Raw genomic sequence first — 57,671 nt, forward strand, 5'->3', positions numbered from 1 at the left:
CAATAATTGAAATATCAAATGTTCCCCCTCCTAAATCATATACAGCAACTGTTTTATTACCTGTGCTTTTATCTAAACCATATGCTAAAGCTGCAGCAGTCGGTTCATTAATAATACGTTTTACTTCTAATCCTGCAATTTTACCTGCATCTTTTGTTGCTTGTCTTTGCGCATCATTAAAATATGCTGGTACAGTAATAACAGCTTCTGTAATTCTTTCTCCTAAATAATTTTCTGCTGTTTTTTTCATTTTCTTAAGTACTTCAGCGGAAATTTGAGGAGGTGCGATGTGTTTGTTATCTATATTAATCCAAGCATCGCCATTTGCAGAATTTACAATTTGATATGGCATGATTTTAATATCTTTTTGTACTTCTTGATCTGTAAATTTTCTACCGATTAAACGTTTTATTGCAAATAAAGTATTTTTTGGATTAGTAATAGCTTGTCTTTTTGCTGGTTGCCCAACTAATATTTCTCCATTTTTTGTATATGCAATGACGGATGGTGTTGTTCGATCGCCTTCAGCATTTTCCAAAACTTTAGCTTGTTTACCATCAATAATTGCAATACAAGAATTTGTTGTACCTAAATCTATTCCTATGATTTTTCCCATTAGTTATAGTTTCCTTATTGGTTATTATTTTAATAAAAATTTATTTATAGTTTTTAATTTATAATTAAAATGTGATATATGTTAACCTTATAAATAATAAATTAATACTGACCTATAAAATAATAAATATGGTCTATTTATATTTCATCAAGTATTTTTTAAAATATTTATAAAATTTTTATATTATTTATAGTTAAGTTTATGATTGTTTATGATGTTATATTAATATGTTGTATTGACTATTATTATATGATATTTTTTAATATTTAACATATAGTATATTTATTACCAATAATCATTATATACTATATTAAATTCATTGAAATAATTATGATAAGGATATTACAATATTGTTTATAGAAATATATAATTTTATTTTTTTTATTATCTCTGCTTTTATAATATGTGGTTTGATGTTATTGGGTGGTTGGGTTTTAGGTCCTCGTAGTATTTCCAGAAATAAGAATATTCCATTTGAATCAGGAATTTCTGCATATGGTAGTACAAGTTTACGATGGGTTATTAAATTTTATTTATTAGCAGTTTTTTTTGTTATTTTTGATGTTGAGACATTATATTTATATACATGGATTATAAATGTTCAAGAGATTGGTTGGTGTGGTTTTATTGAAATATTAATGTTTGTTGTAATATTACTATTAACATTATTTTATCTTGTTAAAGAAAATATATTTTCTTGGACACCGAAAATAAAAAAAATTTTTTGATAAATTTACATATTATGCAATTATATAGATTGGTGATATTATGAAATACACATTAACAAAAGTACATACGAATAGTAATGAAAACTATCCTTGTCAAACACAAGAAATTGTAGACGATCCTTTAAAAAACAAGATTAAAAATAATATATTTACTGGACTATTAGAACATTTACTACATAAGTTAGTAAATTGGAGTCGAAAAAACTCTTTATGGCCGTATAATTTTGGATTATCTTGCTGCTATGTAGAAATGGTTACTGCTTTTACCGCAGTTCATGATGTTGCTCGATTTGGTGCAGAAGTACTTCGTGCATCGCCTAGACAGTCTGATGTAATGATTATTTCGGGAACACCATTTATTAAAATGGTTCCTGTAATACAAAGATTATATGATCAAATGTTACAGCCAAAGTGGGTTATTTCTATGGGTTCGTGCGCTAATTCAGGCGGTATGTATGATATTTATTCAGTTGTACAAGGTGTAGATAAATTTCTGCCTGTTGATGTATATATTCCCGGATGTCCACCTAGACCCGAAGCTTATATACAGGGATTAATGTTATTGCAAGAGTCAATATCTAAAGAACGTCGCCCATTATCTTGGATTGTAGGTGAGCAAGGTGTATATCGTGCTAATATGCAGTCTGAAAAATATAAAAAGCATATTGATCGAAAAAAAGTGTTTGAATTACGTATTCCAGAAGATGTTTAGTACAGTATGCTTGTATCATACATATAATACTTACTATAATGATCTATTTTTTATATAAAAATTTTTATTTTTTTAAATATCAATACCGAGTTATTGTTATATGAATACTGTATTTCAAGAATTATGTAATGATTTTCCGGATAATAAATTTTTTATACAAAATACATTAATTAATGCTCCAGTTATTTGGGTGGAATGTCATATTATATATCAAGTTATATTTTTTTTGAAACAACATGCTTTTAAATATAATATGTTATTTGATTTGCATGGTATAGACGAACGCTTTCGTTTGCATAAACAAAATATACCACATTCAGATTTTTCAGTATTTTATCATTTAATTTCTATTCATAAAAATACTGATGTATTAATTAAAGTGCCTTTACTAAAGAATAAATTACATGTACCAACAATAACAAAAATTTTTCCAAATGCTAATTGGTATGAACGAGAAACATGGGAAATGTTTGGTATTGTTTTTGATAAACACCCAAACTTAACAAGAATTATTATGCCAAAAACATGGTCCGGATTTCCTTTGAGAAAGGATTATCCCGCACGAGCAACTGAATGTAGCCCATTTTTTTTAAATCAATTAAAAGAAGATTTGGCTATGCAAGATTTATGTTTTAATCCCCGGGATTGGGGTATGTCTACAAATCGCCCCCATTCAGATTTTATGTTTTTAAATCTTGGACCGAATCATCCTTCTGCTCATGGAGCATTTCGTATTATTCTACAATTAGATGGTGAAGAAATTGTAGATTGTATGCCAGATATTGGATATCACCATCGTGGTGCAGAAAAAATGGCTGAACGTCAATCATGGCATAGTTATATTCCATATACGGATCGTGTTGAATATTTAGGGGGTTGTGTAAATGAAATGCCGTATATATTAGCAGTAGAAAAATTAGCAGGTATTACTGTGCCGGAAAGAGTAAAGATAATTCGTGTTATGTTATCCGAATTATTTCGTATTAATAGTCATTTGTTATATATTTCAACTTTTATTCAAGATGTGGGTGCAATGACTCCTGTTTTTTTAGCTTTTACGGATCGACAAAAAATATATGATTTAATTGAAGCAATCACCGGAGCAAGAATGCATCCAGCATGGTTTCGAATTGGTGGTTTAGCGCACGATTTACCTCGTGGTTGGAATAAATTATTATTTAATTTTTTAAAATGGATGCCAAAACGATTAGATGAATATATACAATCTGCTTTAAAAAACAGTATTTTAATTCAACGTACGAAAGGTATTGCATGTTATAATAAACAAGACGCGATAAATTGGGGTGTGACTGGATCTGGTTTACGTGCGACAGGAATTGATTTTGATATTAGAAAAAAAAGACCGTATTCAGGTTATGAAAATTTTGAATTTGATATTCCTATTGGTCATGGTATAAGTGATTGTTATACTAGAGTTATATTAAAAATGGAAGAAATTAAACAAAGTTTAAGAATTTTACAACAATGTTTAAATAATATGCCTGAAGGATCATTTAAAGCTGATCATCCATTAACTACTCCTCCGGATAAGAAGCATACACTCTATAATATTGAAAGTATGATTACGCATTTTTTGCAAGTATCCTGGGGTCCGGTCATTCCTGCTAATGAAAGTATGCAAATGATTGAAGCAACAAAAGGTATTAATAGTTATTATTTAGTTAGTGATGGTAATACTATGAGTTACCGTACTAGAATTCGTACTCCGAGTTTTCCTCATTTACAACAAATTCCATATGTTATTCGTGGTCATTTAATATCAGACTTAATTGTGTACTTAGGTAGTATTGACTTTGTTATGTCTGATGTTGATCGATAATGTATTGAATTACTGATTTTATTAAAAAATATGAATATATTACATAATAAATTAAATCATATCGAGTTACGTGCTATTCAATCAGAAAAAAAACATTATGAAGATGTAAAAGCTGTATCTATTGAAGCGTTAAAGATTGTACAAAGATCAAGAGGATGGATATCTGATGAGTTAATGCGAGAAATTGCAGAAGTTTTATGTATTTCTGTTAGTCAACTTGAAGAAATAGCAACTTTTTATAGTCAAATATACCGAAAACCAGTAGGTCGTCATGTGATTAAATTTTGTGATAGTGTTGTCTGTTATATGTTAGGTTGTGAACATATACAATCTACTTTAGAAACAATATTAAACATTAAAATTGGTCAAACTACTGTAAATAATAGATTTACTATATTACCGATTTCATGTTTAGGTAATTGTGATAAAGCACCTGTAATCATGATTAATGATGCAACATATAGTAATGTTAATACTATTGATATACCAATTTTATTAGAGAAATATAAATGATAACTATTTTAAGAAAACCAGAAACACATCCTTTGACATGGCGTTTAGATGATGTACATAAGTCTCCAATTTGGATTAGTGAATATTGTAAAAAAAACGGATATTCTGCTTTAAAATCTATTCTAAAGGACATGAATCCTAAAGATGTTATTAATTTGATTATAGATTCTGAATTAAAGGGTAGAGGAGGTGCTGGTTTTTCTACTGGTTTAAAATGGAGTTTAATGCCAAAAAAAATAAATAATCAACCGAGGTATCTATTATGTAATGCTGATGAAATGGAACCGGGTACTTATAAAGATAGATTATTATTAGAAAAAATACCTCATCAGTTATTGGAAGGAATTATTATTGCTGGTTTTGCAATAGAAGCTTCTATAGCATATATTTTTTTAAGAGGTGAATATATAAATGCAGCGCAGAATATAAAAAGAGCTCTTACAGAAGCAAAAAATATGGGATATTTAGGAAAGAATATTTTAGGAACAAACTTTAATTTTAATATTATTTTACATACTGGTGCTGGAAGATATATTTGCGGGGAAGAAACAGCATTAATTAATTCTTTAGAAGGAAATCGAGCTAATCCACGAATTAAGCCACCATTTCCAGCTACCGTTGGATTATGGGGTAAACCCACATGTGTCAATAATGTTGAAACATTATCTAATGTACCTGCTATTGTTTTATATGGAGCACATTGGTATAAGAGTATATCTTGCTGTAGTAACGATCGAGGAACAAAATTAATGGGTTTTTCGGGAAGAGTGAATAATCCTGGTATATGGGAAGTCCCTTTTGGAATATCTGCGAGAGAGTTATTAGAAGATTATGCACAAGGTATGCAAGCAGGATTTCAATTAAAAGCATGGCAACCGGGTGGTGCTGGAACAGATTTTTTAACTGTAAGAGATTTAGATGTAAAAATGGATTTTCAAAATATTACAAAAGCTGGTAGTCGATTTGGTACTGGAATGGCAATGGTAGTTGATCATACTATTAATATGGTTTCTTTGGTATTAAATTTGGAACGTTTTTTTTCTCGTGAATCTTGTGGTTTATGTACACCGTGTCGTGAAGGTTTGCCGTGGATTGTAAAACTGTTAACGTCATTTAAGAATGGTTCTGCTACAATGTCTGATTTTAATATTTTAGAAGATTTATGTTTTCAACTCGGTCCTGGAAAAACGCTTTGTGCACATGCCCCAGGTGCAATTGGACCATTAAATAGCGCAATGAAATTATTTCGGTCAGAGTTTAAATCATGTATTAATACTAATGATAAAATTAATAATATGAATTTAAAAAAAAATACATTTGAATTAAATTTATAATATCAAATTTAATACATTTATCTGTATTTTTAAGATAGAATTTTATATGACGATGGAAATTAATAATTATGGCCATTATTTATATTAATAACATACAATATGATGTAAGTTTATCAAATAATTTATTACAAACCTGTTTATCATTAAAGATAGATATACCATATTTTTGTTGGCATGTTGAGTTAGGTAGTGTGGGTGTATGTAGATTATGTGCAGTTAAGCAATTTCATGATATACATGATGTATCCGGTAAAATTATTATGTCATGTATGACACCTATATCAAATAATATGATTATTTCAACTAATGATATCGAAGTATCAAAATTTCGTAAAGGTATTATAGAATTATTATTAGTTAATCACCCTCATGATTGCCCGATTTGTGAAGAAGGCGGTAACTGTCATTTACAAGATATGACGGTATTAACTGGTCATAACGCACGACGTTATACATTTCCTAAACGAATACATCGAAATCAATATTTAGGTGATTTTATACAACATAATATGAATCGGTGTATTGGTTGTTATCGATGTGTACGATATTATAAGGATTATGCAGGCGGTACTGATTTTGGAGTATATGGTATTAGTAATAATATTTATTTTGGTAGATTTGAGGATGGTGCTTTAGAAAGTGAGCATTCCGGTAATTTAATTGAAGTATGCCCGACTGGGGTTTTTACAGATAAATTATCTGGTACATCCTATAATCGTAAATGGGATTTACAATACGCACCAAGTTTGTGTCAACATTGTAGTATAGGTTGTAATATTATTATTGGAGAAAAATATGGTATTTTAAGTAAAATAGAAAATCGGTATCATAAGCAGATTAATCGTCATTTTTTATGTGATTTAGGTCGTTTTGGTTATCGTTACATTAATTTTAGAAAGCGTTTTCAACATCCCGTGTCTTATAATGATAATAAAGATATTATTTTAAATGAAGAAAATGCAATTATATTAGCAGCGAATATATTGAAAAATGCAAATGGTATTATTGGAGTTGGATCGATTCGATCTAGTTTAGAAAGTAATTTTGCATTAAGAACGTTAGTTGGTAAAAATAATTTTTCTAGTGGTATGATTGAAAATGATCATCAATGTGTAAAGTTAATTATTGATATTTTACAAAACAGTGGTATATACACACCAACTTTGTTAGAAGTGGAAGAGTATGATCTTGTTTTTATTATAGGGGAAGATATCACGCAAAATGCTCCAAGATTAAGTTTAGCAATTCGTCAATTACATAAAAAAAATCAACGAGATAATAATATTAAACATAGTATACCTGAATGGCATAGTACCGCTATGTTAAATATTACTAATAAAAATAAATGTATTTATATTTTACATACGCATGAAATGAATTTAGATGATATTTCAGCACTACAATATCATGATTCCATACGAAATCAAGAAATATTGTTAGATTCTCTTATAAATAAAATTAATAATAAATCTAGTATATATACAAATACAGCACCTGGGATGACTGAATACATTTCATGTATTTATCATGCATTAATATCTTGTAAAAAACCCCTGATTATTTCTGGCTTACATTCCGGTAGCATCAATTTAATTAAATTAGCAACCAATCTTTCAAAAAGTTTACAATCTGTAAATAAAGATGTTGGTTTAATATTATTAACCTCTTCTGCGAATAGTATTGGTGTTGGTTTGTTATCGGGGATGTCTATTACAACCGCTTTTAAAAAGATTGTGGATAATAAAATTGATACTTTAGTAATTTTAGAAAATGACTTATATCGCCATAGTATAAAAAAAAAACTTGATTTTATTATAAAAAAAGTAAAAAATATACTTGTTTTTGACCATTTAACTACTGTTCTTACTAAAAAAAGTACTTTGTTTTTTCCAATTACTAATTTTGTTGAAAGTTCCGGAACCATTATTAATTATGAAGGTAGAGCACAAAGATTCTTTTATGCTTGTAAGCCGAAAATTTACGATACGAACACTTCTATTTTAGAAGCTTGGGAATGGATATATAAAATATATTATAAAATTCATAACAAAAATAATATTAATATTACATTAGATGATGTTATTGAGAAATATATTCATGATGTTCCCATACTGAAAGTGATAAAACATGTTGCACCAAACGCACAGTATAAAATATTAGGTCAAAAAATTGCAAGATCTCCTCATCGGTTAAGTAGTAGAACTGCAATATTTTCTGAATTTAATGTTCATGAACCAGCACAAAAAGATGATCTGAATACTATGTTTTCATTTTCTATGGAGGGTAAACAACAACCAAATACAGAGATTGAATATATACCATTTGTTTGGTCTCCTGGATGGAATTCTATACAAGCATGGAATAAATATATATTTGATAAAAATGATTATAGTTCTGGTATTCGAATGTTTCATAATAACATAATTAAAAAAGAATATTTTTTTCATAATATTAATATTACAGATGATAATAGTAAAGTCTGGACAATTATACCGTATTACGTTTTGTTTGGTAGTGAAGAATTAAGTCAACATTCCGATATTGTGAGAAATAAATTATCGATTGTGTATGCTTTATTACATGAAAAATATAAAAATAAATTTTTGTTAAGCGTAGATGGTATGATTCAATTTGAATGTTTAGGAGAAGTTTTTCAATTATCTATGAAATTTTCCTCGAAAATACCATTAAAAACACTGGGTTTACCTTTAGGTTTTCCAAAGATACCCCGTATTTTATTAGGTTGTACAGTAAAAAATATAAGAGGTGTAACATAAATATTATGAGAATTATACATTTAAATATCATATATATGATCTATTGCTTTTTGCATATCTTTTGTACTGTATTAATCATAGTTTTTTTTGGTGCTATGCTGAGTTTTATTGAACGTAGATTATTAGGGTTATTTCAAAACAGATATGGTCCTAATCGAGTAGGATGGTTTGGATCGTTACAATTAATAGCTGATATGATAAAAATGTTATTTAAAGAAGATTGGATTCCTACTTTTAGTAGATCCTTATTATTTGTTGTTGCTCCAATCATTGCGTTTATTTCGTTATTGTTAGTTATGGTTGATATACCATGGGATAATAATACTTATATTATTGATTTAAATATAGGCATTTTATTTTTTTTAATTATGTCTGCTTTATCGGTATATTCAATTTTATTTGCTGGTTGGTCTAGTAATAATAAATATGCTTTATTGGGAGCGATACGTGCAATAGCACAAACATTAAGTTATGAGGTATTTTTAGGTTTATCTATAATGGGTGTAATTATTAAGGCTCATTCTTTTAATTTAATTGATATTGTTAACTCTCAACAATATATTTGGAATATTATTCCTCAGTTTTTTGGATTTATGACTTTTTTAGTTGCTGGTTTAGCTTTATGTCATCGTCATCCCTTTGATCAACCTGAATCTGAACAAGAATTGGCTGATGGATACCATATTGAATATTCTGGCATGAAATTTGGCATGTTTTTTATTGGACAGTATTTATCCATGATGGTGACTTCTGCAATAATTACTATCATGTTTTTAGGGGGTTGGTTTGGTCCTTGGCTACCTGGATACATATGGTTTTTGTTAAAAAATATAGTTTGCATAGTATTTTTTATTTTATTACGCGCTGCTTTGCCGAGACCACGTTATGATCAAATTCTTTATTTTGGTTGGATAATTTGCTTACCGATAACATTATTAAATTTAATATTTACTGCATTTTTTGTACTATTACATTAATTTTTAGGTATATTTTTATGTATATTAAAAGTATTATTTTCGGAATAATAACACAGTTACGCAGTATTTTTATAACATTAAAACATGCATTTCAAGACCGTGAAACTATATTATACCCAGAGAATTCAATATATCTTGCTCCCAGATACCGTGGTCGTATTGTTTTAACAAAAGATCCCGATGGAAATAATCGTTGTGTGGCATGTAACTTATGTTCTGTTGTATGTCCTGTGAGTTGTATATCTTTACAAAAAACACAGGATCAATCCGGTCGTTGGTTTCCAAAATTTTTTAAAATTAATTTTTCTCGTTGTATTTTTTGTGGTTTATGTGAAGAAGCTTGTCCAACAACTGCAATTCAATTAACGCCGGATTTTGAATTAAGTGATTTTAATAGACAGGATTTGGTATATAATAAGAAAAATTTATCTATTTCTGGTACTGGAAAATATCATAATTATAATTTTTATCAACAATCCGGTGTTTTTATTACAAAACGTAAAAAAAATAATATACATGCCACACCAATTAATATCAAAGATTTATTACCTTAGGAAGAATAAATGTATTTAGCTTTTTATTGTTTGTCATTTTTGACTGTATTATTTACTGTTTTTTCTATTTTTCAAAAAAATGTAATGTATTCATTGTTATATTTTTTTGTTTCGGTTTTAACTACTTCTATTATATTTTTTTTATTAGGTAATTATTTGATAGGATCATTACAAATTATTATTTATGCTGGAGCAATTTTAGTTTTATTTATGTTTGTTGTAATGTTATTAAACGTTGATGAATTAGAAAACCAATTGTATTATCCGAAGTATAGTTATGTTTTTTTTATATTTTGTATGATATTTTGTATTTTTGGATTATATAAAATGTTTTTTTGTTTATATGGAAGCTATGTTTTTAAAATTATTAGTAATATGCACGTTTTAGGTAAAATGTTATTTGAACCGTATATTTTAATTGTTGAGTTTGTTTCAATTTTATTATTATCAATTATTGTTATCATAATTTTGATTTCAAACATTCAAAATAAGAATATTTTAGATGTATAATGCTTGGGATATAACATATGGTTTCTTTATTAAATTGTTTAGTTTTATCTATATTATTATTTATTTTAGGATTTAGTTCGATTATTATACATAATAATTTGTTATCTATTTTTATTGGTTTGGAAATTATTATAAATTCTATTTCTTTATTATTAATCGTGAGTAGTAATTATTGGCATCATATGGATGGACAAATAATGTATATTTTATCTATTACGCTGGCTGCTATTGAGGCAAGTATTAGTTTAACATTAGTAATACAATATTTTAGAAAAACACGTACTTTAAATATTAATAAATTCAGTGAGATTATTAAATGAATACAATTGATTTAGTAATTTTATTTCCTATTGTAAGTGTGTTTTTTTCTTTTTTTTTTAAAGATTTATTTTCATATACAGTACATACTATAATTAGTGTAAGTGCTATATTGTTATCAATGGTAACAGTAATTTTTACGGGATATACTTTTTTTTATGGTAAAGTTTGTATTATAGAAAATATGATATGGGTATTATGGAATATCCAAGATTTTAAAGTGGATTTTAGTTATTTAATTGATAGTTTAACATTTGTATTTTTAGGTATGATTGTGTGTGTTGCTTTTTTAGTATATATATTTTCTGTATGGTATATGTATGATAAAAGTCATAATATATTATTTTTTCAGTTAATTAGTTTATTTATAGTAAATATGTTAATATTAGTTTTAGCTAATAATTTTGTTATATTGTATATAGGGTGGGAAGGGATTAGTGTATGTTCATATTTATTAATAAATTTTTATTATTCTAAATTATATGTGAATTTTTCTGCAATAAAAGCGTTTCTTTTTACTAAAATTGGTGATTTATTTTTAATAGCAGCAATTATATTATTATACATTCATTATAATAGTTTAAATTTTTATGAACTTGCGTTTTTAACAAAAATTCATGTAATACAATCAGATACATTATTAATATGTATTAATTTATTTTTATTAATGGGAGCGATTGGTAAGTCTGCACAAATACCGTTACATATATGGTTACCGGAAGCTATGGTTGGACCAACACCGGTTTCAGCATTAATTCATGCTGCTACTATGGTAACTGCTGGAATCTATTTAATTATAAGAAATCATAATTTATTTATATTAACACCATGTGTTCTATATATTCTTGGAGTCATAGGAAGTCTAACATTACTATTATCTAGTTTGTCCGCATTAGTAGAATGTAATATTAAACGAATATTAGCATATTCTACAATGAGTCAAATTGGATATATGTTTATTGCTTTAAGTGTAGGTGCTTGGAGTGCTGCTATTACACATTTAATTGTACATGCTATTTTTAAAGCATTATTGTTTTTGTCTGCTGGTATTTTAATTATTAAATGTAGTAATGAACAAAATATTTATTTAATGGGTCATAAATTATACAGAATATTTCCTTTTTTATATTTTTGTTTTTTAATTGGTGGTGCTGCTTTATCAGGTTTTCCAATTTTAACACTGGGTTTTTATAGTAAAGATGAAATATTATTTAGTATTTATACTTATCATAATATTTTATTTTTTATTATAGCAATATTATCAGTATTTTTAACAGCTTTATATATCTTTCGTTTGATTTTTCTCACATTTCATACTACATCTCAATATAAAAATATCAATTCATCTTTTAATGTTTTACAATATTTTCCGTTAAGTATTTTTGCTTTTTTGTCTACATATTTTGGGAAATATATTATTATTAATGTATCGGGAATGTTTCCGGAGATAATAACATTGCATAGTTATAATAAAATATATTTAGAATTGTTATCTAGTTTATTTGTTATGATAAGTATTATTTTGGCATACTACTTATATATTGTGAATACAAATTTAATATCTAAAATATTCATATTTAAGGTATTAAATTCTACATTATGTAGTATTAACAATACTAATTTTGGTTTTTATTATATTTATAATTTATTATTTACTAATTTATATTTAAAAATAGCATATTTTTTATCAAAAAAACCATTTAATATATTCAATAATTATATTTTATGGTGTATTAAAAAAATTAATTTTTTACTTTTATATACTATTAATAATTCATTTAATTTTTTTACTATAATAATACTGTATTATATGGTTTTTGTAATGTTATTAATTATGTTATTTTAATGAGCTATTATGTAGTTTATTAAATATATAATTTTTTTGTATTACTTACAGGAATTGTAATATATGCTAAGTCTTTTTCTTATTGTGCCTTTTGTAGGTAGTGTATGTTGTTGGTTTTTTGGACGTCAGGGTTATAAATTTGCTAGATTTTTTGCTATATTAGCAGTAATGTGTATAGTGTTATTATCTATTTTGATATGGTTAAAAGATTTTTATCATCATGAACGATGTTATCATATTTATTGGTATGATGAATTAATTATACCATGGATACCACAATTAGGTATAGAATTACATTTAGCGTTAGATGGTTTATCATTTATAATGATTGCTTTAACAAGTGTTTTAAGTTTAATTGCAGTTTTATGTTCATTTTACCAAATCAAAAATAATGAAGGTTTATTTTATTTTAATTTATTATTTATGGTATTTGGTATTATGGGTGTCTTGTTATCTATTGATTTATTTTTGTTTTTTTGTTTTTGGGAGATTATGGTACTTCCAATGTATTTTTTAATAATTTTTTGGGGGAATCCACAATATACCGAAAAACAAAAAATCTATACTGCAAATAAGTTTTTAATTTACACGCAAGTATCCAGTATAGTCATGTTATTTTCAATTTTATTATTATCTTTTAATTATTATTACCAAACTGCAATTTGGACATTTGATTATAATTGTTTTATAAATAACTCTATACCCTTACCGTTAGAATATATTATTATGTTAGGTTTCTTTATTGCTTTTGCGGTGAAGATGCCTATTGTTCCGTTTCATGGATGGTTTGTGAATTGTCATAGTCAATCTTGTATAGATGGTTCTTTTGATGTACTTGGTATGTTGATTAAAGTTGCTGCTTATGGGTTGCTACGTTTTAATATGCATTTATTTCAACATACTTCTCATAATTTACATTTAATAGTTTTCTTTTTAGGTATAATAACTATTTTTTATGGTGCGTGGATGGCATTTTGTGAACTAAATTTAAAAAAAATTATTGCTTATAGTTCTATATCACATATGGGTTTTATCTTAATTACTATATATTGTAATAATATATTTTCATATTATGGAGCAATTATTCAAATAATTGCTAGTTCATTTACAACATCTGCTTTATTTATTTTATTAAGTCAATTATATCGACGTACTCATACAAATATTATTACTAATTTGGGCGGTTTATACGCTACTATTAAGTGGATACCAGGTTTTTTTTTATTTTTTTTATTTGCAAATTTAAACTTGCCAGGAACAATTAATTTTGTTGGTGAGATTATGGCATTAATTGGAATTTTTATTCAATCGCCTTATTTAGGATGTATATTAGTTTTTAGTTTATTATTTTCTGTAATATATTCATTGTATATAACTCATAAAATATTTTACGGTCCTTTAAAAAATAATTTTACTATGACATGTAAACAAATTGATTTTTTAGAGTTTTTTATGATATTATTTTTTATGCTTATAACATTGATTTTAGGTATATATCCAAATAATATTTTACAAGTGATTCGGTTGTCTATCACATAAAATAAGTTACTATTTACTTTTATAAGAGCGATGATTTGTATGTTTATACCTCATGTTAAGATAATAGCATTAATGCCATTATTTATTTTAATGTCTAGTATTTTTATAATCATGTTTTCGATGATCTTAAAAAGAAATCATGTTTTTGTATTTTGTATCACATTATGTAGTTTATTATGCACGTTAGTATCATTATTTTATATATATTATATTGTACCAGTTACAATTACTTCATTGTTATATATTAATTTTTATTCTCTAGCATATATATTTATTGTAATATTTTCTAGTATATGTATGATATCTATTGTTTATATTTTTTTAGAAAATTTTTATAATCATAAAGAAGAGTTTTATATATTACTTTTATCTTCTATAACTGGCGCTGTTATTCTAATTGAAGCAAATCATATTTTTACGATATTTATTGGTATGGAATTACTTTCTTTGCCAATTTTTGGTTTAATAACATACTCTTTTAAGCGAAGTACATCTATACCAGTGATATTAAAATATGTTTTATTATCTAGTATTGTAACATCTTTTTCATTGTTAGGTATTACAGTAATATACTTGATATGTGGTACTTTAAAATTAAATTATATTAAAATTGCATTTTTAATTAATAATATATTTATTAATAAAATTTTGTTATTTGGTGTAGTGTTTTTTTTAACTTCTGTATTTTTTAAATTATCATTATTTCCATTACATTTTTGGATTACTGATGTTTATAATTATGCCTCTCCGGTATTATTAATTTATTCCGTTACAGTGGTTAAAGTAGCAGTTTTTTCAATATTAATTAAGTTATTTGTATATTTTCCGTATATACAGTGTCAGAAATTATATTTATTTATAGAATTATTGGCAATATTATCTATTATTTGTGGTAGTATTATGGCGGCTTTTCAAAATAATATTAAAACATTTTTTGGATATTCTTCTATTGTGCATATTGGTTACATATTAACGACTTTATTAGTCATTCAGGATTATTATATTTCGAATAATATTGCAATAATATATTTAATTAATTATACAATGAGTAGTATTGGTATATTTAGTGTTTTAAGTATATTGATATTACGTAATAAAAATGTAAATTTTGATTTACAGTCTTTATCGGTATATAATACTTTATTAAAAGGAAAGCCTATTTTATGTATTGCAATTATTATCATTATGTTTTCTTTTTTAGGTATGCCTTTTACATATGGTTTTATTACAAAATTTTTAATTTTATCTATTATGATACAAAATAAATTTTGGTTTTTATTATTATCTGTCGCAATTAGTTCTGGTTTTGGGATATATTATTATTTAAAAATTATATTATGTTTATATAATACACGGAATATGATATCGATTCAAAATAGAACACCTTATACAAGAATTGAAATTGTGATTATTTTTATTAGTATATTAATTGTTATTTTGGGAATTTGTCCTCAACTTATTATGAATATATTAAGATTAAATAATTAATTTTGTTGCATCGTTTATATATTTTATAAAATATGATTACTTTAATGTATATAATAATTAATTTTTATTATTGTAATATAATAAAGTTTTTGTAATTTTTATCTTATAATGTTAAAAATATTTTATACATTTATATATTTTATATAATACATGATAATATATCTCTATTATAAGATATTAATTACATAATACAATTAATATACTAAATATCAGTGTTGTATTTATGAAAGACAATTTTTCGGATAAACAAATATTGTTATTAAAATGGTTGAAATATATCAAATTAATTTGTTTAAAAGATTGTAACGATTCTATAGATAATATTAAGTATATCGCAAAAAAATTAAATTTACTAACATGGTCGGCATTTATTATTACGATATCTGGTACAAATGGTAAAGGTAGTACATCTGCTGTTTTAGAAAAAATTTTTTTAAATTTAGGATATACAGTAGGATTATATTCTTCTCCACATTTATTATATTATTATGAAAGAATACGAGTGAATGGGCAATATATTCATGATCCGATGATACATATCACGGTATTGCAAAGAATAGTCTTAATGTCTAAAAATATTAAATTATCTTATTTTGAATTTATTACTCTTTCTGCATTATTGATATTTCAGAGTTATAATTTAGATATTATAATTTTGGAAGTTGGTTTAGGTGGTAGATTAGATGCAACTAATATTATTGATCCTAATATAGCAATTATTACTAATATTGGTTTAGAACATACACATTATCTAGGAAAATCAAGAAATAATATAGGATATGAAAAATCTGGCATTTTTCGTAAAAATATTATTGCTATTATTGGAGATAATAATATTCCCTACTCTGTATATCAAGCGGCAAATTTTTTTAAAGTTTTTTTATATCGCGTACAATATGAATGGTATTGGGTGGAATCGAAACATTATTGGAATTTTTATGATCAACGAGGTATGTTTATTAATTTACCTATACCGGCAGTATCACTACCTAGTAGTGCAATTGCAATAGCAGCTTTACGTGCTATAAAGCTTGATGTTAGCAGAAAAATTCTTGTTTATTCTTTAAAGCAAGTATTTTTACCAGGACGATTTCATACAATTTATACAAATCCAAGAATTATAGTTGATGTTGCACATAATGCACATGCAACACGTTATTTAAATAAAAAATTGCAATCTTTATTTACAGATCGTAATGTTAAAATTTATGGTGTTTTTGGAATTTTATCTGATAAAGATATTAAAAATACTACTGTAAATTTAATCAATGTTATTGATTTTTGGTATTATACAGTTTTACAAACTGATCGTACTGCTACATTAGATTCAATTAAATGTTGTTTACCTAAAAATTCTATCTTTAGTTTCAGTATAAAACATGTAATATATCATTTAATACGAACAGTAAAAAAACAAGATATAATTCTAGTATTTGGATCGTTTTTTGCTGTTTCGGAAGCGATAACAGCAATAAGTAATTTATATGATTAAAATGAATAAAATATTTTTATTTTTTTAAATTAAAAGTTGTATATTTTTTATATTCAAACATAGCAGAAATTGATTCTTCGTTACTAATTCGACGTATGGCTTCTGCTAACATGGTAGATAAAGTTAATGTTCGAACTTTATTATGTTTTTGTATTTCTAATGATAATGGAATTGTATCACAAACAATAATTTCATCGATGTATGTTTTTTGTATATTTTGGAGAATATCTCCAGAAAATACCGGATGTGTTGCATATGCAAAAACTTTATTAGCTCCATGTTGTTTTAATGCTTTTGCAGCTTTACATAATGTGCCCCCGGTATCAATCATATCATCTACTAATATACAATCTCGATTTGAAACATCTCCAATAATATGCATGACTTGTGCAACATTTTTTCTTGGTCTTCTTTTATCAATAATAGCCATATCAGTATCATTTAATAATTTTGCAATTGCGCGTGCTCGAATTACACCTCCGATATCTGGTGAAACTATGATTGGTTCTTTTAAATTTAACCTTAGCATATCTTCCAATAAAACAAAGCTACCAAATACGTTGTCTACCGGTACATCGAAAAAACCTTGGATTTGCTCTGCATGTAAATCAACAGTTAGAATACGGTCAATACCAACACTAGACAAAAAATCTGCAACTATTTTTGCTGTGATTGGTACACGTGTTGATCGCACTCTACGGTCTTGTCTTGCATATCCAAAATATGGAATTACTGCAGTAATACGTCCAGCAGATGCTCTTCGTAAAGCATCTATAATAACTGCCAATTCAATAATATTATCATTTGTAGGACAACACGTGGATTGAATAATAAAAATATCATCGCCACGTACATTTTCATTAATTTGTACACTAATTTCCCCGTCACTAAAACGGCTCACTGTTGCATCTCCAAGATGACTATATAATTTATGTGCAATTAATTTTGCCAGAATTGGGACTGAATTACCAGAAAATATTTTCATGTTTAGCATAAAATATCTCATATATATGAATACATTAATTAATATTTTTTACAGTATATAAAATATATTCAATATTATAAAATAATAATATTATTATAGTGTATTATAATTATTTAATTAATATTTATTAATACGATTAAAAATATTTTTGTAAATTGTATCTATACGGCATGTAATAAAAGGATAAATCTAATTTTGAAAAAATCTATTATAAATAAATTAGAACAATTACATATTAAATTAAAACAAATTGAAGAATTAATTATATGTAAAGAGGTTATAACTAATCAGGCACGTTTTAAAAAACTAACAAAAGAATATTTGAGATTATCAAATTTGATTTCTGTTTTTTTGAAATGGAAAAAAAATAATCAGGACATTGAATTAACTACAAAATTACTTAGTGATGCTGAAATGTCTAATATGGCAGTAGATGAATTGAAGTCTTTAAATTCTAATAAGATATTTTTACAAAAAAAAATTGAAAATATGCTTTTGCCAGATGATGATGATAAATATAAAAGCTGTTTTATTGAAATCAGAGCTGCTACTGGTGGTGATGAAGCTGCAATGTTTGCAGGTGATTTACTGAAAATGTACGGTCGGTATGCAGAATATAATAATTGGATTACTGAAATTATTAGCAGTCATATTAGTGAAAAAGGGGGATTTAAAGAAGTGATTTTAAAAATTAGTGGTACAGGTGCATGTAAAAAATTAAAATTTGAGTCTGGAGGACATCGTGTTCAACGTGTACCTAAAACAGAATCTCAGGGCAGAATTCATACATCAACTTGTACAGTAGCTGTTATTCCTGTCGTTAAAACAGATCCGGAAATTGTTGTAAATCCTTCTGATTTAAAAATTGATACATTTCGATCTTCAGGGGCAGGTGGGCAACATGTTAATACTACTGATTCTGCAATTCGAATTACGCATTTACCAACAGGTACTGTAGTAGAATGTCAAGATGAAAGATCACAACATAAGAATAAATCAAAAGCACTGGCTATTTTAACCTCTAGAATTCATGCACATGAGGTTGCTAAACGCAATAAAAAAGATTCTTTAATCCGGAAAAATTTATTAGGTACAGGAGATCGCTCCGATCGTAATAGAACATATAATTTTCCTAAAAATAGAGTTACTGACCATCGCATTAATATTAGTATATATTGTCTAGATGATATTTTAAATGGTAATTTAGATGTTTTAATAGAACCAATTATGCAAGAATATAATGCTAAACTTTTATTAAAAATTGTAAAATAATTTAATATGCAAATTAATTTTTGGATAAAATACGGTACGATACTATTATCTGATTTCCAAACACCTCGTTTGGATACTGAATTATTGATTAGTTATATTCTTAAAAAATCAAGAACCTGGATAAATGTATTTGATAATTTTATTTTAAATACTAAACAAGTAATTTTATTAAAAAAATTATTAAATAGGCGTTTATATGGTGAACCTGTTGCGTATATAATTCATAAAAAAGAATTTTGGTCATTATCACTATTAGTATCAAAAGATACATTAATTCCTAGACCAGAAACAGAGATTTTAGTGCAACATAGTTTAAATAGATTACATCAACAAGATGATGTTTTAGATTTGGGTACAGGATGTGGTGCAATTGCTTTAGCTATAGCAACTGAATTTACAAATTGTAAAATTATTGGAATTGATTGTATATATGACGCAATTCAGATTGCTAAAAATAATGCATATTATTTAAACATTAAAAATATTAAGTTTTTTTATAGCAATTGGTTTTCTTGTATACATAAAAAATTTAATTTGATAGTAAGTAATCCGCCATATTTGAGTAATGATGAAATATTGTATTTATCAAAAGAGTTATTTTTTGAACCATATGTTGCTTTGTTTGCTAAACAATATGGTCTTTCAGAAATTAAGTACATTATTAGTCATTCAAAAAAATATTTATTTCTTAATGGTTGGTTATTAATCGAACATAGTTATAAACAAAATCAAATAGTATATCAGTTATTTAAAAAAAATAATTTTAATAATATTAAAACATATCGGGATTATTTAGGTTATCCTAGAATTACAGTTGGTCAAAAAATATATTAATTATATTACTTAGTATATAAATATAATTATATTATTTACATTAAAAATTTTAGTCTTATTAATATATACTTTTTATTAAATATTGTTAGGTAAAAATACATGCTAAATGATTTAGTGTTGGTATTTAATTGTGGTAGTTCATCTATAAAATTTTCTATTTTAGACCCAATAAATTATAAAAAATATTTGTTTGGTATAGTAGAGCGATTATATTTATCGGAAGCATATGTAACCTGGTGTATAAATAATAATACACAAATAAAAATACTTGGTAATAATATTACTCATCATCAAGCATTAAAATGTATTATTGAGATAATTTTTACTAAATATGATGATTTAGTATCAAAAATTAAATATATTGGGCATCGTGTTGTCCATGGGGGTAATGAATTAATACAATCAGTAATTATTGATGATACAATAATACAAAAAATTCAGAAAAATAGTGTGTTTGCTCCGTTACATAATCCAATGAATATATTGGGTATACAAGCTTCTATGCAATATTTTCCAGATTTAAAAGAAAAAAATGTTGCAGTTTTAGACACTTCATTTTATCATTTTATGCCTGAGTGTGCTTATTTATATGCTATACCATATAAATTGTATAAAAAATATCATATTCGACGGTATGGTGCACATGGTATTAGTCATTTTTATGTTTCTAAAAAAGCATCTCGTTTATTAAATATAAGTTTTAATCATTTAAATATTATTACTTGTCATTTAGGAGGAGGTGCATCAATCACTGCTATTCGTAATGGAGTTTGTATAGATACATCAATGGGTTTAACGCCATTGGAAGGTTTAGTGATGGGAACAAGAAGTGGCGATATAGATCCTTCTGTAGTATTTTTTATGCATGATGTTTTAGGAAAAAGTATAGCTGATATACAAAATATTTTAACGAATGAGTCTGGTATTTTTGGTTTAATGCAAGGTTTAACTAGCGATTTTAGATATGTTGAACAGAAATACTATTCTAGTTTACAGGCATATAGAACGATGAATGTATTTTGTTATAGATTATCGAAATATATTAGTGCGTATACTGCTGCCTTATATGGTAAATTAGATGCTATTGTATTTACAGGAGGTATTGGTGAAAATTCAGCTTTAATGCGTGCATTAACATTATCAAAATTAGAATTTCTAGGTTTTAAAATAGATAATAATTTAAATTATAACCTTGATAATAAAAAATCACGTTTTATTAATAAGGAAAATACGACTCCCATTATAGTAATACCAACTAATGAAGAACTTGTGATTGCTCAAGAAACAATGCAGTTATTTTTATAATTTTACTATTTTTACATAGTAAGCATGATGAAAATAATAATATTAATAACTTTATTTGAGATGGTTATGACACGTACTATTATGTTAGTACCTATTGGAAATAGTGTGGGTCTTACAACAATAAGTGTAAGCTTATTAAAGTTAATATACGAGAAAAAATTACGTGTAATTTTTTTTAAACCATTTCCTGATACTATACATAGTATTGATGATACGGCGTATATTGTAAATAGGGATTTTTTTATTCCTAGCATTAAACCTGTTGTTCATATAAATAAAACTTGTCTTTTAAAAAACGAGCATTTAGATCGATTAATACAAGACAATTTAGATTTATATTATTCATATAAAAATAAATTTGATATTATTTTTATTGAAGGTAAGAAAAATTTACATGATCAATCTTATATTCATGATTTAAATTTAAAATTTTTATATCATACAGGAGCGGATTTAATTTTCTATAATTCCGGTCATAATAATTTTTGTAAAAATTTTTTTTCTTATAAAGAAAAATATTTTACTAAAAATAGAATTATTGGTATAATAAATAATTTTTACAACATAGCTATAAAAAATTATCATGATGTTTTTTTCTCATTCGACTTACTTGGTAATTATATACATCCTAATTTGAAATCAATACCTGTAATAAATATTCCATGGAATAAAAAACTAATATCTTTTTCGATATATAAAATATTACAATTAATAAACACAGAAAATAGAATAAAAAAATATGCAGTACATAAAATTAATGGATTTGTTTTATATAATCAAGATTTTTTCAAAATTATAAATCATCTGTTTAATTCTACATTATTAATTTCATTTTATAAATTTATTAAACATTATCAATCATTACATGTAATATTGTCATGCAATAAATTACATTCTGTGATATTTACTGATTGCAGTAAAGATGATGTATTTATATTTAATATACTAAAAAAACAATTGAGTCATACAACATTATTCTTTTGTACGAAATTAACACTCAATCAAGTTATATTATCAATTAATAACTTTCACAGACAGATTACAATAAACAATAAAGTTTATATTAGTACAGTAATTTTGTATGTTACGCGTTATATACATAAACAATTTATATGTTCTTTATTATGTAATAATAATCAAAAAATTATTTATAATTCACCTATTTCATTTCAAAAATATTTAATAGAAAAAGCAAAAAATAGTAATAGTAATATTTTATTACCAGAAGGTACGGAGGAACGTATAATACATGCTGCAAGTATTGTAGCAAATTTAGGTATTGTACAGTGTACATTATTAGGAGATGCACAAATAATACAACATATCGCACATAAGAACAGTTGGGATATTACTAAAAATATTAATATTATTGATCCTAAAAAGATTTATAAAAATTATATTGAAAAATTATTTTTTTTACGAGCCCATAAAGGGATGACATGGAAACTATCAGAACAATATGTACAAGATCATATGGTTTTGGGTGCATTATTGTTACGTGAAAATATAGTTGATGGTATAGTTTGTGGTATACAGTTCACAACCGCGCATGTTTTACGCACTGCTATTCAATTAATTGGGATGAAAAATCATATTAATCATGATCATCCTATCGTATCATCTTCGTTTATTATGTTATTAAAACATAGTATATTATTTTATAGCGATTGTGCTGTAAATATTAACCCTGATGTAAAACAATTAGTTAGTATTGCTGTAGATACTGCGAATTTAGCCATTTTATTTGATATTAAGCCAAAAATAGCTATGTTATCTTATTCTACCGGAACATCTGGTTCAGGAGATACTGTTAATAAAGTACGTGACGCAACTAACTTATTGAAAATGCTTTATCCGGATTTAATAATTGAAGGTCCTATTCAATATGATGCGGCAATTAACACTACGATTTCAAATATTAAGTTACCGGAATCATGTTTACTTGGACAAGCAAATATTTTGATTTTTCCTGATTTAAATTCAGGTAATATTACTTATAAAGCTGTACAACAATCTTTAAATATATCGTCTATAGGTCCTATTTTACAAGGTTTGTTAAAACCAGTTAATGATCTTTCAAGGGGGGCTACTATAAATGATATTGTTTATACTATTCTTGTGACTGCAATACAAACGTGTAAAAAATGAAATTGATAATATTATATATAAAAAGTGTTTTTAATATCATTAAATTTGTATTTTAATATTACTTTGAATTTGGCATACACATGCAAGAATATACCCTGGTTGTATACATGCTATACTTGTTTGAAATTGGTATATTGTACCGTATATTAATTTTATATTACAACTACCACAATACCCGGAATTACATTGGTAAAATATATTAATACGGTGTATTAATAATATTTTTAGTAAAGATAATTTTTTTTCTTCTGGCTTAATATATAATTTTCTATTATCAACCTGAATAATATAGTTTTTTTTTTTATAGTTGAAATTTTTTAAATTCATCGTTAGAAATTTCGCAATCGATTTGATTAGTTAAATATGAACTTGCCTCAACTTCTTGAGGAGCAACTTGTACATTATCTGAATTTAACCAATTATTAATCCATGGAATTGGATTTTTAGTTTTAGTAAATATTGGTGATAAATTAATTGCTTCCATTCTAATATTGGTAATATATTCTATATATTGAAACATAATATATTTGTTTAATCCTAACATAGAGCCGTGATTAAATAAATATTCTGCCCATTTTTTTTCTTGTTGTGCTGATGTTTTAAATAAATGAATAGCTTGTTTTTCACATTGTTGGATAATTTGCACCATTTCTGAATCATTTTCATGATTTTTTAAAATATTGATAATATGTTGCGTACCTGTTAAATGTAAAGCTTCATCTCGTGCTATTAATCTAATAATTTTAGCATTTCCTTCCATGAGTTTCTTTTCAGCAAAAGCGAAAGCGCAAGCAAAACTAACATAAAAACGTATTGCTTCTAGAACATTAACACTGATTAAACACAGATATAATGCTTTCTTGAGCGTTTTTAAATTAATTTTTATGACTTTATTTTTATTATTTTTATAATTACCATCACCAAATAAATTCCAATAATTTGTCATATTTATTAAAGTATCATAATAATAAGATATATTTTTAGCACGTTCATAAATATTTTGGTCGGAAATAATTTTATTAAAAATATCTGATGGACAATTTGTAATATTACGAATAATATGCGTATATGATCTTGAGTGAATAGTTTCCGAAAATGACCATGTTTCTACCCATGTTTCTAATTCAGGTAATGAAATAATAGGTAAAAAAGCTATATTTGGACTTCTTCCTTGAATGGAATCTAATAAAGTTTGGTATTTTAAATTACTAACAAAGATATGTTTTTCATGTTCGGGGAGTGTAAAAAAATCAATTCTATCTTTTGATAGGTCAATTTCTTCAGGTCTCCAAAAAAAAGATAATTGTTTTTCGATTAAATTTTCGAAAATATGGTATTTTTGTTGATCATAGCGAGCAATATTAACGGTTTGTCCAAAAAACATTGGTTCTTTTAATTGATTATTATTTTTTCTAGAGAAAGTAGTATATGACATATTTTTACCTGATGAATGATGTGAAATTTTATAATATTTGTTATTATAATATACATGCTCCATTACTACAATAATTTTCATGATTATAATTTGTACTTTTCTCTTGATCTTGATTTAAATCATCACGAGTATTTTGGTAATATAGTGTTTTCAAGCCTAATTTATATGCCATGAGTAAGTCTTGTAATAAAATTTTAATTGGTATTTTATTATTTGGAAATTTTAACGGGTCATAATTTGTATTTGCAGAAATTGATTGATCCACAAATTTCTGCATAATTCCAATTAAATTTAAATACCCTTTATTATTTGGCATGTCCCATAAAAGTTCATATTTTGTTTTTAATTTAGGATATTCTGGAACCACTTGTTTTAACATACCATCTTTAGATGCTTTAATAGTAATATAACCCCTTGGTGGTTCCACTCCGTTAGTAGCATTTGCAATTTGTGATGATGTTTCTGTTGGCATAATTGCTGAAACTGTAGAGTTACGTAAACCATATTTTTTAATTTTTTCTCTTAGTTTATTCCAATTTAATTGTAAAGCCTGTCCACAAATTAAATCAATATGTTTTTTATAAGTATCTATTGGTAAAATTCCTTTAGAATAATTTGTTTGGTTAAACCACGGGCATGGTCCCTTTTCTTTGGAAAGTTTATATGATGCTTGTAATAAATAATATTGTATATGTTCGAATGTTATATGAGTTAAATTATTAGCACTTCCATCTGAATATCGCACATTATTTTTAGCTAAATAATATGCAAAATTTATTACTCCAATACCAATAGAACGTCTATTTTTAGCTCCATACTGTGCAGAAATAACAGGATATAATTGATAATCAATAATTTCATCTAATGCTCTAACTAATAAATCAGATAATTTTTTTAATTCAATTAAATTTTTAATCGTTCCTAAATTAAATGCTGATAATATACATAATGCAATTTCAGCGTTTGGATCATGTAAATCATGCATTGGACTTGTAGGTAAGGTAATTTCTAAGCATAAATTTGATTGCTTAATAGGTGCATATTTTGGATTAAAAGCACTATGTGTATTACAATGATCAACATTTTGTATATAAATACGTCCTGTAGATGTACGTTCTTTCATAATTAGGGTAAATAAATCAACAGATTTAATTTTTTTATTTCGTATATTAATATTATTTTCATATTTTTGGTATAATTGTTCAAATTTTATTTGATCAGAAAAAAAATAATCATATAATTTCGGAACATCAGATGGGCTAAATAATGTAATATATTTTTGATTAATTAGTCTTTGATACATAATTTTATTAATTTGTACACAATAATCAACATGTCTAACACGATTTTCTTCAATACCTCGATTATTTTTTAAAACAATTAAACTTTCAATTTCTAAATGCCAGATTGGATAAAATAAAGTTGCCGCTCCACCTCTAATACCTCCTTGAGAACATGATTTTACAGCTGTTTGAAAATACTTATAAAATGGTATACATCCTGTATGAAAATTCTCTCCCCCACGAATTGGGCTGCCAATGGCACGTATTTGTCCGACATTAATACCAATTCCTGCTTTTTGTGAAATATATTTTACAATAGCACTGGCAGTTGCATTAATAGAGTTTAAATTATCTGCACATTCAATTAACACACATGAACTAAATTGTCGTGTTAGTGTGCGTACCCCAGACATAATAGGTGTTGGTAAAGAAATTTTAAATTTTGAAATAGCATCATAAAAATTTTTTATATATAGCATTTTTGTTTCTTTTGGATATTTTATAAATAAACAAGCAGCAATTAAAATATATAAAAATTGAGCACTTTCATATATTTTTCCACTAATACGATCTTGTATTAGGTATTTTCCTTCTAGTTGTTTTACTGCCGAGTAGGCAAAATTCATATCACGATCATGTTTAATGAATGTATTCATTTCATAATATTCTTCTTTAGAATATTGATTTATTAATATTGGATCATATTTTTTTAATTGCACCATGTTGTGTACATGGTTGTATAAACTGGGTGGATGATATGTTCCAAATGCTTTTTTACGTAATTGAAATATTGTTAACCTTGCGGCCATGTATTGATAGTCTGGTATGTCTTGAGAAATAAGATCTGCTGTAATTTTAATAATAATATCATGAATATGCATAGTTTGAATTGCATTATAGAATTGTATCTTTGCATGTTTTATAATTTTTTTTATTGAAATATTTTGTAATTTTTTTGCTGCTCGTTTTAACATTTTATATATTTTATAAAAATTGATCTTTTCTGTTGTACCATTTCGTTTAGTGACAAATGAAATTTTATCCATGATATATTACCTGATTATTTTTACACGGTATAAGTAATATTTTATTACATATCAAACATATTATATCAATAAGATATATTAAGTTTATTATTAGAAATTTTTTGCAAGGCTACAACTTTTTCATTTTGTGAAGTACGTATTAAAATAACACCTTGTGTATTTCTTCCTAAAATTCTAATTTCAGATACATTCGTACGGACTAATGTCCCGGCATTAGTAATCATCATAATTTGATCATTTTCAGCAACTTGTATTGCGCTAATTACAACACCATTTTTTTTGGTAATTTTAATAGAACGTACACCTTTCGTTGCACGTGATTTAATAGGAAAATTTTCAACTTTTGTACGTTTTCCATATCCATGCTCAGTCATTGTTAGAATTGTTCCATTTTCATTTGGAACAAGTAATGATACTACTTGATCGTTTTTGTCAAGGTTTATTCCTCGAATACCGTATGCTGTTCTGCCCATTTTACGTACTTCTTTTTCTGAAAAGTGAACCACTTTACCTTTTTTACTAAACAGCATAATATTATTTACACCATTTGTTACTTCTGCACCAATTAGTTCATCTTTATCTTTCAGATGGATTGCCACCATACCAGTAGATCTTGGTTTTTTAAACATACTGAGCGCGGTTTTTTTAACAATACCATTTGCTGTTAACATAAAAACATTTTTATTACTTTTTGCTTGACTCAAATTTAGGATCGCAGTAATACGTTCTTTTTTACCTAATGGTATTAAATTAATAATCGGTCTTCCTCTAGCATGTCTACTGGCTTCGGGTAATTGATATACTTTAATTCTATATAAAGTACCTGTATTTGAAAAACATAAAAGTGTATCATGTGTATTGGTAATCAGGAGGGTTTCGATGCAATCTTTTTCTTTTGTTTTTGCAGCAGAACGTCCTTTACCGCCTCTATGTTGCGTAACATAATCTGATAATGGTTGATATTTAACATATCCTGAATGTGATAAGGTTACTACTACATCTTCTTTATTGATCATATCTTCTATTTCAACTTCAGTGTTGTGTTCAATAATCTCTGTTTTTCTTTTATCACCAAATTTATTTTGTATAATTTTTAATTCATCTTTAATAAGTTCTAACATATCATTATGATTATTTAAAATACATGATAATGATTTTATTTTTTTTAATAAATGATCATGTTCTTGTATAATACGATTTTGTTCTAAAGTTGTTAATTTTTGTAATCTTAAGTCCAGAATAGATTGAACTTGTTTTTTACTAAATTGATAGTTTGTTAAGTTTGGTGTAGTATTTATAGTAGATTGATGTGATTGCGTATGTAATATTTTCTGTAAATGAACATTGATTGGCCATTTTTTAATTAATAATGCTTCTCTTGCTAATTTTGGTTGATTAGATTGTTTAATAATTTCAATAATTTCATTAATGTTGTTTATAGCAATTGTTAGTCCTTGTAAAATGTGTATTTTTTTTTGTGCTTTTTTTAGCTCAAAGATACTTCTTCGTGTAATAATATTTTCTCTATGTAATAAAAAACATTTTAAAATATTTTTTAAAGACATTACTTTGGGTTGCCCGTCGTATAATGCAACCATATTAATACCAAAAGATATCTGCATTTGTGTTAACATGTATAATTGATTTAGTAATATTTCTTTAATAGTATCCTTTTTAATTTCAATAACAATTCTCATTCCATCTTTGTCTGATTCATCACGTAACGCATGAATACCTTCTATTTTTTTTTCTTTCACTAATTCTGCTATTTTTGTCATTAATATAGATTTATTGACTTGATATGGTAATTCGTATATTATTATTGATTCGCGTTTTTTATGAATATTCTGTTCTATTTTATGGCGTGCACGAATATAAATTTTTCCTTTCCCGGTTCGATATGCATTTTCTATACCTTGATAACCACTAATAATACCATATGTTGGAAAATCTGGACCTGGTATATAACTCATTAGTTCTTTTAATGAAATATTTTCATTATTGATGTATGCAAGGCATGCATTAATTACTTCATTGAGATTATGTGGTGGAATATTTGTTGCCATGCCTACTGCAATACCTGAGGAACCATTAATTAATAAATTTGGTATTTTTGTTGGTAAAATTTCAGGTATTTTTTCTGTTTCATCATAATTTGGAAGAAATTCTACTGTATCTTTTTCTAAATCATCTAGTAATTCATGTGCTATTTTTGACATTCTAATTTCTGTATAACGCATAGCAGCTGCAGAATCACCATCTATTGATCCAAAATTACCTTGTCCTTCAATTAAAACATATCTTAATGAAAATGTTTGTGCCATTCTTACAATGGCTTCATATACTGCTAAATCGCCATGAGGGTGATATTTTCCAATGACATCACCTACAACTCTAGCGGATTTTTTATATGGTTTATTCCAGTCGTTACCTAAAATTTTCATTGCAAATAAAATTCTGCGATGCACAGGTTTTAATCCATCTCTTACATCAGGTAATGCACGTCCTACAATTACTGACATAGCATAATCTAAGTAAGAAGATTTTAACTCTGTTTCAATATCTACTTTTTGAATATTTTTGTACAATATATGCATATTTTTATTTCTCGTCAGTAATATAACTTTATTTAATATAAAATTATATATTATTAGAATAATACAACGAATATTAAAAAAATAATGATCTTATTTTTTTATAATAGTGTACATCCCTATAATAATTGGAATTTATATGAAAGAAACTGAAAAAAAATTAATAATTGATTTATTTAAAAAAATTAACCATATATCATTACAAACACCTAATAAAGACTATGAAGCAGAAAAATTAATCTATAATTTATCAAAAAACAAAAATGACGCTGTTTATTATATGGTACAAACACTCTTAGTGCAAGATATCTTAATACAAGAATTAAATGATAAAGTAAAAATATTACAAGATCGTATTAGTCAATATACTACAAACAATATGAGTTTTTTATCTAATCATGTTAAACAAAAAGTTTTTGATACCTCTGCAGATAGTAGTATATCACATAGCAATAATCAACATGTACACTCTAAAACAGTGAAACCACATATTGCTGAATATCATGAATGTAATAATACGAATCAGGTTGCTGGAAGTCATTCAAAAGGTATATCAAGTTTTTTAGGTACTGCTATTCAAACTGCTATTGGTGTAGCTGGTGGTATGGTTGCAGGTAATATGTTAACAAATTTTTTACATCATCATGATAATAATGATCATACTTCAGATGATGCACATCATATTGATGTTAGTAACGATCATATTGATCAACCAATTAATAATTTTTTTCAAATCGATGATACACAAAATGAACACTTTGATACAGATGATTTAGATGATGTGCATGATTTTGATGAGGAATATTAATTAATAATAACATAATTATATTTATTTTTTTATATATTATATGTTTTAAAAAACCAGCAGTAATATTTATGCTGGTTCTATGTATTTACTATTTTTGGTAATATTTTATAAGCCCTGATTTTGATGGATGCATAGTTTTTTCGCCTTTTATCCAATTTGCTGGACAAACTTCACCATATTGTTCATGATATGTAACGGCATCTATTATTCTTAGCATATCTTTTATATTACGTCCTAATGGCAAGTCATTTACTGTCTGATGTTTGATAATCCCATATTTATCAATTAAAAAAGATGCTCTTAATGCAATTCCTAATTCAGGATGTGCAACTCCATATGCATCTTGGATTTCGCCTTTTATATCTGAAACTAATGTATATTTTAATCTACCAATACCGCCTTGTTTAATATCTATGTTTTGCCATGCTTGATGTACAAATACTGAGTCTCTTGAGACGCCGATAATTTTGGTATTTCTTTTTTTAAACTCAATATATAATTCATTAAATGCAACAATTTCTGTTGGACAAACAAATGTAAAATCCATAGGCCAAAAAAATAAAACTACTAATTTATTTTTTGTGGATTTTTTAAAATTAAAATCGTTTACTATTGTTCCATCTTTTATAAGAGCTTGAGTAACAAAATTTGGTGCATGTTGAGAAACTAAAGTCATATTATTACCTTATATATTCTAAATATAGTATTTAATGTTATTTTGCATTTTATTATAGTATTTATTAATATACATATATTATGTATACTATGATTATTTATTTCATATGGTTATTAATGCAATGAAAAATTTTAGTTGGCATGATATTTTTTATAAAGAAAAAAAAAAATATTAACAATTTTACAACAAGTATCTCGGGAACGAGTTAGTAAAATTATTTATCCTCCGAAAGAGGATGTGTTTTCTGCTTTTCATTTAACACCGTTTCAATCAATTAAAGTAGTAATTATTGGACAAGATCCTTACTATAATATTAATCAAGCTCACGGATTAGCATTTTCAGTAAAATTTGGATTTAATATTCCTCCATCTTTAAAAAATATTTATCGTGAAATTACTAATAATTTTAATTTTCCAAACGATTATTATTCTCATGGATGTTTATTAAGGTGGGCACGGCAAGGTGTATTCCTATTAAATTCTATTTTAACAGTTGAATCCGGAAAACCGAGGTCGCATGTTAAGTTAGGTTGGGAACAATTCACAAATCAAGTTATTGTTTATATTAGTACTTTTTTAAGTAATGTAATTTTTTTATTGTGGGGTCGCGATGCTCAACAGAAAAAAGATTTTATTAATTGTCATAAACATATTGTTTTATGTGCGTCACATCCATCTCCGCTTGCCGTATATCGTAGTTTTTTTGGTTGTCGTCATTTTATTAAAACAAATTCTATTTTATTTGAGCAAAAAAAAAATGTTATTTTTTGGTAAAATCTTTAATATGAGATCCTCTTCTGAATATAAATTTTATTGAATTTTTTTTAGAGTATTAGATAAAGATTTATGGATTAGTTTTATACCGGAGATAATAGCATTTTGGTTGATCGACGATATTTTAGTTATTTTAAATATTTTGGATAGTGTTTTTATTATCTGAGTCAGTGTATTTTTAAAAGTATTTAAATTATCTTGTTGAATTTGTTGGATTTTTTGTACATATTTTTTATTAATATTTTCAATATTTGCTTGTGCTCGTAATGTAATTTCTTTTTTTTCTTTAATAAGATTATCTAATTTTTGTTGTAATTGATATATATCTGTAATGTTATTTTCGTCTGTATTGTTATTCATATATTCTAGTTTTTTAATATTATATTTATTATTATATTATAACAATTTTTTTATTTTATTTAATAATATATTGTTAATGTTATTATTTTATTTAAGGAATATATCAGTAATGAAAATACAATTTCGGTGGATTGCTATTTTAGGACATCCTCGCGATTTTAAGTGTTTTTTAACTCATAAAATTTTACATGATTGGTTAATACAACGGGGTTATCATGTTGTTATTGAAGAAAGTATTTCAAAATTTTTAAATGTAAATAATCCGAATATTGCTACATTTATACAGATTGGCGAAAAATGTGATTTAGGTATAGTAATCGGTGGTGATGGTAATATGTTATGTATTTTAAGACAATTATCATATTATCCTATCAAAATTATTGGTGTAAATTGTGGTAATTTAGGTTTTTTAACTGACTTAAATCCTAATAATATGCTACTTATGTTATCAAAGATTTTGTCAGGAATATATCATATAGAAAAGCGATTTTTATTGGAGGTCGATGTATTAAATAATAAGATAAAAAAAAATAGTGTTGCTGTTAATGAGATTATTTTGCATTCTAAAAACATGTCTTGTATGATTGAATTTGAATTATATATTGATAAAAAATTTGCATTTTATCAGCGATCTGATGGTATTATTATTGCTACTCCTACCGGATCTACAGGATATGCGCTATCTGCAGGAGGACCAATTTTATCATTATCATCAAAAGTTATTACTATTGTTCCAATGTTGCCACATACATTATCTGCACGACCTATTGTAATTAATGATAATAATATTATTATGTTAAAAGTATTTAATTTATCCAAAAAATTACAAATTACTTGCGATGGTCAAGTGAAATTATCAGTTATTCAAGAAAAAACAATATTTATCTATAAAAGTAAATATTTTATTCATTTGATTCATCCTGTGAATTATCATTATTTAAATGCACTACGTAAAAAACTGAATTGGTCAAAAAATTTTTTTTAAATGTTATCATTTGGATTATATAAATAAATTTTTTACAATGCTATCTAATATGGATAATTCGTGATATATATATTCGATGTATATATTATATACATTTGGAGCTGGCGGGATTTGAACCCGCGTCCAAAATATTTATAGCTATAGCACTACATGCTTATTCTTTTGATTTTTTAGTATTAACACATAAAAGACAATGTTAGTAAATACCTATCTCTATTTATTTTATCATATAAGATACGAGCACATCTTATAATGTTTTTCTTTTGAATTACCTTTTTGAAACATATTATTCTTTTAAAAGAATAAATAAGAATAACAAAAGGGCTTTATAAGTTTATTAAGCTGCTAAAGCGTATTGTTCGGTTTCTGCATTTATTTATTTTCGGTTTTTAACGAGGCAACCGATCCTCGGCATGCGCTAATAGTATTTAAAAATTTTGTCGAATCCAAAATCAGCCCCGATTATATATGCATATAATATATAATATACTATATTACAATACTTGTAAAATATTTTTTTAATATTATGTGTAATTTTTTAGTTTATTATATTCATATATGACAATATTATTTTTATTTTATCGTACGTATTTATAAAATATAGGAGTGAATATGCATATTGTAAAAAACATTAAAAAACAAATTCAAGAGAATCCTATTTTACTGTATATGAAAGGTACACCAGATAAACCAAGTTGTGGCTACTCTGCTCGTGCTGTGGAAGCTTTATCATTGTGTGATGTAAAATTTGCATATGTTAATATTTTAGAAAATGAAGAAATTCGTACTGCATTACCAAAGTATGCTAATTGGCCAACTTTCCCTCAATTATGGGTACAAGGGGAATTAATTGGTGGCTGTGATATCATAGTAAAATTATTCGAGAGTGGAGATTTAAAAAAAATATTACAACAATGTATAAAAGTTAAATAATATATCAATAAAATTAGATTAATGTATTTATCATTAATCTAATTAAGCAATGATATTTACCGTCTTGGAGGCCAACCACCTAATTTTTTCCATTTATTAATTAGTGTACAAAATAAATTTGCAGTTTGTATAGTATCATATAGAGCTGAATGTGCTTGATTATTATCAAACGATAAACCAACTGATTGACATGATTTGGCTAATACTGTTTGCCCAATTGCCATGCCACTGAGTGTGGCTGTATCAAATGTAACAAATGGATGAAAAGGGTTGTTTTTTATTTTACATCTTTTCACTGCTTCCATTAAAAAAGTATGATCAAAATTAGCATTATGTGCAACAATAATACTTTTATGACATTGGTGTGATTTCATTTCTTGATACACAATATCAAATATACATAACAAAGCTTCTTTTTCATGCACAGCTTGTCTTAATGGATTAAATGGATCAATTTTATTAAATAAAAATGATGATGTTTCAATTAAAGAACCTAAAAATGGTTTAATATGAAAATGTATGGTTTTTGATTTTTTTAACCAACCATATTTATCCATGTGTAATGTAATTACAGCTATTTCTAGTAAAGCATGAATTTTGTAATTAAAACCAGTGGTTTCGATATCTATTACGACAGGGTAAAAATTTCTAAATCTATTTTTTAAAGTGTTACATTTAAGTGTCATATATTTTGATTATACATGTTTTTCTTGTAGTATTAGATTTCAATATACATATTTAAAACTGTATTATATTACTTAATTAATAATATTAATTGATCCTCATATTACAAAAATAAATATGATATGTAAATGTATAATGTATCTGTACAGAGATTGCGTGATCAGCAATAATATTAGTATTTTCTATATAAAAAGATTTTTATTGTAATGATATTTTTTAAAATAAATTTTATAGATATATGGAATAATTTTAAACAATAATATTTATATTATTATAACAGATGTATGTATTCATATTGCAGATATTTTAATATGTATATTTTTGTTATATTATATAATATGTATAAAATTATAAAATATTAACTCATACTAGTAATTAGATTTACCGTTTGATCACATATAATAAAAATTTTTCAAGATATGTTTTAGTATAAATTTTCTATATATTTATTAAACATTATATCAGTTTTTATAATATTTCATTTTAAATATCAAAAATACAATTTATTACAGATCATATATATTATTATTAATCAATTGTATTTTTTAATAAATATAGATCGTATTTTATTAAAATATAATTTTATTTTATAGTATGAATAATTAATTTTGGAGCATAGTATGGGTTTTAAGTGTGGTATTATTGGTTTGCCGAATGTAGGCAAATCAACATTATTTAATATTTTAACAAATTCTAAAATTCCAGCAAAAAATTTTCCTTTTTGTACAATTACACCTAATATTGGTTTAGCTCCAGTTTTTGATGATCGTTTAAATGAAATTGCAAATATTGTAAATCCGAATCGTATTGTTACTACATTTATGGAATTTGTAGATATCGCAGGATTGGTCAAAGGTGCATCTCAAGGGTGTGGATTAGGTAATCAGTTTTTAAATAATATACATCGTGTGGATTTATTAATTCATGTAGTACGGTGTTTTAATGATAATAATATCGTGCATATGCATGATACAATTAATCCGATACATGATGTTGAAATTATTAATATGGAACTAATTTTATCAGATTTACAATTATGTCAAGTAGAAATATTAAAATTAAAAAAAAAAAATATTATTGATCATGGTAGATTAAAAATATTAGAGAAATGTTTATTTTGCTTGAATAATAATAATTTTTTAAATAAGTCATTATTTAGTGATGAAGAAATTAGTATAGTGCGTGATTTAAATTTTATTACATTAAAGCCAATGATATATATTGCTAATGTTTCTGATAATATAAGTCAAAATGTTTCTTTATCTAAATTATTAAATTTTATTTCTTTAAATAATAGCATTTGTATTACAGTACAAATTTTTAAGGAATCAAAAAATACATATTTACAATTAAGAAATTTTGATAATAATTTACATCTGCATGAAAATAAACAGTCTAAAATCAATCATATTATTCAAACAGGATATAAGCAATTAGGGTTACAGACTTTTTTTACCGTTGGAAAAAAAGAAGTACGCGCATGGACAATAAATATTGGAGCAAATAGTATCCAAGCTGCTAGAAAAATACATACAGATTTTGAAAAAGGTTTTATTCGTGCAAAAGTCATTAGTTATATGGATTTTATTCAATTAAAAAATAATAATAAAATGCGTGAATCTGGTAAAATAAGATTAGAAGGTAAAAATTATATTATAAAAGATGGAGATATTATACAGTTTTTGTTTAAAATATAATCTTGCTTAGAGAAGAAATGAAACATTCTTCTCTAAACGTATATTCTTATTCTGATGTTAAGAAATGTTTTAATTTCTTAAAATTTGGTTTCATATAATGCGATAATATTGGTAATTCTGATGGTGCTTTTAATGTTTCTGGTAAAGGGATGTTAATGTTTAATATGTTATCAATAACATTTTTAAATTTTGACGGATGTGCTGTGCCCAAAAATAATCCAAATTCGTCTTCTTTTAGTTGGTTTTGTAATAATTGATACGCAACTGCTGCATGTGGTTCAGATGTATATCCTATATTTTGTAATTTTAATAAAGTTTGTTCAGTAATTGCATCGGATACACTACCAAATCCTAATGTTGTTAATTTCCATTTTTTTCTTGAAAAAAGTTCTTCAACACGTGGCCAATTATTTGGTCGACTAATATCCATTGCATTAGAAATTGTAGAAATACAATCATACGGCTTCCATTTTCCTGTTTTTAAAAATCTTGGTACTGTATCATTAGCATTAGTAGCCGCAATAAAAGATTGAATAGGTAAACCCATGGATTTAGCTAATAAACCAGCTGTTAAATTTCCAAAATTTCCACAAGGTACAGCAATAACTAATTTTTTTCTCTGTTCTTTTGAAATTAAAGCATATGCTTCAAAAAAATAACAGATTTGTGCTAATAATCTACTAATATTAATTGAATTAGCAGAATTAAGACCAGTGTCGTGTCGTAATTGATGATCATTAAACGCTTGTTTTACTAGTGCTTGGCATTCATCAAAACTACCATCTATTGCAATAGTGGTAATATTTTTTCCTAATGTGCAAAATAAGGCTTCTTGCAGTGTACTAATTTTACCCTTAGGATATAAAATAACGACACGGACATTTTTATATTCATAAAATGCACGTGCTACAGCTGCTCCAGTATCTCCAGAAGTTGCAGTTAGTATAGTAATAATATTATTTTCTATATTTAGATGTGAGATTATTTGAGCCATGAATCGTGCTCCAAAATCTTTAAAGGCTAATGTCGGTCCATGAAATAACTCACAACATGATATATTTTTTGTAACTGGAACAATATTCGGACCTGGAAAAGAAAATGCTTGACGTACATATTTTTCTAAATCAGAAATTGATATTTCTGAACCAATTAACATAGATAATATTTTTACACTACGAGATAAAAAATCCATCTCTATGATTTGTTTTAATTGTTTTTTTGGTATAATCGGCAGGTCAACTGGAAAAAATAATCCTTGATTTTTTCCTAATCCCATTTTTACCGCTTGTAGAAAGTTGACTTGTTCACAGTAGTTTTTTAAATTATATAATTTCATAAAACTTTAATCTCCTATATTTCTCGTGCCTTGTGTGTCTAATTTACAAATATGTACAAAACCAGTTTTATTTTTTAAATAATGATGTTTTAACCATTTTGATATTTTTTGAGCGGATATATTATCATTACAAATTGCAAAAATTGTTGGTCCCGAGCCAGAGATACCAAAATTAATTGCACCAAGTGTTAATATTTTTTTTTTTATTTCTAAAAAATTTGGAATTAGTTGTATACGATATGGTTCTGCAATAATATCTCTCATTAATTGGATTGCTAAATTTTCTTGTTGAGTATGCGATGCATGTATAAAACCAGATAATAGTCGACTGTGTTCAATACAAGTTTTTTGATTATATTGTGAGGGTAAAATTGATCGAGCAGACGATGTTGATATTTTAATACCTGGCCAGGCAACAATCCATATCCAGTTTTTAAATACTGGAATTGATTGACTAATGTAATTATTCTCATTGATTATTAATTGTAAACCACCATAATAACATGGTGCAACATTATCATAGTGTGGTTCTCCAGATATTTCACCTTCTATTTTACCCATTAAAGATAGTAATTTACGTTCATCTAATGGTTGTTTACAAAATTGATTCATTGCAACTAAAGTAGCAGAAATTGAGCAAGCACTGGATCCAAGTCCAGATCCAATTGGCATATTTTTTTCTAAAGTAATTGATACAGGTATTTTTTTTCCTATAATGTTACAGAAATGATTCCAACACTTCCAAACTATATTTTGTTCTATATTTTGTGGTAATTGGCATGCAAATTTTCCTGTATTATGAAAATGTAAGGTATTATTTGCTTTAATTGTCACACAATCACCTAATAATTCTCTATTTTCAGGTGAAATAGCTACTCCTAATACATCGAAACCGACATTGATATTACCAATAGAAGCAGGCGCGTAAATTTTTATCATATTGATATTCCTAACTATTATGATAATATTTGTAATAAATCAGAAAAAATTCCAGCAGCTGTTACATTATTTCCTGCACCATAACCTCTTAATATTAAAGGCATTGGTTGATAATATTTGCTGTATATTATTAGTGCATTTTCACCATCTTTTATATTATATAGTGGATCCATTTTATCTACTTCGGTTAGTTTGACTTGACATGATCCGTTTTGTTTAATTGTTCCTATTAATCTTAAGACTTTCTTATTTTCTTGAGATTTTTTAATTTTATCAAAAAAATACGAATCTAATTCTGGTAATTTTTTTATAAAATCGGCTTCATTTGTTAATTGAAGTAATGTATTTGGTAATATTGGTATAATGTTAATGTCTTTTAGTTCCAGCTGATATCCTGCTTCTCGTGCTATAATTAGTAATTTTCTAGCAACATCCATGCCTGATAAATCGTCTTTTGGGTTTGGTTCTGTAAATCCGAGTTTTTTAGCCATTATAGTAGCTTCTGAAATTGATAATCCTTCTTCTAATTTTCCAAAAATAAATGATAATGATCCTGATAGTATTCCTTTAAATTGAATTAATTCATCTCCAGAATAAAATAAATTTTTTAATGTCTGAATAATTGGTAAACCGGCACTCACGTTAGTTTCATATAAAAATTTTTTATTAGATTTTATTGAAATATTTCTGATATTTTCATATTCTTGCCAACTATTCGTGTTAGCTTTTTTGTTTGGAGTCACAATATGAATTTTATTTTTTAAAATATTACAATAGTTTTTAGTAATATCTTGACTAGCTGTACAATCCACAATAACAGGATTACTGCAGTGAATGTTTGTAGCATATTCAATTAATTTTTGTATACAAAATTTTTGATTATATTGTTGTAATTCTTGTTTCCAATATTTTAAATTAATACCATGGAAATTTATTACCATGTGTTTCGAATTAGTAATACCACATATTTTAAATTGTATATTTTTACTAAGTAATTTTTTTTGTTGGTTTTTTATTTGTGTAATTAAAGCTGTTCCTATTCCTCCAACACCTATTATAAATATTTCAATAGTATTTATACTATGGATAGTATTATTATGGATAATATTTATATTTTCAATAATGTTGTTATTGTCTGTAAGAACTACGATGGCATTTTTAGAAAAATGATTATTAACAGATATAATATTTAAATCAGTTTTTTTTAAGGAATCAAAAATTTTTCTTTTAGTGTGTATATTATTGTGTATATTAGTACTAATAATTGCTAACATTTTTAATTTTTGATTAATATTAATAATATTTAATATGCAATCATCTAATTCTTGTTTTAATGCTTGTTGTAAGATAGTTTTTATTTTTTGTATGTTTTTTTCTATAATATAAAAAAAAACTTTATTTTCTAAAAGTGAATTTGTTGTTGATAAGATACGAACCTTACGATTTAAAAAAATTGAAAATATTTTTCTTGTAATTGGGTTAAGATAATTTGATTCATTTACTTGAATGATAATTATTATAACATTGTTAATATATGTAATACCTTGAATATCTTGTGTATTAGTTTCTACATTTTTTTTAATTATTGTACCACTATGTTCTGGAAAGTATGTATTTTTAATAATACATTTTATATTATATTGTGATAATGGGAGAATAGTTTTTGGATGTAATACCTTTGCCCCAAAATGTGATAATTCTATTGCGTTTTGATAAGAGATTGTATGTAGTAATTTTGCTTGTGGTACAATTCTTGGATCTGCGGTATAGATTCCATCTACATCAGTCCATATTTCACATGCATTGGCATTTAAACATACAGATAATATAGCAGCGGAGTAGTCAGATCCATTTCGACCTAAAGTTACTAATTCTTGTTTTTTATTACCAGCAATAAATCCTGGCATAAAAATTATATGTTTTTTTGGTATATCTAAATTTTGGATTTTAATTTTTGATTCTGATATTTTTACATGCGCATTAAGATAGTTATTATTTGCAATAATATATTTAACTGGATTTAGTATGAATACAGGGTATTTTTGTGAATGAAATATTTTTTGCATAATTTTTATAGAAAAAATTTCGCCTTGTGATATAATTTTTGCAAAAAATTTTTCTATGTTGTTTTGAGTGAAATTAATATTTTTTATGTTATGTTTTATTTTTTTGATTTTCTGATTGATATATTCAATCATTTCTATATCAGGGAACTCTTGGTGGTATTTTTTTATTCCGATAATTAGATTGTATAAAATTGTTTCTATCTTTTGAAATAGCATGTTGGAGTCATATTTTAATATTATATTTTTATTAATTTTTTCTAGATAATTAGTTATCTTTGCAGGTGCAGATAATACAACAGCAATTTCTTCATATTGAAATTTTTTTTTGATGATTTTTGATACATCTAAGAATCTTTGTGAATTTGATAAAGATGTTCCGCCAAATTTAAGTACTCGCATGGAATGTATTTACCTTCATGTCATTGATCATGGATTATTTATTATATATAATATTGCTATTATAATAATAATAATTTTAGTACAACATTTTTACATTAAGATATTCATGTGTATTATGAAAATAATAAAATGCTCTTATAATATTCAGATTTACTTATTGTAATAAATATATGATTTATAAATTCATTATATACATTAATAGGAAATTATTATAATAGAATATGTTAATTATTTATATAGTATAGTAAATAATGTTAAATATTTATTTTTTGTATAAAGGTTATTATTGTTATTAGTGTTAGATTTAATATTTTAATTTTAAAAATTATAAGGTAATTATGAATAAAAATCTACAAATAATAAAATTTGCAGCGGGATTAGAATATGATGGCAGTAATTATCATGGATGGCAAATACAAAAAGCAGGTATTTTAAGTGTACAATTTGAAGTAGAAAAAGCAATTTCTATGATCGCAAATCATAAAATAGAGGTTTTTTGTTCGGGTAGAACGGATGCATATGTTCATAGTATTGGTCAAGTTATACATTTTGAAACACATGCTATTCGTAAAAATATATCTTGGATTTTAGGTATTAATAGTTATTTACCTAAAAATATTTCTATACAATGGATTAAACAAGTTTCTGATGTATTTCATGCCAGGTATAGTGCAATTTCTCGTGCTTATCGATATATTATTTATAATAATGTGATTAGGTCAGCTATATTAAAGAATCGTGTTCATTTTGAACATATTTTATTAAATGTACAAGCTATGCATCAAGCTAGTCAATTACTTATTGGAGAATATGATTTTAGTTCATTTCGATCAAAAAAATGCCAATCTCGTACGCCATTTAGAAAAATTATTTCGATGGATGTGTATAAATGGAATAAATTTATTTTTGTTGATATTGAAGCAAATTCATTTCTACAATATATGGCTAGGAATATTATTGGATGTTTGCTAGAAATTGGTAAAATGAAACAGAATATTTCCTGGATAATGTCTGTTTTAAAGAAAAAAAATCGTTTTTTTTGTGCTCCTACTGCTAATCCTAGTGGGTTATATTTACTTAATGTGAAGTATCCAAATTTTTTTAAGTTACCAATTACATATAATCAAGAATAATATTATATATTAGAATAATATTAATATATATTTAATATAATATTTTATTGGAAATATATAATTTCCAGGATTTATCAAAAATTATTAATTATATTCTTGAATTTTTATGTATATTTTATAAATTACTATCATATATCAGGATTTTCATTAGGAATCTTTTATGTTTTCAAAAATTATAGATTTTTTATTTAGAAATAAAAATTACTTGAAATTAAAAAAAATAAAACACATTATAGATAATATAAATCATTTGGAAAATCGTTTTAGTTCTTTAACAGATCATCAATTAAAAAAAAAACTCAAATTTTTAAACATGCTATAAAATGTGGTACATCTTTAGATAGTTTATTACCTGAAGCGTTTGCAACAGTGCGTGAAGCAAGCAAGAGAGTGTTTCATATGAGGCATTTTGATGTGCAATTAGCTGGAGGAATTATTTTATATGAAAATTGTATTGCTGAAATGTGTACTGGAGAAGGCAAAACGTTAACTGCAACTTTATCTGCTTATTTAAACGCTCTTAGCGGTCATGGTGTACATATAGTTACTATGAATGAATATTTAGCACAACGTGATGCTAAAAAAAATAAAACTTTGTTTGAATTTTTAGGATTAAAGGTTGGTCTCCTGTTATCTAATATGTCAATTAAAAACAAGCAAGAAGCATATCTTGCTGATATTACTTACGGTACAAATCATGAATTTTGTTTTGATTATTTACGTGATAATATGGTATTTTCCTGTGATCAAAAAGTACAACGCGGTTTATTTTATGCTTTAATTGATGAAGTTGATTCTATTTTGATTGATGAAGCACGTACCCCGTTAATTATTTCGGGTCCGTCTAAAGAAAATATCGAAATGTATCATATAATTAATAAATTAGTTCCTCATTTTATACTTCAAAAAATAGAATCTGTGGATCCTGCTAAATATACAGGACATTTTTTTATTGATGAAAAAAGTAAACAAGTTTTTTTAACTGAGCTTGGTTTACAAAAAGTTGAATCTTTATTATCGAATTGTAATTTTATTAAAAATAGTCAATCACTATACTCAAGTCAAAATTTTGTTTTCATACAGCATATTATTTCTGCTTTACGGGCACATTTTATTTTTTTTCGTGATATAGATTATATTATAAAAGATAAAAAAGTAATTATTATTGATGAACATACAGGTAGAATGATGCCGGATCGAAGATGGTCAGATGGTTTACATCAAGCAATAGAAGCAAAAGAAAATATAAATATATTACATACAAACCATACTTTAGCATCTATAACGTTGCAAAATTATTTTAAAATGTATAAAAAACTTTCAGGTATGACAGGAACTGCATCGACCGAAGCATTTGAATTAGAAATGATTTATGGTTTAAAGACAGTTACAATACCTACAAATTATCCAATGATTCGTAAAGATTTGACTGATTTAATATATATTACTGAACGGGATAAAATACATGCGATTATAAAAGATATTCAATATTATGTTGTAAAAAATCAACCTGTTTTAGTTGGTACAACTTCAATACAAAAATCTGAAATTATTTCTAAACAATTAACGAAGTTAGGCATTAAACATAATGTCTTAAATGCTAAATCTTATAAAAAAGAGGCTGATATTATCTCTAAAGCAGGAAAATTAAGTGCTGTAACAATCTCAACAAATATGGCAGGCCGGGGTACAGATATTATCTTGGGAGGTATAATTAAAATAAATCCAAAAATACCAGTGGATATACATGATCAGTATAAACAAGAAGAATGGTTAAAAGAACACAATCATGTAATCTCATTAGGTGGTTTACATGTTATTGGAACTGAGCGTCATGAATCACGTAGAATTGATAATCAATTAATAGGTAGGACAGGAAGACAAGGCGCACCAGGTTCATCAAGGTTTTATTTATCTTTAGAAGATCCTTTAATACGTATTTTTATATCAAACAGTATGAAAAATTTTATTTTAAAATTTAATACACACTCTGATAAACCTATCGAACATAATTGGATAATGAACGCTATTACGTATGCTCAAAAAAGAGTAGAAAATTATAATTTTGAAATTCGAAAAGAATTATTAGAATATGATGACATTTTAAATACACATAGAAATATTTTTTATTTTATTCGAGATGATATTTTAAATACTAAAAATAGTAAATATATTGTGTTAAGGAATTTCTTGCATGTCATTTATAGGATTTTAAAATTACATTGTTCTAATAATGTTCCTAATATTAAATGGAATATTCAAATTTTGATGTCGATTTTTAAAAATGATTTTAATTTATTTATTCCAATAGAACGATGGTTGAAAGATAATACTAGTATTTCTACTACTTGTATTTTACATAAAATTTATAGAAAAGTACAGCATCATTATCGTAAGGTAGAAAAAATTACAGGGTATAATAATATTCGAATCATGGAAAAAAATATTATGTTAAATACTGTAGATTTTTTTTGGAAAGAACATTTATCATTTATGGAATATTTACGTCATGGAATACATTTACGAGGTTATGCTCAAAAAAATCCTAAACACGAATATATTAAAGAATCGTTTTTTGTATTTTCTAAAATGTTAGATACGTTAAAATATGAAATTAGTGCAAATATAATTAAAAAAATATTTTATATATAGTAATGTATGATTAAAAATTTTTTATTTTTTTATTATTATCAATATAATTTATATAAAACAATTTCAACAGTATATTATTGGAACAGATTTATGCGTATTGAAGAAGGTATTAAATTAGGTTTTAAAGATGTTTTAATTACACCAAAAAGATCAACATTAAAAAGTCGTTCTGAAGTTAATTTAAAGAGAAATATTCATTTTAAATACTCTAATATGATTAGTTCGGGTATTCCAATTATTGCATCAAATATGGATACTGTAGGTACATTTAATATGGCTGTACAATTATCTGCTGTCAATATTATAACAGCTATACATAAGTATTATACTGTGAATGAATGGAGAAGTTTTATTACCCATGTACCGCATGATTTTTTTGATTATATTATGGTTTCAACTGGTGTTTCGGATGCTGATTATACTAAATTAAAAAAGATATTATCGTTATCACCGTTATTAAAATATATTTGTATTGATATAGCAAACGGGTACTCAGATAATTTAATTCAATTTGTAACAAAAATACGTACTAAGTTCCCAAATAAAATTATTTGTGCTGGTAATGTAGTAACTGGAGAAATGGTTGAAGCTTTATTACTTTCTGGTGCGGATATTGTTAAGATTGGTATTGGACCAGGTTCTGTTTGTACCACACGTACTAAAACGGGAGTTGGTTATCCTCAATTATCTGCTATTATTGAATGTGCAGATGCTGCTCATGGTTTACAAGGACATATTATTAGTGATGGAGGTTGTATTAATTCTGGTGATATCGCTAAAGCATTTGGAGCAGGCGCTGATTTTGTAATGTTAGGTGGTATATTTGCTGGACATAATGAATGTGAAGGTAAAATTATTACAGAGAATAATGACAAATTTATGTTATTTTATGGAATGAGTTCTAAAAACGCTATGAAATTGCATATGGGGAAAGTTGCTGGTTATAAAACAGATGAAGGTAAATTAGTAAAATTATTATTGAAAGGTCCAGTGAAAAATACAGTACTTGATATATTAGGTGGTTTAAGATCATCTTGTACTTATGTTGGTGCTAGGGAAATTAAAGAATTAAATAAAAGAACGACATTTATTAGGGTACTAGAGCAGGAAAATACAATTTTTAATGATGGTACATTGTTTTAATATTAGGTGTAATATGTTTGATATATATATACGTTATATGTTATATATTCAATAAATTGTTCAGTTTTTTTATTATTTAAAATTATTACTAGTATATTAAATAAAACAGTCATTGTAAATAAATAAAGGAATATTCAGCATGTCAAATGATTCTCAGTATGATATTGATCCTATTGAAACTATTGAATGGACGGATTCTATTGAGTCAATTATTTTAAAAGATGGAATACATCGCGCGAAATTTATAATAAAAAAATTAATAACAAAATTCAAGAAATATAGAGTATCTGATACAATGCATGATTTTGTTACTGATTATATTAATACTATACCTGTTAATCAAGAAAAAAAATATCCAGGTAATTTAGATATAGAAAAAAGAATTCGTTCATTTATACGGTGGAATGCAATTGTTATGGTGTTACGTGCTTCTAATAAAAATTTAGAACTTGGAGGGCATTTATCATCATTTCAATCATCTGCAACAATTTACGAAGTTTGTTTTAATCATTTTTTTCGTGCTGTAAATAAAAATTGTGATGGCGATTTAATATATTTCCAGGGACATATTGCGCCAGGTATTTATGCACGTGCTTTTTTAGAAGGAAGATTAAGCGAAAGTCAAATTAATAATTTTAGACAAGAAGTATTAGGTGATGGATTATCTTCATATCCGCATCCAAAATTAATGCCTGAATTTTGGCAATTTCCTACTGTTTCTATGGGACTAAGTCCAATCAATTCTATTTATCAAGCAAAATTTTTAAAATATTTAGAGAATAGAAACTTAAAAAATACACAAAATAGAACAGTATATGCTTTTTTAGGTGATGGAGAAATGGATGAACCAGAATCTAAAGGTGCAATTACTGTTGCTGCTAGAGAAAAATTAAATAATTTAATTTATGTAATAAATTGTAATTTACAACGTTTAGATGGTCCTGTAATTGGTAATGGTAAAATTATCAATGAATTAGAAAGTTTATTTTATGGTGCTGGATGGAAAATTATCAAAGTAATTTGGGGTGATCGATGGGATATCTTATTAAAAAAAGATGTAAGTGGTAAATTAGTGCAATTGATGAATGAAACTTTAGATGGTGATTATCAAACATTTAAGTCAAAAGATGGTGCGTATATTAGAAAACATTTCTTTGGAAAATACCCAGAAACATTAGAATTAGTAAAAGATATGTCTGATGAAGAAATTTGGTTATTAAATAGAGGTGGACACGATCCCAAAAAAATTTTCTCTGCTTTTTATAAAGCTAAGAAATCAAAAAATAAACCTGTTGTCATTTTAATTCATACAATAAAAGGGTATGGAATGGGTCGTTTAGCAGAAGGAAAAAATGTTGCACATCAAATTAAAAAAATGAATATTTGTGATTTAAAATATTTTTGTCAACGATTTAATTTACCTATTTTAGAAGAAAATATTCCTGATCTTCCATATGTAACTTTTAATAAAAATTCTATAGAATATAATTATTTGCATGATAGGAGAAAAACACTAGGCGGTTATATTCCTACTAGAAGATCTAACTTTACAGAAACATTACATTTACCAACTTTAGACAACTTTAATTCAGTATTGGTAGCTCAGAATCGTAAGATTTCTACAACAATGATTTTTGTACGTATATTAAATATATTATTAGACTTTAAATTTTTAAAAGAACGTATTGTCCCTATTATTGCTGATGAAGCTCGTACATTTGGAATGGAAGGTTTATTTAGAAAAATTGGTATTTATAATGTTGATGGTCAAAAGTATACCCCTCAAGATAAAAATCAATTAGCTTATTATAAAGAAAATAAAAATGGACAGATATTACAAGAGGGTATTAATGAATTAGGTGCTGCATCTTCTTGGTTAGCTGCTGCAACTTCATATAGTAATAATAATTTTCCTATGATTCCGTTTTATATTTATTATTCCATGTTTGGATTTCAACGTATTGGCGATTTATGTTGGGCAGCTGGAGATCAGCAAGCAAGAGGGTTTTTAATTGGAGCTACTTCTGGTAGAACGACTCTAAATGGTGAAGGATTACAACATGAAGATGGACATAGTCATATTCATTTTCTGACTGTACCTAATTGTATTTCTTATGATCCGGCGTATTCGTATGAAATTGCTGTCATTATACAAGATGGATTACAGAGAATGTATGGATCTTCTCAGGAAAATATATATTATTATATTACTACAATGAATGAAAATTATTTTATGCCTGAAATGCCTTGCAATGTTGAAGAAGGTATTAAAAAAGGAATTTATAAATTACGTTCATTACATACTCAAACACATAAAGTACAATTAATGGGTTCTGGAGCAATTTTAAGAAGCATAATAGATGCTGCAGAGATTTTATACAATGATTATCATATTGGATCTGACATTTATAGCGTGACATCGTTTACAGAATTAGCACGAGATGGGCAAGATTGTGAAAGATGGAATATGTTACATCCTCATGATCAGCCTAAAATTCCTTATATTACTCAAATTATGAATTCTGATCCAGCGGTAGCAGCTACTGATTATATGAAATTATTTGCTGATCAAGTACGACACTATGTTCCAGCTAAAACGTATCGAGTATTAGGAACCGATGGATTTGGTCGTTCAGATAGTCGTAAAAATTTACGTTATTATTTTGAAATTAGTGCACATTATATTGTTATTGCAGCATTAACAGAATTATCTAATTGTGCAGTAATAGATAAAGATATTGTTTGGGATGCAATACTAAAATTTAATATTAATACTAAAAAAATTAATCCACGTTTAGCATAAGAGGTTGTATTGAGTGGATATTGTAATCAAAATTCCCGATATTGGTATAGAGAAAGCAGAAGTAATCGATATTTTAGTACATGTCAATGATATTGTTGAAAAAGAACAAAGTTTACTTGTCATAGAAGGTGATAAAGCTTCTATGGAAATTCCTTCAACCCATCATGGAAAAGTTAAAGAAATTAAAGTAAAAGTAACAGATATTGTGCATCAAGATTCTATTATTATAATTTTAGAAACTATAGACGATCCTTTACCTGAATTAAATGATACTCCAAACCATACAAAAGTTATCGATACTCATGATGTTATAATACACGCTTCACCTTTAGTACGGCGTTTAGCACGTGCGTCAAATATTGATTTGAGAAACATTAATGGAAGGGGTAGAAAAAATAGAATCCTGAAGGATGATTTAGATAATTATTTAGAGAACAATCTTAATAATAACAATTTATCAAAAAAGTATGACCATGTATATAATTTTGATTTTAGTCGGTTTGGCGAAGTAGAAGAGATTCAGTTAAGTAAGATTAAAAAACGTTCAGGAAGTTTATTATGTTTAAATTGGTCAACTATTCCGCATGTTACACAATTTGATGAAGTTGATATTACAGATTTAGAAGCGTTTCGTATTAAATATAATGATCGTATAACGGTGAAAGAAAAAAAAATAACATTGTTAGCGTTTATTGTGAAATCTATTACTAAAGGATTAGAGAAATTTCCTTATTTAAATAGTACAATTTCTCATAACCAAGAAGTTATATTTTTAAAAAAATATATTAATATTGGTATTGCCGTAGATACTATTCATGGATTACTTGTTCCAGTAATCAAAGATGTTAAAAATAAAAATTTATCTGACATTGCATGCGAGATATATCATATATCCAAGTATGCCCGTTTAGGGAAATTAAAATTTTCTGATTTACAGGGTGGTTGTTTTACGATTTCTAGTTTGGGTAGTATAGGAGGGACTGCTTTTTCTCCAATTATTAATGCCGCTGAAGCAGCTATTTTAGGCGTTTCAAAATTTTCTTACAAACCTATTTGGAATGGTAGTGAATTTATTCCAAGATTAATTTTACCTATAGCATTATCTTATGATCATCGTATTATAGATGGAGCAGAAGGTGCAAAATTTATTTCTTATATAAATACATTATTATCGGATGTGAGATTATTATTAGTATAAATATAATAAAATGTAATATATGTTTGTTTTAAATAAACAGCATAATTACTAAAAAATATTTATTATTATACTGTATTATATATATTATTTTTAAGGATAAATATGATTCGTGATATTCACGTACAAGTTTTAGTTATTGGAGCTGGACCTGCGGGGTATACAGCGGCATTTAGGAGTGCTGATTTAGGATTAAAAACCGCTATGATTGAAAAACATAATTCATTGGGTGGCGTATGTTTAAATGTTGGTTGTATTCCATCAAAATTTTTATTACATATTGCAAAAGTTATTAAAGAAACACAAGAAATATCTAAATACGGTGTTTACTTTAATAATCCTAAGATCAATTTTAGTTTAATTAAAAAACAAAAAAAAAATATTATTAATAATTTAGCTAACGGCTTGAAACATATGGCAAAAAGCCGAATGATTAATATATTATATGGTATTGGTAGTTTTGTTAATAAAAATACAGTTCTAGTTGTCAATCAAACAGAAAAAATTAATGTGCATTTCGATCATGTCATTATTTCTACTGGATCTAAATCGATTATGTTGCCACATATACCATATGATAATATTTGTATTTGGGATTCAACAAATGCATTATCTTTAAATACTATTCCAAAAAAATTACTAATTATTGGATCAGGTATTATTGGATTAGAAATGGCTACATTTTATAGTACAATTGGTTCTCAAGTCGATATTATTGATCGATGTGATCAAATTTTACCTTTTTTAGATAGAGATGTTGTAAAAGTATTTACTTCTGCAGTAAAAAATGATTTTAATATTTTACTGGAAACCAATTTTAATAATCTTACTGTACAAGATGGTCAAGTGGTAGTGACGTTATGTAATAAATTAAATAAAATAAAAGCATCGTATGATGCAGTTTTAGTTGCTATTGGTAGAAAACCGAATATACAAACTTTATTATTAGATAATATTGGTTTAGATGTAGATGAAAATAATTTTATTAAAATTGATGATCAATTCCGTACTAATGTACCTAATGTGTATGCAATTGGTGATGTTACAGGGCAACCAATGTTAGCACATAAAGGGATACATCAAGGTCATATTGTTTCAGAAATTATTGCTGGTTATAAACATTATTTTCATCCAATTACGATTCCTGCAGTATCTTATACTGATCCAGAAATTGCTTGGACTGGTATAAATGAATATGAAGCAAGAAAAAAAAACATTAATATTGAAACTGCAGTATTCCCATGGAATGTTTCTGGTCGGGCAATTGTTTCAAATTGTAAACATGGTGTTACAAAATTAATTATTAATAAAGATACTCGGCAAATTATCGGTGGTGCTATTGTTGGCAGACATGCAGGTGAATTATTGTCTGAAATTACACTTGCTATAGAAATGGGTTGTGATATCGAAGATATTGCTTTAACAATTCATGCTCATCCTACGTTATCTGAATCTATAGGATTAACAGCCCAAATCTTACAAGGTACGATCACTGATTTAATGAATTCTAAAGCTAACCTAAAACACTAATGTTTTTATTTTATAAATTTTTACTGTTTATAATAAAGAATTATTTGTTTTGATTATTCAAATAATTCTTTATAATTTCATATCATAATTATACATATGTTATGATTTTAGAGCATGTTTGTATGATTTGAATATAATCATGAATAATATTATATAATTTTAAATATAGATTTTTTATATTTTTTTTAAATATAGATGGTGCTGTTTCTGTAGCAAAATCTGAAATAATTTTTATAATAAGCACTGGTATATTATGCTGAAAACATACTTGATTAATAGCAGCAGATTCCATATCTAATGCTATGATATCAGTAAAATTGTTAGTTATATTGTTGATATGATTATTATGGTTAATAAAGGTATCACCACTTACAATTAAACCTTCCCAGAACGTTATGTTGTAATTATATAGTATTGTTTTAATTTGATTTCTTAAAAAATTATTTGTATTAAATATTTTAGGAAATCCTGGTATTTGACCTACTGTATAGTTAAAACTTGTTACATTAACATCATGGTAAGCAATTTTACTTCCAATGATTACATCATTAATATTAATATATGATTTTAATGTTCCACTTGATCCGATATTAATAATAATATTCACTTTATATATATATATTAATATCGTACATGCGATACTACTAGAAACTTTACCTATTCCTGATTGTATAAAAAAAATTTTATTAGAATGTGATACATATATGTTAATTCCATATATGCTACTTTGTATTTTTTTAAGTTTTTTAAAAGCATAATAATATGCTTTCATTTCTTTTTTCATTGCATAAATAATACCGATTTTCATATATTTTCATATACATATACTATATACTAAATGATGCACCACAACTGCATGTTGTTTTAGCATTTGGATTTGATACTGTAAATTTAGACCCTGATAAGTTTTCTTGATAATCGATAATTCCGCCATGGAGATACTGTAAACTAATTGCGTCAATAACAATAGTAAATTGTTTTTTGATAATAATATCATTAGTATAAATGTTGTTATCTACTTTAAATTTATATTGAAAACCATTACATCCTCCACCAATAATATAAATTCGAAACTTTAAATTAAGATTATTATTAATTAATATTTTAATTTTATTTTTTGCTAGAGTAGTAAATTTTAATTTTGGTTTTAATTGATTTATCATATTATTTATTATTTTATTGAAGTTTATTTTTTTCTTAAAAAAGAAGGAATATTTAAATAATTTGATTTTATTTTATTATTTTTGTTAATTTCAATATTTTTACGATTTATATTTTTTTGGTATGTTTTCTTAATACCTGAATTAAAATTTTGATAACGATAATCTGTAGATATTTTTTCTTGATGTTGATTTGTTGTGTTTAATGGTATGTTATTTTTTATTTGATTTTCCGTACCAATGCCTGTTGCAACCACTGTAACACGTAAAGTATCATTCATTTCCGGGTCTAATGATGTTCCTATAACTACTGTTGCATTATCTGATGAAAACGATCGTATTGTATTTCCAACAGTTTCGAATTCATCAAGTCTTAAATCTATTCCTGCTGTAATGTTTACTAATACTCCTTGCGCTCCTGATAAATCGATATCTTCTAATAATGGACTTGATATAGCAATTTCTGCGGCTTCTTCTGCTCGGTTATCTCCAGAAGATAACCCAGTACCCATCATAGCATATCCCATCTCTGACATTACTGTCCTAACATCTGCAAAATCCACGTTCATTAATCCTGGTTTTGTAATTAATTCAGCAATACCTTGTACAGCTCCTCTTAATACATTATTTGCTGCGCTGAATGCATCTAAAAGAGAAATACCTCTATTTAATACTTTTAGCAATTTATCGTTTGGAATAATGATCAGGGAATCAACGTATTTTGAAAGTTCTAAAATACCTTCATCGGAAAAAATCATTCTTTTTTTTCCTTCAAAAGTAAATGGTTTAGTAATGACAGCTACTGTTAAAATACCCATTTCTTTTGCAATAGAAGCGACAATTGGTGCGGCACCGGTTCCGGTCCCTCCTCCCATCCCAGCAGCTATAAATATCATATCTGCTCCTTCTAATGCAGAATTTATTGCTTCTCGATCTTCTTCTGCAGCATGTTTTCCGATTTCAGGATTTGCACCTGCTCCTAATCCTTTTGTAATATTACTACCGATTTGGATGGTTTGTTCAACTTCTATTTTTTTTAGTGCTTGTGCGTCGGTATTAATTGCAAAAAATTCTACTCCTGCAATTTTTTCCCTAACCATATGTTCAACAGCGTTTCCTCCGCCTCCTCCAATACCTAATACTTTAATTATTGCTTCATTACTTAATGCACTTGCATCAAACATGATCTTTTCCTATTTATAATTTTAAAATTATTTTATTTATATTATTTTTTTAACCCAATTCTGTACATAACAGAATAATTTTTTTAAAATTGTTGTTTTATGAAATTGTTTTTTATGATGATTATATATTTTAGAACCGTATTTTAATAGTCCAATTACTGTTGCGTAATTTGGTTGAATAATTTTATCATTATACGTTTTAATTTTTAATGGTATACCGATACGTACTTGTGTATTAAATATTTTTTTTGCTAATATTTTTAGTGATTTCGCTTGTGCCCCACCTCCAGTTAATACAATTCCAGATCCTAATATATATGATTGACTTGAATGATATAGCTGATTTTGTATTTTTATAATCATTTCATTAATCATTGTAAATAATTCGGTATATCGTGAGTTGATTACTTGTATTAGAATATCATTTTGAATGGTTTTTGTATTAATATCATATAGATTAGATATTTCAATTAATTCTGATGCTGTTAGTGATGTTAATATTGTTGAACCATATTTTTTTTTAATTATTTCTGCATTTTGAAAAGATGTATTAAAAACATATGCTATATCGTTCGTTACAGTATTACCTGCATATGGTAATACATGACTATATTGAATATATCCATTAAAATATATAACAATATTAATACTTCCTCCTCCGATATCTATCATACAGACACCGGACTGTTTTTCTGAAAATGTTAATACTGCTTGACTAGATGCAATTCCAGAAAATACTACTTTTTCAACTTGAATATTACAAGATTGTATTGCTTTAACTAAGTTTTTTTTAAAAATATGTTTATAAGTGATTAAATGTACTTTTGCCTTCATTCTACAACCTGACAATCCAATAGGATTTTTTATACCATATTCCTTATCAATTATATATTCTTGAGGGATAACATGTAATATTTTATAGTCATGACCAAGTTTAATTGATTGGGCTGTGTATATCGCGTATTTTATATCTTGATGTGTAATTTCTTTATTATCAATAGGGACAATACCGATTTCATTTTTACATTTAAGGTATTCATTTGATAAGGAAACATATATAGATGAAATACGGTATTCAGCCATAGTTTCAGCTTCATATATGGCCTTTTTAATACAAGATATTAAAGATTGTAAGTTGTTTATATTACCTTTATCTATTCCTTTAGAAGGGTATTGGCCTATTCCGATGATATTAATTACTTGATTAACCGAAATTTCTCCTATTAAAACAACTATTTTGGTCGTTCCAACGTCGATTCCTGCGATGATTTGATTGTTTTTTTTTATCATAATTCATTTAACCTATGACTTTTGAGAAAAACTGATATATTTATATTGATGTTATTGTGTGTTATATATTAAAAATTTTTGTTATATTACATTCATATAACTTGTTGATTAATGTAATTTGTTTCATGAAATTCTGCTGTTCTTAAAACAGCGCTTCTTGATTTGAAATTGTTATTTATTTCTTGATTAGTTGGAAAAATTCTATTAATTTTTTTTAATTGGATCTGACATATTTGATTAATTTGTTTTTCATTTATTGGTAGATTATATGGAATATTTGGTTTTTGACTATATTGGTTTATAAATTGTTTTACAATTCTATCTTCTAAAGAATGAAAACTAATAACAGAGATTCGACCTTGGTGCTTTAAAAAATTTAAAGCTTTATTTAAAAAAATTTGTAATGCCTGTAATTCTTGATTAATAAAAATACGGATTGCTTGAAAACTTTTAGTTGCTGGGTGTTTATGATGTTTTTGTTTTGGTATAATAGATTGAATAATGTTTGATAATTCAAATGTTGTTGAAATAGGTTTTTTTTTTCTTTGTATTATAATTTTATTTGCTATTTTTTTTGCAAATCTTTCTTCTCCAAATGACTTTAAAACATAATAAATATGTTTCTCATGACTAGTATTAATCCATTCGTGAGCTGATATACCATTATTAGGGTTCATTCGCATATCTAGAGGGCCGTTTATATTAAATGAAAATCCTCTTTTTGCAGATATGAGTTGCATAGAAGACATTCCCAAATCTAATATTATCCCGTCAATTTTTTTATATAAGTGATGTTTTTTCAATAATATGTCTACATGTGAAAAATTTCCTGGTATTATATAAAACCTATCATCGCATATTTTTTTAGCTATTGTCACAGCGTATGGATCTTGATCAATTGCATATAATTTACCTGTTGTTCCTAATTTTTCCAATATTTTTTTAGAATGTCCACCAGCACCGAAAGTACCATCTAGGTATATTCCGTTTTTTTTGACTTTTAAGGATTGTATAGCTTCATTTAACAAAACTGTTGTATGTAATTTTATATTCATAATCAAGTATTTTCATATTTGAAAATTATAGTTAAAAATTAAAAAATTGCCGATTCTCGTACTATGCCAATAATACCTGAACGTGATATCTCGATTATTGTAGATATTTTTTTTATTATATTTAAAAATATATTTATTTTTTTACTGGATCCTGTAAGTTCAATTGTATATATATTTGGTATAATATCAATAATTTTACCATTAAAAGTATCTATAATAATTTTGGATTGTTCTAATGCATAACCTGAGTTTTGTATTTTAATTAATGCAATTTCTCTTTCAATATAATGGTTTTGATTAATTTGAGTTACTTTGAGTACATTTATTAATTTATGTAATTGTTTTTCAATTTGTTCAATTGTTTTTGTATCACCATTCGTTTGTATTGTAACGCTTGAAATTGTAATGTCTTCAGTGGGAGATACAGTAATACTTTCTATATTATACCCGCGTTGTGAAAATAATCCTACTACTCTTGATAGAGATCCTGGTTCATTTTCTAATAATATCAATAACATGTGTTTCATATATTATCCTTATTTTCTTAGCCACATTTCGTTCATTCCTCCACCTTTAATTTGCATAGGATAAACATTTTCAGTGTGATCAATATGAATATCTACAAATACTAAATGACCATCTAGTATTTTCTTTAATGCTATTTTTAATTTTTTTTCTACTTCTTCAGGTCGATTAATTAACATTCCTATATGCCCATAGGAT

48 protein-coding genes, 1 other RNA gene and 1 pseudogene (2 of these 50 cut by a window edge) are annotated in these 57,671 nt (G+C 26.0%); 30 read left to right on the forward strand and 20 right to left on the reverse strand.

Annotated features, from left to right (window positions below):
• Nucleotides 1-616 carry the start of a molecular chaperone DnaK gene (dnaK, locus tag RJT54_RS00530; protein WP_343128284.1) on the reverse strand. Its footprint begins 1,298 nt before the window's first position, so 616 of the gene's 1,914 nt are visible here — the first part of the coding sequence; its start codon is at nt 614-616; its stop codon lies beyond the left edge, outside the window.
• A gap of 413 nt (nt 617-1,029) precedes the next feature.
• Here dnaK and ndhC point away from each other — a divergent pair, with 413 nt between their 5' ends.
• The 14 genes from ndhC (at nt 1,030) to folC (ending at nt 17,244) form a co-directional block, all read left to right on the forward strand.
• The gene (gene ndhC / locus RJT54_RS00535) at nt 1,030-1,344 is read left to right on the forward strand and encodes an NADH-quinone oxidoreductase subunit A (RefSeq protein ID WP_343128285.1); all 315 of its coding nucleotides are present in this window, start codon (nt 1,030-1,032) and stop codon (nt 1,342-1,344) included.
• Nucleotides 1,345-1,384: 40 nt separating this feature from the next.
• A complete protein-coding gene (locus tag RJT54_RS00540) occupies nt 1,385-2,056 on the forward strand; it encodes a NuoB/complex I 20 kDa subunit family protein (protein WP_343128286.1) in 672 nt (223 codons plus the stop codon).
• Nucleotides 2,057-2,156: 100 nt separating this feature from the next.
• Nucleotides 2,157-3,896, forward strand: coding sequence for an NADH-quinone oxidoreductase subunit C/D (gene nuoC, locus RJT54_RS00545; protein ID WP_343128287.1), 1,740 nt, complete (start codon nt 2,157-2,159; stop codon nt 3,894-3,896).
• A gap of 30 nt (nt 3,897-3,926) precedes the next feature.
• Nucleotides 3,927-4,409, forward strand: coding sequence for an NADH-quinone oxidoreductase subunit NuoE (gene nuoE, locus RJT54_RS00550; RefSeq protein WP_343128288.1), 483 nt, complete (start codon nt 3,927-3,929; stop codon nt 4,407-4,409).
• Nucleotides 4,406-5,743 (forward strand): NADH-quinone oxidoreductase subunit NuoF, encoded by a 1,338-nt coding sequence (gene nuoF, locus RJT54_RS00555; RefSeq protein ID WP_343128289.1) that lies wholly within the window; start codon nt 4,406-4,408, stop codon nt 5,741-5,743. The genes nuoE and nuoF overlap by 4 nt, the downstream gene beginning before the upstream one ends.
• A gap of 68 nt (nt 5,744-5,811) precedes the next feature.
• The gene (gene nuoG, locus RJT54_RS00560) at nt 5,812-8,520 is read left to right on the forward strand and encodes an NADH-quinone oxidoreductase subunit NuoG (protein WP_343128290.1); all 2,709 of its coding nucleotides are present in this window, start codon (nt 5,812-5,814) and stop codon (nt 8,518-8,520) included.
• Between the two features lie 35 nt (nt 8,521-8,555).
• Entirely contained in the window at nt 8,556-9,497 is a 942-nt protein-coding gene (gene nuoH, locus RJT54_RS00565; protein ID WP_428994175.1) for an NADH-quinone oxidoreductase subunit NuoH, read from the forward strand.
• Nucleotides 9,498-9,514: 17 nt separating this feature from the next.
• Entirely contained in the window at nt 9,515-10,051 is a 537-nt protein-coding gene (gene nuoI, locus RJT54_RS00570) for an NADH-quinone oxidoreductase subunit NuoI (protein ID WP_343128292.1), read from the forward strand.
• Nucleotides 10,052-10,060: 9 nt separating this feature from the next.
• On the forward strand, nt 10,061-10,561 hold the full coding sequence (locus RJT54_RS00575; protein ID WP_343128293.1) for an NADH-quinone oxidoreductase subunit J family protein: 501 nt from the start codon (nt 10,061-10,063) through the stop codon (nt 10,559-10,561).
• Between the two features lie 17 nt (nt 10,562-10,578).
• On the forward strand, nt 10,579-10,881 hold the full coding sequence (gene nuoK, locus RJT54_RS00580) for an NADH-quinone oxidoreductase subunit NuoK (protein ID WP_343128294.1): 303 nt from the start codon (nt 10,579-10,581) through the stop codon (nt 10,879-10,881).
• Entirely contained in the window at nt 10,878-12,725 is a 1,848-nt protein-coding gene (locus RJT54_RS00585; RefSeq protein ID WP_343128295.1) for an NADH-quinone oxidoreductase subunit L, read from the forward strand. The genes nuoK and RJT54_RS00585 overlap by 4 nt, the downstream gene beginning before the upstream one ends.
• A gap of 63 nt (nt 12,726-12,788) precedes the next feature.
• Nucleotides 12,789-14,264, forward strand: a complete 1,476-nt coding sequence (locus RJT54_RS00590; RefSeq protein ID WP_343128296.1) for a complex I subunit 4 family protein — start codon at nt 12,789-12,791, stop codon at nt 14,262-14,264.
• A gap of 30 nt (nt 14,265-14,294) precedes the next feature.
• Nucleotides 14,295-15,752, forward strand: a complete 1,458-nt coding sequence (locus RJT54_RS00595; protein WP_343128297.1) for an NADH-quinone oxidoreductase subunit N — start codon at nt 14,295-14,297, stop codon at nt 15,750-15,752.
• 223 nt (nt 15,753-15,975) lie between these two features.
• Entirely contained in the window at nt 15,976-17,244 is a 1,269-nt protein-coding gene (gene folC / locus RJT54_RS00600; protein ID WP_343128298.1) for a bifunctional tetrahydrofolate synthase/dihydrofolate synthase, read from the forward strand.
• 16 nt (nt 17,245-17,260) lie between these two features.
• Here folC and RJT54_RS00605 read toward each other — a convergent pair whose 3' ends face one another.
• A complete protein-coding gene (locus tag RJT54_RS00605) occupies nt 17,261-18,238 on the reverse strand; it encodes a ribose-phosphate pyrophosphokinase (RefSeq protein WP_343128299.1) in 978 nt (325 codons plus the stop codon).
• A gap of 186 nt (nt 18,239-18,424) precedes the next feature.
• Between RJT54_RS00605 and prfA the strand changes: the two genes are divergently transcribed.
• The 4 genes from prfA to pta all read left to right on the forward strand — a co-directional run bounded on the left by prfA (nt 18,425) and on the right by pta (nt 23,788).
• Nucleotides 18,425-19,501, forward strand: a complete 1,077-nt coding sequence (gene prfA / locus RJT54_RS00610) for a peptide chain release factor 1 (protein ID WP_343128300.1) — start codon at nt 18,425-18,427, stop codon at nt 19,499-19,501.
• A gap of 6 nt (nt 19,502-19,507) precedes the next feature.
• The gene (gene prmC / locus RJT54_RS00615) at nt 19,508-20,335 is read left to right on the forward strand and encodes a peptide chain release factor N(5)-glutamine methyltransferase (RefSeq protein WP_343128301.1); all 828 of its coding nucleotides are present in this window, start codon (nt 19,508-19,510) and stop codon (nt 20,333-20,335) included.
• 99 nt (nt 20,336-20,434) lie between these two features.
• Nucleotides 20,435-21,640 carry an acetate kinase gene (locus RJT54_RS00620; protein ID WP_343128302.1) on the forward strand — a complete coding sequence of 402 codons (1,206 nt, stop codon included), beginning with the start codon at nt 20,435-20,437 and terminating at the stop codon, nt 21,638-21,640.
• Nucleotides 21,641-21,706: 66 nt separating this feature from the next.
• Nucleotides 21,707-23,788 (forward strand): phosphate acetyltransferase, encoded by a 2,082-nt coding sequence (pta, locus tag RJT54_RS00625; RefSeq protein WP_343128303.1) that lies wholly within the window; start codon nt 21,707-21,709, stop codon nt 23,786-23,788.
• A 39-nt stretch (nt 23,789-23,827) separates the two neighbouring features.
• Here pta and RJT54_RS00630 read toward each other — a convergent pair whose 3' ends face one another.
• The 4 genes from RJT54_RS00630 to gyrA all read right to left on the reverse strand — a co-directional run bounded on the left by RJT54_RS00630 (nt 23,828) and on the right by gyrA (nt 30,149).
• Nucleotides 23,828-24,115, reverse strand: a complete 288-nt coding sequence (locus tag RJT54_RS00630; RefSeq protein WP_343128304.1) for a 2Fe-2S iron-sulfur cluster-binding protein — start codon at nt 24,113-24,115, stop codon at nt 23,828-23,830.
• Nucleotides 24,090-25,223: a class Ia ribonucleoside-diphosphate reductase subunit beta gene (gene nrdB / locus RJT54_RS00635; RefSeq protein WP_343128305.1), complete on the reverse strand. Its 1,134-nt coding sequence runs from the start codon at nt 25,221-25,223 to the stop codon at nt 24,090-24,092. The genes RJT54_RS00630 and nrdB overlap by 26 nt, the downstream gene beginning before the upstream one ends.
• Before the next feature lie 43 nt (nt 25,224-25,266).
• Nucleotides 25,267-27,552 (reverse strand): class 1a ribonucleoside-diphosphate reductase subunit alpha, encoded by a 2,286-nt coding sequence (nrdA, locus tag RJT54_RS00640; RefSeq protein WP_343128306.1) that lies wholly within the window; start codon nt 27,550-27,552, stop codon nt 25,267-25,269.
• Between the two features lie 65 nt (nt 27,553-27,617).
• Nucleotides 27,618-30,149 (reverse strand): DNA topoisomerase (ATP-hydrolyzing) subunit A, encoded by a 2,532-nt coding sequence (gyrA, locus tag RJT54_RS00645; RefSeq protein WP_343128307.1) that lies wholly within the window; start codon nt 30,147-30,149, stop codon nt 27,618-27,620.
• A 136-nt stretch (nt 30,150-30,285) separates the two neighbouring features.
• On the opposite strand from gyrA, the gene RJT54_RS00650 reads away from it, so the two are divergent.
• Nucleotides 30,286-30,954: a DUF2076 domain-containing protein gene (locus RJT54_RS00650; RefSeq protein WP_343128308.1), complete on the forward strand. Its 669-nt coding sequence runs from the start codon at nt 30,286-30,288 to the stop codon at nt 30,952-30,954.
• Nucleotides 30,955-31,042: 88 nt separating this feature from the next.
• Here RJT54_RS00650 and RJT54_RS00655 read toward each other — a convergent pair whose 3' ends face one another.
• Entirely contained in the window at nt 31,043-31,630 is a 588-nt protein-coding gene (locus RJT54_RS00655; protein ID WP_343128309.1) for a peroxiredoxin, read from the reverse strand.
• Between the two features lie 168 nt (nt 31,631-31,798).
• Between RJT54_RS00655 and ung the strand changes: the two genes are divergently transcribed.
• On the forward strand, nt 31,799-32,404 hold the full coding sequence (ung, locus tag RJT54_RS00660; RefSeq protein ID WP_428994177.1) for a uracil-DNA glycosylase: 606 nt from the start codon (nt 31,799-31,801) through the stop codon (nt 32,402-32,404).
• Between the two features lie 36 nt (nt 32,405-32,440).
• Here the strand turns inward: ung and grpE are convergent, their stop codons facing one another.
• Nucleotides 32,441-32,764 (reverse strand): nucleotide exchange factor GrpE, encoded by a 324-nt coding sequence (gene grpE, locus RJT54_RS00665; RefSeq protein WP_343128310.1) that lies wholly within the window; start codon nt 32,762-32,764, stop codon nt 32,441-32,443.
• A gap of 109 nt (nt 32,765-32,873) precedes the next feature.
• Between grpE and nadK the strand changes: the two genes are divergently transcribed.
• Complete coding sequence (gene nadK, locus RJT54_RS00670; RefSeq protein ID WP_343128311.1) at nt 32,874-33,749, forward strand: NAD(+) kinase; 876 nt, start codon at nt 32,874-32,876, stop codon at nt 33,747-33,749.
• Nucleotides 33,750-33,844: 95 nt separating this feature from the next.
• On the opposite strand, the gene ssrA is transcribed toward nadK, so the two are convergent.
• Nucleotides 33,845-34,209: a transfer-messenger RNA gene (ssrA, locus tag RJT54_RS00675) on the reverse strand.
• A 152-nt stretch (nt 34,210-34,361) separates the two neighbouring features.
• Here ssrA and grxD point away from each other — a divergent pair.
• On the forward strand, nt 34,362-34,682 hold the full coding sequence (grxD, locus tag RJT54_RS00680) for a Grx4 family monothiol glutaredoxin (protein ID WP_343128312.1): 321 nt from the start codon (nt 34,362-34,364) through the stop codon (nt 34,680-34,682).
• A gap of 56 nt (nt 34,683-34,738) precedes the next feature.
• Here the strand turns inward: grxD and rnt are convergent, their stop codons facing one another.
• Nucleotides 34,739-35,368, reverse strand: coding sequence for a ribonuclease T (rnt, locus tag RJT54_RS00685; RefSeq protein WP_343128313.1), 630 nt, complete (start codon nt 35,366-35,368; stop codon nt 34,739-34,741).
• A gap of 618 nt (nt 35,369-35,986) precedes the next feature.
• On the opposite strand from rnt, the gene ychF reads away from it, so the two are divergent.
• Entirely contained in the window at nt 35,987-37,063 is a 1,077-nt protein-coding gene (ychF, locus tag RJT54_RS00690; protein WP_343128314.1) for a redox-regulated ATPase YchF, read from the forward strand.
• A gap of 46 nt (nt 37,064-37,109) precedes the next feature.
• Here the strand turns inward: ychF and thrC are convergent, their stop codons facing one another.
• The 3 genes from thrC to thrA are packed head-to-tail and all read right to left on the reverse strand — an operon-like array spanning nt 37,110 to nt 41,803.
• On the reverse strand, nt 37,110-38,399 hold the full coding sequence (gene thrC / locus RJT54_RS00695) for a threonine synthase (RefSeq protein WP_343128315.1): 1,290 nt from the start codon (nt 38,397-38,399) through the stop codon (nt 37,110-37,112).
• A gap of 6 nt (nt 38,400-38,405) precedes the next feature.
• Complete coding sequence (gene thrB, locus RJT54_RS00700) at nt 38,406-39,338, reverse strand: homoserine kinase (protein WP_343128316.1); 933 nt, start codon at nt 39,336-39,338, stop codon at nt 38,406-38,408.
• Between the two features lie 17 nt (nt 39,339-39,355).
• Complete coding sequence (thrA, locus tag RJT54_RS00705; protein WP_343128317.1) at nt 39,356-41,803, reverse strand: bifunctional aspartate kinase/homoserine dehydrogenase I; 2,448 nt, start codon at nt 41,801-41,803, stop codon at nt 39,356-39,358.
• Between the two features lie 335 nt (nt 41,804-42,138).
• On the opposite strand from thrA, the gene truA reads away from it, so the two are divergent.
• The 7 genes and pseudogenes from truA to lpdA all read left to right on the forward strand — a co-directional run bounded on the left by truA (nt 42,139) and on the right by lpdA (nt 52,259).
• Entirely contained in the window at nt 42,139-42,936 is a 798-nt protein-coding gene (gene truA, locus RJT54_RS00710; protein WP_343128368.1) for a tRNA pseudouridine(38-40) synthase TruA, read from the forward strand.
• A 160-nt stretch (nt 42,937-43,096) separates the two neighbouring features.
• Nucleotides 43,097-43,258, forward strand: a complete 162-nt coding sequence (locus tag RJT54_RS00715) for a hypothetical protein (protein ID WP_343128318.1) — start codon at nt 43,097-43,099, stop codon at nt 43,256-43,258.
• Nucleotides 43,255-45,570: pseudogene (gene secA, locus RJT54_RS00720) on the forward strand (preprotein translocase subunit SecA); the annotation flags it as partial. The gene RJT54_RS00715 and the pseudogene secA, both read left to right, overlap by 4 nt.
• A 108-nt stretch (nt 45,571-45,678) precedes the next feature.
• On the forward strand, nt 45,679-46,731 hold the full coding sequence (locus tag RJT54_RS00725; RefSeq protein ID WP_343128319.1) for a GMP reductase: 1,053 nt from the start codon (nt 45,679-45,681) through the stop codon (nt 46,729-46,731).
• 139 nt (nt 46,732-46,870) lie between these two features.
• Nucleotides 46,871-49,534 (forward strand): pyruvate dehydrogenase (acetyl-transferring), homodimeric type, encoded by a 2,664-nt coding sequence (gene aceE, locus RJT54_RS00730; protein WP_343128320.1) that lies wholly within the window; start codon nt 46,871-46,873, stop codon nt 49,532-49,534.
• 13 nt (nt 49,535-49,547) lie between these two features.
• Nucleotides 49,548-50,732, forward strand: a complete 1,185-nt coding sequence (locus RJT54_RS00735) for a 2-oxo acid dehydrogenase subunit E2 (RefSeq protein WP_343128321.1) — start codon at nt 49,548-49,550, stop codon at nt 50,730-50,732.
• A gap of 102 nt (nt 50,733-50,834) precedes the next feature.
• Complete coding sequence (gene lpdA / locus RJT54_RS00740; protein WP_343128322.1) at nt 50,835-52,259, forward strand: dihydrolipoyl dehydrogenase; 1,425 nt, start codon at nt 50,835-50,837, stop codon at nt 52,257-52,259.
• An 88-nt stretch (nt 52,260-52,347) separates the two neighbouring features.
• Here the strand turns inward: lpdA and RJT54_RS00745 are convergent, their stop codons facing one another.
• From RJT54_RS00745 to RJT54_RS00775, 7 genes are all read right to left on the reverse strand, one after another.
• A complete protein-coding gene (locus tag RJT54_RS00745; RefSeq protein ID WP_343128323.1) occupies nt 52,348-53,067 on the reverse strand; it encodes a 5'-methylthioadenosine/adenosylhomocysteine nucleosidase in 720 nt (239 codons plus the stop codon).
• A 19-nt stretch (nt 53,068-53,086) separates the two neighbouring features.
• Nucleotides 53,087-53,422 (reverse strand): iron-sulfur cluster insertion protein ErpA, encoded by a 336-nt coding sequence (erpA, locus tag RJT54_RS00750; protein ID WP_343128324.1) that lies wholly within the window; start codon nt 53,420-53,422, stop codon nt 53,087-53,089.
• A gap of 23 nt (nt 53,423-53,445) precedes the next feature.
• Entirely contained in the window at nt 53,446-54,603 is a 1,158-nt protein-coding gene (gene ftsZ / locus RJT54_RS00755) for a cell division protein FtsZ (RefSeq protein WP_343128325.1), read from the reverse strand.
• A 36-nt stretch (nt 54,604-54,639) separates the two neighbouring features.
• The gene (ftsA, locus tag RJT54_RS00760) at nt 54,640-55,893 is read right to left on the reverse strand and encodes a cell division protein FtsA (protein ID WP_343128326.1); all 1,254 of its coding nucleotides are present in this window, start codon (nt 55,891-55,893) and stop codon (nt 54,640-54,642) included.
• Nucleotides 55,894-55,985: 92 nt separating this feature from the next.
• A complete protein-coding gene (gene rsmH / locus RJT54_RS00765; protein ID WP_343128327.1) occupies nt 55,986-56,948 on the reverse strand; it encodes a 16S rRNA (cytosine(1402)-N(4))-methyltransferase RsmH in 963 nt (320 codons plus the stop codon).
• Nucleotides 56,949-56,986: 38 nt separating this feature from the next.
• On the reverse strand, nt 56,987-57,475 hold the full coding sequence (gene ilvN, locus RJT54_RS00770) for an acetolactate synthase small subunit (protein WP_343128328.1): 489 nt from the start codon (nt 57,473-57,475) through the stop codon (nt 56,987-56,989).
• Nucleotides 57,476-57,484: 9 nt separating this feature from the next.
• A protein-coding gene (locus tag RJT54_RS00775) for an acetolactate synthase 3 large subunit (protein ID WP_343128329.1) crosses the window boundary here: on the reverse strand, nt 57,485-57,671 show its final stretch. The gene runs 1,526 nt beyond the window's last position; the window shows 187 of its 1,713 coding nt (coding positions 1,527-1,713); its start codon lies beyond the right edge, outside the window — the gene reads right to left on this strand; the stop codon is at nt 57,485-57,487.

Origin of the sequence: Buchnera aphidicola (Takecallis taiwana) (assembly GCF_039355125.1) — a bacterium.
Taxonomy (GTDB): Bacteria; Pseudomonadota; Gammaproteobacteria; order Enterobacterales; family Enterobacteriaceae; genus Buchnera_L; species Buchnera_L aphidicola_AG.

Bases quoted from the DNA above. Each gene is read 5' to 3' on its own strand.
- ndhC (WP_343128285.1), top strand. From the start codon at position 1,030: ATGTTATTGGGTGGTTGGGTTTTAGGTCCTCGTAGTATTTCCAGAAAT.
- RJT54_RS00540 (WP_343128286.1), top strand. From the start codon at position 1,385: ATGAAATACACATTAACAAAAGTACATACGAATAGTAATGAAAACTAT.
- nuoC (WP_343128287.1), top strand. From the start codon at position 2,157: ATGAATACTGTATTTCAAGAATTATGTAATGATTTTCCGGATAATAAA.
- nuoE (WP_343128288.1), top strand. From the start codon at position 3,927: ATGAATATATTACATAATAAATTAAATCATATCGAGTTACGTGCTATT.
- nuoF (WP_343128289.1), top strand. From the start codon at position 4,406: ATGATAACTATTTTAAGAAAACCAGAAACACATCCTTTGACATGGCGT.
- nuoG (WP_343128290.1), top strand. From the start codon at position 5,812: ATGGCCATTATTTATATTAATAACATACAATATGATGTAAGTTTATCA.
- nuoH (WP_428994175.1), top strand. From the start codon at position 8,556: ATGATCTATTGCTTTTTGCATATCTTTTGTACTGTATTAATCATAGTT.
- nuoI (WP_343128292.1), top strand. From the start codon at position 9,515: ATGTATATTAAAAGTATTATTTTCGGAATAATAACACAGTTACGCAGT.
- RJT54_RS00575 (WP_343128293.1), top strand. From the start codon at position 10,061: ATGTATTTAGCTTTTTATTGTTTGTCATTTTTGACTGTATTATTTACT.
- nuoK (WP_343128294.1), top strand. From the start codon at position 10,579: ATGGTTTCTTTATTAAATTGTTTAGTTTTATCTATATTATTATTTATT.
- RJT54_RS00585 (WP_343128295.1), top strand. From the start codon at position 10,878: ATGAATACAATTGATTTAGTAATTTTATTTCCTATTGTAAGTGTGTTT.
- RJT54_RS00590 (WP_343128296.1), top strand. From the start codon at position 12,789: ATGCTAAGTCTTTTTCTTATTGTGCCTTTTGTAGGTAGTGTATGTTGT.
- RJT54_RS00595 (WP_343128297.1), top strand. From the start codon at position 14,295: ATGATTTGTATGTTTATACCTCATGTTAAGATAATAGCATTAATGCCA.
- folC (WP_343128298.1), top strand. From the start codon at position 15,976: ATGAAAGACAATTTTTCGGATAAACAAATATTGTTATTAAAATGGTTG.
- RJT54_RS00605 (WP_343128299.1), bottom strand. From the start codon at position 18,238: ATGCTAAACATGAAAATATTTTCTGGTAATTCAGTCCCAATTCTGGCA.
- prmC (WP_343128301.1), top strand. From the start codon at position 19,508: ATGCAAATTAATTTTTGGATAAAATACGGTACGATACTATTATCTGAT.
- RJT54_RS00620 (WP_343128302.1), top strand. From the start codon at position 20,435: ATGCTAAATGATTTAGTGTTGGTATTTAATTGTGGTAGTTCATCTATA.
- pta (WP_343128303.1), top strand. From the start codon at position 21,707: ATGACACGTACTATTATGTTAGTACCTATTGGAAATAGTGTGGGTCTT.
- RJT54_RS00630 (WP_343128304.1), bottom strand. From the start codon at position 24,115: ATGAATTTAAAAAATTTCAACTATAAAAAAAAAAACTATATTATTCAG.
- nrdB (WP_343128305.1), bottom strand. From the start codon at position 25,223: ATGTCATATACTACTTTCTCTAGAAAAAATAATAATCAATTAAAAGAA.
- nrdA (WP_343128306.1), bottom strand. From the start codon at position 27,552: ATGGATAAAATTTCATTTGTCACTAAACGAAATGGTACAACAGAAAAG.
- gyrA (WP_343128307.1), bottom strand. From the start codon at position 30,149: ATGCATATATTGTACAAAAATATTCAAAAAGTAGATATTGAAACAGAG.
- RJT54_RS00650 (WP_343128308.1), top strand. From the start codon at position 30,286: ATGAAAGAAACTGAAAAAAAATTAATAATTGATTTATTTAAAAAAATT.
- RJT54_RS00655 (WP_343128309.1), bottom strand. From the start codon at position 31,630: ATGACTTTAGTTTCTCAACATGCACCAAATTTTGTTACTCAAGCTCTT.
- grpE (WP_343128310.1), bottom strand. From the start codon at position 32,764: ATGAATAACAATACAGACGAAAATAACATTACAGATATATATCAATTA.
- nadK (WP_343128311.1), top strand. From the start codon at position 32,874: ATGAAAATACAATTTCGGTGGATTGCTATTTTAGGACATCCTCGCGAT.
- grxD (WP_343128312.1), top strand. From the start codon at position 34,362: ATGCATATTGTAAAAAACATTAAAAAACAAATTCAAGAGAATCCTATT.
- rnt (WP_343128313.1), bottom strand. From the start codon at position 35,368: ATGACACTTAAATGTAACACTTTAAAAAATAGATTTAGAAATTTTTAC.
- ychF (WP_343128314.1), top strand. From the start codon at position 35,987: ATGGGTTTTAAGTGTGGTATTATTGGTTTGCCGAATGTAGGCAAATCA.
- thrC (WP_343128315.1), bottom strand. From the start codon at position 38,399: ATGAAATTATATAATTTAAAAAACTACTGTGAACAAGTCAACTTTCTA.
- thrB (WP_343128316.1), bottom strand. From the start codon at position 39,338: ATGATAAAAATTTACGCGCCTGCTTCTATTGGTAATATCAATGTCGGT.
- thrA (WP_343128317.1), bottom strand. From the start codon at position 41,803: ATGCGAGTACTTAAATTTGGCGGAACATCTTTATCAAATTCACAAAGA.
- RJT54_RS00715 (WP_343128318.1), top strand. From the start codon at position 43,097: ATGTTTTCAAAAATTATAGATTTTTTATTTAGAAATAAAAATTACTTG.
- RJT54_RS00725 (WP_343128319.1), top strand. From the start codon at position 45,679: ATGCGTATTGAAGAAGGTATTAAATTAGGTTTTAAAGATGTTTTAATT.
- aceE (WP_343128320.1), top strand. From the start codon at position 46,871: ATGTCAAATGATTCTCAGTATGATATTGATCCTATTGAAACTATTGAA.
- lpdA (WP_343128322.1), top strand. From the start codon at position 50,835: ATGATTCGTGATATTCACGTACAAGTTTTAGTTATTGGAGCTGGACCT.
- RJT54_RS00745 (WP_343128323.1), bottom strand. From the start codon at position 53,067: ATGAAAATCGGTATTATTTATGCAATGAAAAAAGAAATGAAAGCATAT.
- erpA (WP_343128324.1), bottom strand. From the start codon at position 53,422: ATGATAAATCAATTAAAACCAAAATTAAAATTTACTACTCTAGCAAAA.
- ftsZ (WP_343128325.1), bottom strand. From the start codon at position 54,603: ATGTTTGATGCAAGTGCATTAAGTAATGAAGCAATAATTAAAGTATTA.
- ftsA (WP_343128326.1), bottom strand. From the start codon at position 55,893: ATGATAAAAAAAAACAATCAAATCATCGCAGGAATCGACGTTGGAACG.
- rsmH (WP_343128327.1), bottom strand. From the start codon at position 56,948: ATGAATATAAAATTACATACAACAGTTTTGTTAAATGAAGCTATACAA.
- ilvN (WP_343128328.1), bottom strand. From the start codon at position 57,475: ATGAAACACATGTTATTGATATTATTAGAAAATGAACCAGGATCTCTA.